The 57,671-nt window shown below is 29.1% G+C and carries 50 protein-coding genes and 2 pseudogenes (1 of these 52 cut by a window edge); 10 read left to right on the top strand and 42 right to left on the bottom strand.

Translation table 11 applies throughout. From position 1 onward, the window contains the following. From C1715_RS04010 to C1715_RS03955, 14 genes are all read right to left on the bottom strand, one after another. Positions 1-1,145, bottom strand: partial view of a hypothetical protein gene (locus C1715_RS04010; protein ID WP_102399361.1) — the 5' portion only. It extends 211 nt beyond the left edge of the window; only the first 1,145 of its 1,356 coding nucleotides appear in the window; the start codon lies at positions 1,143-1,145; its stop codon lies beyond the left edge, outside the window. 91 nt (positions 1,146-1,236) lie between these two features. After that, complete coding sequence (locus C1715_RS04005) at positions 1,237-1,674, bottom strand: DUF3021 domain-containing protein (RefSeq protein WP_102399360.1); 438 nt, start codon at positions 1,672-1,674, stop codon at positions 1,237-1,239. After that, positions 1,675-2,124 carry a LytTR family DNA-binding domain-containing protein gene (locus C1715_RS04000; protein ID WP_102399359.1) on the bottom strand — a complete coding sequence of 150 codons (450 nt, stop codon included), beginning with the start codon at positions 2,122-2,124 and terminating at the stop codon, positions 1,675-1,677. Positions 2,125-2,371: 247 nt separating this feature from the next. Then, on the bottom strand, positions 2,372-4,234 hold the full coding sequence (locus C1715_RS03995; protein WP_102399358.1) for an ABC transporter ATP-binding protein: 1,863 nt from the start codon (positions 4,232-4,234) through the stop codon (positions 2,372-2,374). Further along, positions 4,227-6,062, bottom strand: a complete 1,836-nt coding sequence (locus C1715_RS03990; RefSeq protein ID WP_102399357.1) for an ABC transporter ATP-binding protein — start codon at positions 6,060-6,062, stop codon at positions 4,227-4,229. The genes C1715_RS03995 and C1715_RS03990 overlap by 8 nt, the downstream gene beginning before the upstream one ends. A 320-nt stretch (positions 6,063-6,382) precedes the next feature. After that, positions 6,383-7,117, bottom strand: coding sequence for a sensor histidine kinase (locus C1715_RS03985; protein ID WP_102399356.1), 735 nt, complete (start codon positions 7,115-7,117; stop codon positions 6,383-6,385). Next, on the bottom strand, positions 7,110-7,838 hold the full coding sequence (locus tag C1715_RS03980; RefSeq protein WP_102399355.1) for a LytR/AlgR family response regulator transcription factor: 729 nt from the start codon (positions 7,836-7,838) through the stop codon (positions 7,110-7,112). The genes C1715_RS03985 and C1715_RS03980 overlap by 8 nt, the downstream gene beginning before the upstream one ends. 239 nt (positions 7,839-8,077) lie before the next feature. Next, positions 8,078-8,590 carry a GNAT family N-acetyltransferase gene (locus C1715_RS03975; protein ID WP_102399354.1) on the bottom strand — a complete coding sequence of 171 codons (513 nt, stop codon included), beginning with the start codon at positions 8,588-8,590 and terminating at the stop codon, positions 8,078-8,080. A 64-nt stretch (positions 8,591-8,654) separates the two neighbouring features. Then, positions 8,655-9,425 (bottom strand): DUF2087 domain-containing protein, encoded by a 771-nt coding sequence (locus tag C1715_RS03970; protein WP_102399353.1) that lies wholly within the window; start codon positions 9,423-9,425, stop codon positions 8,655-8,657. 346 nt (positions 9,426-9,771) lie between these two features. After that, positions 9,772-11,220, bottom strand: a complete 1,449-nt coding sequence (locus C1715_RS03965) for a UDP-N-acetylmuramoyl-L-alanyl-D-glutamate--2,6-diaminopimelate ligase (protein ID WP_102399352.1) — start codon at positions 11,218-11,220, stop codon at positions 9,772-9,774. 248 nt (positions 11,221-11,468) lie between these two features. Continuing rightward, the gene (locus tag C1715_RS19705) at positions 11,469-12,119 is read right to left on the bottom strand and encodes a class I SAM-dependent methyltransferase (RefSeq protein WP_242971882.1); all 651 of its coding nucleotides are present in this window, start codon (positions 12,117-12,119) and stop codon (positions 11,469-11,471) included. 81 nt (positions 12,120-12,200) lie between these two features. After that, on the bottom strand, positions 12,201-12,515 hold the full coding sequence (locus C1715_RS19700) for a MerR family transcriptional regulator (RefSeq protein ID WP_242971881.1): 315 nt from the start codon (positions 12,513-12,515) through the stop codon (positions 12,201-12,203). 204 nt (positions 12,516-12,719) lie between these two features. Next, complete coding sequence (locus C1715_RS19695) at positions 12,720-13,082, bottom strand: S41 family peptidase (protein WP_278320086.1); 363 nt, start codon at positions 13,080-13,082, stop codon at positions 12,720-12,722. Positions 13,083-13,088: 6 nt separating this feature from the next. Continuing rightward, positions 13,089-13,934, bottom strand: coding sequence for a S41 family peptidase (locus C1715_RS03955; protein WP_242971880.1), 846 nt, complete (start codon positions 13,932-13,934; stop codon positions 13,089-13,091). A gap of 463 nt (positions 13,935-14,397) precedes the next feature. On the opposite strand from C1715_RS03955, the gene C1715_RS03950 reads away from it, so the two are divergent. Further along, positions 14,398-16,107, top strand: a complete 1,710-nt coding sequence (locus C1715_RS03950) for a HAMP domain-containing methyl-accepting chemotaxis protein (RefSeq protein WP_102399351.1) — start codon at positions 14,398-14,400, stop codon at positions 16,105-16,107. Positions 16,108-16,270: 163 nt separating this feature from the next. On the opposite strand, the gene C1715_RS03945 is transcribed toward C1715_RS03950, so the two are convergent. From C1715_RS03945 to C1715_RS03930, 3 genes are all read right to left on the bottom strand, one after another. Further along, positions 16,271-17,110: a TrmH family RNA methyltransferase gene (locus tag C1715_RS03945; protein WP_102399350.1), complete on the bottom strand. Its 840-nt coding sequence runs from the start codon at positions 17,108-17,110 to the stop codon at positions 16,271-16,273. A gap of 263 nt (positions 17,111-17,373) precedes the next feature. Continuing rightward, positions 17,374-18,648 (bottom strand): radical SAM protein, encoded by a 1,275-nt coding sequence (locus C1715_RS03940; protein ID WP_102399349.1) that lies wholly within the window; start codon positions 18,646-18,648, stop codon positions 17,374-17,376. Between the two features lie 699 nt (positions 18,649-19,347). Next, positions 19,348-20,241, bottom strand: coding sequence for an AraC family transcriptional regulator (locus tag C1715_RS03930; protein ID WP_180963982.1), 894 nt, complete (start codon positions 20,239-20,241; stop codon positions 19,348-19,350). A gap of 351 nt (positions 20,242-20,592) precedes the next feature. On the opposite strand from C1715_RS03930, the gene C1715_RS03925 reads away from it, so the two are divergent. Further along, positions 20,593-20,979 carry a thioesterase family protein gene (locus C1715_RS03925; protein WP_102399346.1) on the top strand — a complete coding sequence of 129 codons (387 nt, stop codon included), beginning with the start codon at positions 20,593-20,595 and terminating at the stop codon, positions 20,977-20,979. 325 nt (positions 20,980-21,304) lie between these two features. Here C1715_RS03925 and C1715_RS03920 read toward each other — a convergent pair whose 3' ends face one another. The 5 genes from C1715_RS03920 to C1715_RS20180 all read right to left on the bottom strand — a co-directional run bounded on the left by C1715_RS03920 (position 21,305) and on the right by C1715_RS20180 (position 23,569). Continuing rightward, positions 21,305-21,511, bottom strand: a complete 207-nt coding sequence (locus tag C1715_RS03920) for a hypothetical protein (protein WP_102399345.1) — start codon at positions 21,509-21,511, stop codon at positions 21,305-21,307. Positions 21,512-21,760: 249 nt separating this feature from the next. Further along, the gene (locus C1715_RS03915; RefSeq protein ID WP_102399344.1) at positions 21,761-22,312 is read right to left on the bottom strand and encodes a Uma2 family endonuclease; all 552 of its coding nucleotides are present in this window, start codon (positions 22,310-22,312) and stop codon (positions 21,761-21,763) included. 404 nt (positions 22,313-22,716) lie between these two features. Next, positions 22,717-22,938 carry a hypothetical protein gene (locus C1715_RS20190; RefSeq protein WP_341457737.1) on the bottom strand — a complete coding sequence of 74 codons (222 nt, stop codon included), beginning with the start codon at positions 22,936-22,938 and terminating at the stop codon, positions 22,717-22,719. A gap of 50 nt (positions 22,939-22,988) precedes the next feature. Next, positions 22,989-23,198, bottom strand: coding sequence for a hypothetical protein (locus tag C1715_RS20185; RefSeq protein WP_341457735.1), 210 nt, complete (start codon positions 23,196-23,198; stop codon positions 22,989-22,991). Further along, positions 23,180-23,569, bottom strand: a complete 390-nt coding sequence (locus tag C1715_RS20180) for a reverse transcriptase domain-containing protein (RefSeq protein ID WP_341457734.1) — start codon at positions 23,567-23,569, stop codon at positions 23,180-23,182. The genes C1715_RS20185 and C1715_RS20180 overlap by 19 nt, the downstream gene beginning before the upstream one ends. A 633-nt stretch (positions 23,570-24,202) precedes the next feature. On the opposite strand from C1715_RS20180, the gene C1715_RS03905 reads away from it, so the two are divergent. Beyond that, positions 24,203-24,364, top strand: a complete 162-nt coding sequence (locus tag C1715_RS03905; protein WP_180963991.1) for a hypothetical protein — start codon at positions 24,203-24,205, stop codon at positions 24,362-24,364. Positions 24,365-24,589: 225 nt separating this feature from the next. Here C1715_RS03905 and C1715_RS03900 read toward each other — a convergent pair whose 3' ends face one another. From C1715_RS03900 to C1715_RS03860, 9 genes and pseudogenes are all read right to left on the bottom strand, one after another. After that, positions 24,590-25,621: a helix-turn-helix domain-containing protein gene (locus tag C1715_RS03900; protein WP_102399342.1), complete on the bottom strand. Its 1,032-nt coding sequence runs from the start codon at positions 25,619-25,621 to the stop codon at positions 24,590-24,592. 240 nt (positions 25,622-25,861) lie between these two features. Then, positions 25,862-26,341, bottom strand: a complete 480-nt coding sequence (gene rlmH, locus C1715_RS03895) for a 23S rRNA (pseudouridine(1915)-N(3))-methyltransferase RlmH (RefSeq protein WP_102399341.1) — start codon at positions 26,339-26,341, stop codon at positions 25,862-25,864. Positions 26,342-26,498: 157 nt separating this feature from the next. After that, positions 26,499-26,807, bottom strand: a pseudogene (locus C1715_RS19980) (RNA-guided endonuclease InsQ/TnpB family protein); the annotation flags it as partial. A 133-nt stretch (positions 26,808-26,940) separates the two neighbouring features. Then, positions 26,941-27,789: pseudogene (locus tag C1715_RS03885) on the bottom strand (RNA-guided endonuclease InsQ/TnpB family protein); the annotation flags it as partial. 351 nt (positions 27,790-28,140) lie between these two features. Next, complete coding sequence (locus C1715_RS03880) at positions 28,141-28,854, bottom strand: DNA-3-methyladenine glycosylase (RefSeq protein ID WP_102399493.1); 714 nt, start codon at positions 28,852-28,854, stop codon at positions 28,141-28,143. A gap of 275 nt (positions 28,855-29,129) precedes the next feature. Further along, positions 29,130-29,633 carry an SEC-C metal-binding domain-containing protein gene (locus C1715_RS03875; RefSeq protein WP_102399340.1) on the bottom strand — a complete coding sequence of 168 codons (504 nt, stop codon included), beginning with the start codon at positions 29,631-29,633 and terminating at the stop codon, positions 29,130-29,132. A gap of 98 nt (positions 29,634-29,731) precedes the next feature. After that, the gene (locus C1715_RS03870) at positions 29,732-30,295 is read right to left on the bottom strand and encodes a GerMN domain-containing protein (protein WP_102399339.1); all 564 of its coding nucleotides are present in this window, start codon (positions 30,293-30,295) and stop codon (positions 29,732-29,734) included. 12 nt (positions 30,296-30,307) lie between these two features. Continuing rightward, entirely contained in the window at positions 30,308-31,093 is a 786-nt protein-coding gene (locus C1715_RS03865; protein ID WP_102399338.1) for an MBL fold metallo-hydrolase, read from the bottom strand. 24 nt (positions 31,094-31,117) lie between these two features. Further along, on the bottom strand, positions 31,118-32,377 hold the full coding sequence (locus C1715_RS03860; RefSeq protein ID WP_102399337.1) for a UDP-N-acetylglucosamine 1-carboxyvinyltransferase: 1,260 nt from the start codon (positions 32,375-32,377) through the stop codon (positions 31,118-31,120). 212 nt (positions 32,378-32,589) lie between these two features. Here C1715_RS03860 and C1715_RS03855 point away from each other — a divergent pair, with 212 nt between their 5' ends. The 5 genes from C1715_RS03855 to C1715_RS03835 all read left to right on the top strand — a co-directional run bounded on the left by C1715_RS03855 (position 32,590) and on the right by C1715_RS03835 (position 35,739). Beyond that, a complete protein-coding gene (locus C1715_RS03855; protein WP_102399336.1) occupies positions 32,590-33,132 on the top strand; it encodes a hypothetical protein in 543 nt (180 codons plus the stop codon). A 20-nt stretch (positions 33,133-33,152) separates the two neighbouring features. After that, positions 33,153-33,695, top strand: a complete 543-nt coding sequence (locus C1715_RS03850) for a 2'-5' RNA ligase family protein (protein WP_102399335.1) — start codon at positions 33,153-33,155, stop codon at positions 33,693-33,695. A 130-nt stretch (positions 33,696-33,825) separates the two neighbouring features. Further along, positions 33,826-34,308: a dUTP diphosphatase gene (locus C1715_RS03845; RefSeq protein WP_102399334.1), complete on the top strand. Its 483-nt coding sequence runs from the start codon at positions 33,826-33,828 to the stop codon at positions 34,306-34,308. 71 nt (positions 34,309-34,379) lie between these two features. Beyond that, entirely contained in the window at positions 34,380-34,811 is a 432-nt protein-coding gene (locus tag C1715_RS03840; RefSeq protein WP_102399333.1) for a DMT family transporter, read from the top strand. Positions 34,812-34,842: 31 nt separating this feature from the next. Then, a complete protein-coding gene (locus tag C1715_RS03835) occupies positions 34,843-35,739 on the top strand; it encodes a selenium metabolism-associated LysR family transcriptional regulator (protein ID WP_102399332.1) in 897 nt (298 codons plus the stop codon). A gap of 76 nt (positions 35,740-35,815) precedes the next feature. On the opposite strand, the gene C1715_RS03830 is transcribed toward C1715_RS03835, so the two are convergent. Next, positions 35,816-35,998 carry an FmdB family zinc ribbon protein gene (locus C1715_RS03830; protein ID WP_102399331.1) on the bottom strand — a complete coding sequence of 61 codons (183 nt, stop codon included), beginning with the start codon at positions 35,996-35,998 and terminating at the stop codon, positions 35,816-35,818. Positions 35,999-36,156: 158 nt separating this feature from the next. Between C1715_RS03830 and C1715_RS03825 the strand changes: the two genes are divergently transcribed. Both C1715_RS03825 and C1715_RS03820 read left to right on the top strand, forming a co-directional pair. After that, complete coding sequence (locus C1715_RS03825) at positions 36,157-37,359, top strand: S8 family serine peptidase (RefSeq protein WP_102399330.1); 1,203 nt, start codon at positions 36,157-36,159, stop codon at positions 37,357-37,359. Positions 37,360-37,519: 160 nt separating this feature from the next. Next, on the top strand, positions 37,520-38,029 hold the full coding sequence (locus tag C1715_RS03820; protein WP_102399329.1) for a ferritin: 510 nt from the start codon (positions 37,520-37,522) through the stop codon (positions 38,027-38,029). Positions 38,030-39,149: 1,120 nt separating this feature from the next. Here the strand turns inward: C1715_RS03820 and C1715_RS03815 are convergent. From C1715_RS03815 to C1715_RS03770, 10 genes are all read right to left on the bottom strand, one after another. After that, on the bottom strand, positions 39,150-40,346 hold the full coding sequence (locus tag C1715_RS03815) for a dicarboxylate/amino acid:cation symporter (RefSeq protein ID WP_102399328.1): 1,197 nt from the start codon (positions 40,344-40,346) through the stop codon (positions 39,150-39,152). Between the two features lie 244 nt (positions 40,347-40,590). After that, positions 40,591-42,969, bottom strand: coding sequence for a homocysteine S-methyltransferase family protein (locus C1715_RS03810; protein WP_180963981.1), 2,379 nt, complete (start codon positions 42,967-42,969; stop codon positions 40,591-40,593). After that, entirely contained in the window at positions 42,959-43,621 is a 663-nt protein-coding gene (locus C1715_RS03805; protein ID WP_102399326.1) for a methionine synthase, read from the bottom strand. The genes C1715_RS03810 and C1715_RS03805 overlap by 11 nt, the downstream gene beginning before the upstream one ends. Positions 43,622-43,628: 7 nt before the next feature. Then, positions 43,629-44,864, bottom strand: a complete 1,236-nt coding sequence (locus C1715_RS03800) for a competence/damage-inducible protein A (RefSeq protein WP_102399325.1) — start codon at positions 44,862-44,864, stop codon at positions 43,629-43,631. 289 nt (positions 44,865-45,153) lie between these two features. Next, the gene (locus C1715_RS03795; RefSeq protein ID WP_102399324.1) at positions 45,154-45,519 is read right to left on the bottom strand and encodes a PqqD family protein; all 366 of its coding nucleotides are present in this window, start codon (positions 45,517-45,519) and stop codon (positions 45,154-45,156) included. After that, complete coding sequence (locus C1715_RS03790) at positions 45,512-47,392, bottom strand: OPT family oligopeptide transporter (protein ID WP_102399492.1); 1,881 nt, start codon at positions 47,390-47,392, stop codon at positions 45,512-45,514. Before C1715_RS03790 ends, C1715_RS03795 begins: the two co-directional genes overlap by 8 nt. A 492-nt stretch (positions 47,393-47,884) precedes the next feature. Further along, a complete protein-coding gene (locus C1715_RS03785; protein WP_180963980.1) occupies positions 47,885-53,260 on the bottom strand; it encodes a diguanylate cyclase in 5,376 nt (1,791 codons plus the stop codon). A 191-nt stretch (positions 53,261-53,451) separates the two neighbouring features. Beyond that, on the bottom strand, positions 53,452-53,724 hold the full coding sequence (locus C1715_RS03780) for a hypothetical protein (protein WP_102399322.1): 273 nt from the start codon (positions 53,722-53,724) through the stop codon (positions 53,452-53,454). 180 nt (positions 53,725-53,904) lie between these two features. Continuing rightward, a complete protein-coding gene (locus C1715_RS03775) occupies positions 53,905-56,142 on the bottom strand; it encodes a heavy metal translocating P-type ATPase (RefSeq protein ID WP_102399321.1) in 2,238 nt (745 codons plus the stop codon). A gap of 31 nt (positions 56,143-56,173) precedes the next feature. Beyond that, entirely contained in the window at positions 56,174-56,533 is a 360-nt protein-coding gene (locus tag C1715_RS03770) for an ArsR/SmtB family transcription factor (protein WP_102399320.1), read from the bottom strand. Positions 56,534-57,671 lie beyond the last annotated feature (1,138 nt).

Genomic DNA, 57,671 nt, shown 5'->3' with positions numbered 1-57,671 from the left:
TTATTAGCTATCTTTTTTGAATTAGCACTATTTTTCGGCACAAAATTTTGTTCCTGACCTGTTATGGAAAAAAGTAAAATTGGATTTACATTAAATTCCTCTGCTATAGAAAGTATAGTAGAAAAATATGGTTCTTCAGCTAAAAGAGAACTACGTTTGCATAAAAATTCCTTTAACTTTACTTCATTTATTTTTTTATATCTCATATATTTAGGCATATGCGAATTTACATATTTACTTGCAATGCTCTTATTTTTCTCATCTTTAACCATGGTGTTTTCTTTTATTTGCTGTTTCCCACTCACATTAGAATAATAAGCCTTCCCTATACCACCTAGTAATATAATACAAGTAATAGTTACAATAACTATTACTTGTATTTTTTTAAACTTTTTCCAATATAGCAATTCTCTTATTAAATAATTTTTAGACTTTTTATACTCTTCTATATTACTGTGCAGTAGAGTATTCTCATTATTTTGCTTATAAGCTTGATCTTTCGAACATAAATTTTTATTTGCTAATTCCTTTTTATATTTTAAATATGAATTTTCATTTGCTAATTCATCTCGACCTTTTAAACATGAATTTTCATTTACTAATTCATATTGATCCTTTAAACACGTGTTTTTATTTGCTAATTCATATTGATTATTCAAACATATATTTTCATTTATAAATTTATTTTGATTTACTGAAATGTCTTGATTTATTAATTTATCTTCATTTGTTGAAATATTTACATTTATATCTTTAAAACCTACGTCTTTAAAACACTGCTGAAGATCACTTGTTGTAAACTCCATCTTTGTATTTAAACTAATCCAATCTACCAACTTCTCCGGTAAATCATACCTTATCCCATTATAATTTATACAAATTTCAAAAACATCTTTAAAAGTAACTATCTTTTTACCATTAATAAGAAGATTCACTAATACCTCTTTCTTAATATCTGACTTTAATTCTTCTGGTAATCCTTTTAAATTATTATATATAATACTGCTAATTGTATGAGAAAGTATTTGTGAATTTTTGGAAGATACATTTTCAGAATATTTATTATCTATATAATTTTTAATAGTTACTATATCTTCTTTATCTAAAATTTTTATATTGTTTAATTTATTTAAAACTGTACTCATAAATTCAATACCTACTATATTTTTTATATTCTCTTTATTTATCGTATACTTCTAATAGATATCTACTTTACAAGCCAAGTTTTATATTATGTTATTGTAGTTTATTTCTTCTTAATTTTATCTCTTCATTAATTTTTCTAGCTTTTCTTGACCAATAATATTTAAAACTAAACCAATAACATACATAAATTAATATATAAATTAATATAAATATTAATTTTCCATTTAAATTATCAGGCATCCATTTACCACAAACAGCAGCCGGAAAATATATGAAACTAAATAATATAAAATGTACAACCGTTTGTTTTAACAAACTCCAATTATCTACTTCAAAAATAACAGAACAAGCTGCAATTCCAAATCCTAAAAGAGATGATATAACAAACTGGCTAACCATAATACTTACAGACACATCCGCAGGAAAACTTCCCCTTAAAGCCATCATTACAAAAATAACTTGATTTATAAATACTCCTATAGTTATGCCATAGAACCCTCTTAGCAAAGCTTTTTTTACATAACTCATTTATCTTCCTCCCATATTAAAATATTCTTTAACATTTTTCATATATCTTCTAGATATATATTCCTGTTTACCACTTATAAAATTTACGCACATACTTCCATTAAAAAACATTTCTAAGTTTTTGATTTTGTTCACATTAGCGATAGAGGATTTCGAAATTCTTACAAAAGACGTGCCCTTTAGTCTTTCCTCTAATTCATACAATTTTTCTTTAACTTCATAATATAAGTTATCCGTTTGAGCAAACACTTTTCCTCTTTCACTATAAAAAAATGAAATCTCCTGAGGATTTAAAATATAGATTTTCTCTCCTTTAGTGCCTAAAATATGCTTCTTTCCAGCTTTTTTTAGACTGTTTATTACCTCCTGTATTTCATCTGTAATTTCTGAGGTATATATGACAACTTTAGTTTCTTCATATTTTGAATCTACCTGAATATCAACTTTCAAGTTTTCACCTCCCTATAAGATGCTTCTTCATTAAATAACTACCACTGCTTCATAGCTATTTCTCTTATATACTTATTATAATAATAATTACCCCTATAGACTACTGATTATAAATAAGCGGTAGTCTATTTCAAATAAGCGGTAAAATATAAGGATTAATAATCTTTATCGTAAAAAAAATATAAACTAAGATAGTAGCTCCTAATTTTATAGGAACTACTACCTTAGTTTATATTTTTCCTAAAACCTAAGCACTTTCCTTTTCGTTATAATACCTAGCTTGTGAATTCCACAACTCATAGTATTTGCCCTCTTCATCTTTTATTAGATTTTCGTGATTGCCCTTTTGAATTATTCTTCCCTCATGAAATACTGCTATCTCATCACAGAATCTGCAAGATGAAAGTCTATGTGATATATAAAAAGCGGTTTTTGTGCCTACTATTTCATTAAACTTAGAATAAATCTCAAATTCTGATATAGGATCTAGTGCTGCTGTAGGCTCGTCTAGTATCATAATAGGTGCATTACGGTATAAAGCTCTAGCTAAGGCTATCTTCTGAGCTTCTCCGCCTGAAATTTCTATTCCTTCTTCATCAAAGTCTTTGTATAAGGATGTGTGTACCCCTTTAGGCATAGTATTTAATCTTTCTTTTAGTCCAACCTCTTCTACTACATTCACTACAGACTTTTCATCATAATCTGTTGTTGCTGCAACGTTTTGTCCTAAAGAAAAGGAGAATAATTTAAAATCTTGAAATACTATTGAAAATAAGCTCATGTATTCCTCATAATTATATTTTTTTATATTTATACCATTTAATAATATCTCCCCTTCATTTGGGTCATATAATCTGCAAAGAAGCTTTATAAAAGTGGTTTTTCCTGAGCCGTTCATTCCAACTATTGCAAGGCGCTCCCCAATATTTAATTTCATAGAAACATTCTTTAGGGCATAAGTCTCTGACCCTGGATATTTAAAAGATACATTTTTAAACTCCATCTGATATTCATCATCGTTTCTCTTCTCTACTGGAAGGGTTCCATTATGTTTTTGTCCTTTAATATTTAAAAAATCATAATAAAGTTCTACGTATTTATTATTATTAACAATTTCATTAAAAGAAGATAGAACTTCTTTACTTCCAGTCATAAATTGATTTATACTTCCCACATACTTGACTATACTGCCTATGGTTATAGCGCCGACTATAGCCTTTAATGCAACAAAGAAATATACCATACCACTAGAAAGTGATGATATTAATGCATCAAATGCATTATATTTTGCCTTCATATTACCCATTTTGTTAAACAATTTTGTTGAATTTTTACCAAAACTCTCTAATCCTTCATTAATTATTGGTTTTTCATTGTATAACCTCACTCCTTTTCCTGCATTATAATCTGAATTCATTTCACAATAAAATCCCCACACTCTATTCATATCCATTATTTTATTAAACCACTTAAATATATTTTTTTCTGATTTAGATACTAATTTTAAACTAATTGTTATGCCTAAAAAAATTGTAATTAAAAAAGCATAAGAAAACCCTCTAGAATTTATAAATGATAAGGATCCTCCTATAACATTGGGCTTAAATAACTCTATAATCAAGACAATAGAAGTTATAACTGTAACTAAACCCTTTATAAATTTTCCTATACCCCATACAATAATATAAGATATACCCCCTCCATTAAAATTTTGAGATTCTCTTATCTTTGTGTAGAGTTTGTGTACTTCTGAGTTTTCCACATACTCATAGTCCATATTTGCTATCTTTTCACTTAATTTCATATCTCGATTTTCACATACAATTTCCATGAGTAAATCTTTTAAATGTTCAAGTGCTTTAGAAATAAGATAAACCCCTAAATTTAAAGTTATAGTTATTCCTACCAACACCTTAAGATTATGAATATTCTTATGTCCAAGTAGTTCATCAATAATTAATGCAGACATATATATATTTATAAAAGGAGATAACGATTTAAAAAGTGAGTGGAATATAGTAACAGGGAGCATCCAAGGCTGTAATTTATAAACTTCCTTTAAACTAAATCTTAATATTTTAATTTGTTTTTTAAAATCTCTTTTACGCATATTTCTCTCCTCCTACATTATTTTTATAATAGTAGCTCTGCATGTCGTACATCTTTCTATATTTTCCCTCTTTATTCATAAGGCTATAATGGTCTCCCTCTTCTTTTACCGCTCCATTTTCAATAAACACTATCCTGTCACAAAACCTAGTAGAAGATAACCTATGGGATATAAATATGGAAGTATGTCCTTTTGTAAGTTCATTGTATTTTTGATAAATTTCATTTTCAGCTATAGGGTCCAGTGCTGCTGTAGGCTCATCTAATATTATAATTGGAGCATCCTTATATAGTGCTTTGGCAAGCATTAATTTCTGCATCTCTCCTCCTGATAGTTCCACTGCATCCTTATGCACAGATTTAACCATTGGAGTTTTCTCTTTCTTAGGTAGAGACTCTATTTTTTTCATAAGACCTGACAAGTTAAGAACCCTTTGCATTTTATCCTCATCTATATTTTTTTCTATATCTGGTGCGATATTTTTCTCAATAGATGTAGGCAAAGCATGCATCTCTTGAAATACCACAGAAAACAAAGTATAGTAATCATCTCTATTGTAAAGACTGCTTTTCTTACCATTTATATATATTTGTCCTTTTGTAGGAGTGTATAATCCACATATAAGCTTTACTAAAGTGGTTTTACCTGCTCCATTAACCCCTACTAATGCTAATTTTTCTCCTTTTTTTATGTGCAGATTCATATTCTTAATAGTGTAATCCTCAGCTCCACCGTATTTATAATATACATTTTTAAGTTCAATATCACAGGGCATTCCATAGGCAGGAATCTCTATCCCCTGTCCTCTATTCATCTTATCCTCCATCTCTAGATACTCTCTCAAATCACATATATCAAGACTAAAGGAATTTAAGGTATTAATATTTTTTACGATGCCTGATAACCATGTAGAAAATCCAGCTACAGCTCCAAAATACATTACAAAATTCCCCATAGCCATACCTCTATAAATAACTGAATATATAAGAAATCCATAGGTTATTCCATCTCTTAAAAGAAGAAGTATTCCATCAATGAAATTAGCAAAGTATCTTCTTTTTATATTTTTATTTTTAAAATAAATTTCTTTCTTTTGAAAAATCTTGTACATACTTTTAAACCAAGGAAACATATTATAAAGTCTTATATCTTTAGAGGATTTAAAGTCTCCTGTTCTTTTTCTTATATACTCTATTTTCCTTTCCATTGGCACTATATTTTCTTTATTTTTGTGCTCATATTTGTTTACATACCTTCCTATAAAATAATTTATTACTGAGGATAAAATTATAAATATAACTATGAAAGGATGAATAGTAACTATTATACCTGCATATATTACAAACCCGATCATATTAGAAAATAATTCTATTATAACCTCTACTATTGCCTCCGCAGCAGCTTGGTTATTCATAAGTGCTTTGTCTGTTCTAGATAACTTTTCTTGCCCCCTTAAACTATCTGTATTCTCATAATCTGTATCCATTGCTTTATTCATTATTAATTGAATATATCTAAATCTATAAGGCGATTTTCTAAAATAAGTTATAGATTCTGTAGTATTTAAAATTATATTCAAAAAGATCATTATAACAACAGGTATGCCTAAATTTATCATAAGCTTAGAAACTGACAAATTAGAAGTTACAGAATCTATTACTATCTTAGGCAAATATATACCTATAAGTGGAATAATAACTGTTATTGGGATCTGCACAATAACTAACCACCATAAAGTTTTATCCCATCTCCAGATATTTTTTATTAAATACATAGTATTAGTAAATGTTGAATATTTAGGTTTATCCCTTTGAACTTTTTCACTCATAACATCATCACCCTTTTTATATTTTTTGTAATACTACTGCAATTAACTTAGTTAATGTAAACTTTAAAATCTAGAATTAAGTTGGAATTTATACAGCAGTTTCCTAATTTAAATTTTAAAAACTCATATGAAGTTTTATCCTTCATTTTCACTTTTAAATTCTAAATTTTTTATCCATAATTCATCAATGATCATCCGTACATTGATCATTGATTACAAATTACAGATCTCCATTTATTTCCCTAACTATATAATATCAATACGAAGATTTTAATATATAAAAAAAAGCACCAATGGTTATATTTAAAACACCAATGGTACTATATAGGTAAAATAATCTCCGTTGCAAATACACCTTCTTCATTTTGCCTATTTATAAATCCATCATATTTAGCCACAATGCTATCTACTCTTTTTAGTCCAAAGCCATGGTTTATCCCTATTTTTGTGCTTACATATCCTAAACTTGTCTTTTTAACTTTTCCTCCACTAGAATTTGTTATAGAAATATATAACTGCTTTTTCATCTCTCTTATGTATACCCTTATAAATCTTTCGTCAGGATTTTCTATCTTAAGAGCAGCTTCCATAGCATTATCCATTAAGTTTCCAATGATAATACATAAATCTATATCTGCTACTTGAAGGTTTTTAGGCACTATTGCCTTAGCATTTATATTTATCTTTTGGCTAATTGCTAGGGATAGTTTACTATTCAGTATTGCATCCACCATTATATTTCCTGTTTTTAAAACCCTATCTATTTGGATCAAATCCTTATCTAAATCGTTGAAGTAATTTTTCATGTCCTCATATCTTCCTAATTTAAGATACGCTTTCATAGTCTGTATATGATTGTGATAATCATGCCTCCAGCCCCTCATTTTTCTATAAATATTTTCCACCTCGTTATAGTGCTTCGCTATAAGATCATCTTGATAATCAGAAATACGCTTGTCCACTAATTTAAATAGTATGTATCTAATTAAAAAAAACAAGAGAACAATTAAAATTATAATAGCTGCAATTATAAGGATAATACCCCTACTACTCATCTATATCACCTCTGAAATACTTTATAAATGCCACATTGGTATCCTGATATCTTCTCCTACTTACAGGAATAATTTCTCCATTATCTAATTCTAACTGTGTACTTTTTATAGAATTTATATGCCTAAGTCCCACCACATAGGATCTATGACATCTTACAAACATATTCTTATCCAGCTCTTTTTCTATAGTCCCTATGCTTTTTCTAGTGGTATATTTATTCTGCAAGGTATTTATCTCTATATAATGAGCAAAAGCCTCGATGTAAAGTATATCCTTCTGATTTATTTTATTAAATTCACCCTCTGCCTCTATAAGAATTGCTTTTTCTTCCTTTGAAATTTTATCTAAGGCTCTATCTAAACATTCGTATAGCTTTTCTTCTTTTATTGGCTTTATTAAATAATTTATTGCTTCCACATCATAGCCTGCTTGAATATAATCAGTAACTGCTGTTATGAATATTATCTTTACATCACTGTTTTCATTTCGTACCTTCTTGGCAAGTTCAATACCGTTTTTTCCTGGCATTTGAACATCTAATAAAAGTATTTCATATCTTTTGTCCATACTCCATTTAAAATAGAAGCTTTCAGCATTATAAAAGTCTTCGATGCCTACCCTTATGCCCTTAGAGCTTGACCATTTTTCAACATATTTATTTAAAAGTTCTAATTGTACCTTTTCATCTTCAATAATAGCAATACTCACTCTATCTAGCATTTTCTCACCCCACTATAATGAATTATAACATATTTATGTATGTTCATTAATATTTTGTAAATTACTTAGCTCCATGAATTTTGATTGCTAGAATTTGAATTTAATAATTATTACATGTCTAAATTAAATCTTAAGACAAATGAAAAAAGCACTGCGTCCTACCAAGAATAGGTTGTGCTTTTTCATATAATTTTATTTAATTAAATAAATCAATTCAGTAGTCCTAAACTTAAGATGTTCTAGAATTGTAATCTCATAACATTTACTACATGACTCTTCACTTTAAAGTTCATATTAACTTTTTTTATGCTTTTATATCCTAATGTAGACCAAAAGTTAATCCCCCTATCGTTATCTTCAATTACTCCTATTCTAAACGACTTTGCTCCTAAATCTTTTGCCCATATAGCCAATGCTTCATGTACCATTTTACCTAATCCATTACCTCGTTCCTCTGGTTCAATAAGAATTAATCCAAGCATCCATTCCCCTATAGTTGGGAAATCTTTTATAATATCAACTATACCAATTAATTCATGAAATTTATATATTCCTAAAACAAATTTATCTTCATAATTTTTATTAGGTGGCAAACTAATAAATATTTCATCTATCTCTTCTTTAGATGGTATTGTCCCCTGGTGCAATATATAATAATCTGAACATTTCTCACATAAATTCTCAACAATATTACTGTACTCTTTTGAAAGATATTTAATCATATATCCATTTACTAAATTAATATTTTGCATTATATAATTCCCCCAATTAACAACGTGTTACTTTAATAAAATCAAATTTTAACCTATTTTTAAATTATTCTTTTACCCAGTAACTACTACAATCATTAGAACGTTCAAGAAAACCATACTCTATAAGTGACCTTCTAATAGTTGCATAATCCTCATATATTCTTTGTAAAATTCTATTTATTTCCTTTTCAGAGTATTTCTTTCCTTTAGAAAAATTCTTAACTATTTCAGATAAAATTATTAATTTTTTCTTTTCCTTAGCAGGAAATGCTTTTATAGCTCCACTTTCATCCATATAAATTTTAATTGTACTTTTTCTTTCCTTATCAGTAATGTTATATCTATCATCTAGTGTGGTTGCTGTTTTGTGTGCATCACATAGAGTATCTTTATCCAATTTATTCACCTTTTTCTTTGTGTTTAATGCTAGTAATTCCATTATAGATAAAAATAATTTTGCTTGTTTTTCTTTTTCACGTAACTTATAGCGATGATTTCTTATAGTAGACTGTGCTACACCTAACTTTTCGGCAATCTCCTTATCAGTTAATCCTGAAGCCATTAGTACTAAAAGGTCTCTTTGCACCTGTGATATCCCTGTAAATGCTGGGTTCATCCCTAATAAATATTCTAAAGTAGAACCATGTTTTTTTAATATATGAATCTCTGCAGCTTTTCTTGAATCATAAAGAATAGAATCTATTTCATATATTCTTCCCTTTGCAAATTCTTCCTCACAAATTATACATTTATAGCCTTCCTCTAACTCTATATACCCTTTTTTCACCTCTTCAATAGTCGCATCCCAAAATAATTCTTTATTATTTTCCTTCATACTATTCAACTCCCCTATTTCATATATTTCTATATAAATTATAGGTTAATTTTAGGATTTTGTCTATATATAAATAAACTTTTATTCATTTTGTCTATATATAATTTAATTATTAACACAAAAATTAGTAGCCCTTTTTAAGAGCTACTATTATAATTTTTCCATATATTTCCTATGGCGAATAATATACAATAATTATCCCACAAAAAGTATTACATTACTTGAATTATGAAATTTCTCTGGAATGAGTTGCATAAGGAGCAAAGAAACTATTTAAATTTAATTTTAGAAATTCTTCTTTTAGACAGATAAAATTATTGTATAATATCCAAATTAAAATATATTTTCATTTAAAACTCCTTACTATCTCTGCATCATCAAAGTGTATAAGTTTTTCCCCAACAATTTGATAATTTTCATGTCCTTTTCCAGCAATAATAACTATGTCACCAGTTTTAGCGGCCTTAAGTGCTGCATATATAGCTTCCTTTCTATCTTGAATTTTCTCATATATGCAGTTAGTTTTTTTAATTCCTACTTCAATGTCATTTATGATACCTGTAGGATTTTCATTTCTTGGGTTGTCAGAAGTTATAAAACACATGTCTGCAAACTCTCCCCCCATTTCTCCCATAATAGGCCGTTTGGTTTTATCTCTATTACCACCACAGCCAAATACTAAAATAATCCTATTTTTAGTTAATTCTCTTGCGGTACTCAATACATTCTTAAGGGCATCAGGAGTATGAGCATAATCTACTATAGTCAAATAGTCCTTATTATTGGGAACTACCTGAAACCTCCCAGCTACACCAGTAATATTACTTATTTCTTCAATAATTATATCTAAAGGTATACCTAGAAAATAACAAGCTGCAATAGCTGCCAAAGCATTGTAAACACTAAATTTTCCAGGAATTTTAAAACTTACTTTCTTTAAAACACCATGAAAATCCAATATAAAGTTTACACCTTCAAGGGAATAACATATATCTCTTGCCTTAAAATCACAAGAGGTATGGATTCCATAGGTTATAATATCACATTTAGCATTATGTTTTATCTCCTTTGAAACTTTATCATCAGAATTAATAATTCCAAGCCTACACATTTTAAATAATTTCATTTTTGCATTTTTATAATTTTCCATTGTTCCATGCTCTTCCAAATGATCTTGAGTTAAATTTGTAAATATGCCCATGTCAAAATCACATTTATAAACTCTATAATTATCCAGTGCAGACGAACTAACTTCCATTACTACATCTTTAACATCTAATTCAATCATTTCATTAAATGACTCTTGAAGTTCAATAGCATCTGGAGTTGTGGGGTTTTTCTTTTGGGTTTTTAGTGTTTTATTTCCAATACGATTTTCAATAGTACCAATAACTCCAACTTTACGCCCAAGACCTTCTAATATTTTTGATATAAAAATGGACACAGAAGTCTTTCCATTTGTTCCTGTAACACCTATAAGATTAAATTTTTTAGAAGGCTCATTATAATAAGTATTTGCAATACTAGCTACTATAACTTTTGTATTTTGAACTTTGATAATAGTAATATTCTCTGGAATATCCTGCACTTCATGTTCCACAACCAGTGCAATGGCACCAGCATTAACCGCTGCACTGGCATGATCATGCCTATCTACATTTCTATTTTTTACACATACAAATAATGCATTAGATTTAACTCTTCTAGAATCCCATGAAATACTGTGGATATCTATTTCATCTGAGCCTCTCATTATTGTGTATGGAATATTAATTAATAATTCCTTTATTTTCATATATATCCTCCGATGAATCTATCCTTTGATTACCTATGGTAATACTCCCATCTTCTACAAATGCAGGAAGTAACGTTAAATAAGTTTTTACATAATATTTTATAATACAGCTTTATATAATCTATTATATTGATATTTTTTACTAGTTTTATAGTTAAAATTGCCATAAACATTGTAAAAAATGCTTTATACCATTATAAATTTAAAGAGCGACATAGATTTGATTTGCACAAATCCATGTACGCTCTTTAAATTACTTTTACTATATAGTTAAACTCATCTATTTTTTTATACTTTAATTTCTTATTGAACTTTAAAAACTCAGCTTCTAAAAAATCAATATATGAATAATACTCATCTCTTACTTCATCTATTTGTTCTTTAGACAACCCTTTAAGAACATTTATTTCTTCCTGTTTATCTTTAAACATCAAATCTCCAATAATTATTTTTCCATTATCTCTTAATACCCTAAGCATTTCTCTTATAGCTATAGACTTTTCATCATTATTTAAATGATGAAAAGCATATGTGGACACTATAATATCAAAACATTTATCACTGTATGGTATTTTTAAAAACTCTCCTAACCTAACCTTTAACTTTGGATATTTTTCTTTTGCAACTCGAAGCATTTCTCTAGATTGATCTATTCCTACTATATCATAATCATTCTCTAAAAATTTACCAGCTAAATTCCCTGTTCCAACGCCTATCTCTAATATACGAGAATCATTTATTATGGAACTTACAGCTAAATTATATACATTTTCTAATATTAAGTTATAATTTTCATATATCTTAAGTACTCCTTTATCTTTCATTACAGATTCATCATAAGTATCAGCCCAACTATTAAAATCCCATCTGTCCTTCCAACTATTTTTAATTTTGTTCAATTCACTAGCACTTTTTATAATATCTAGTATATTATCATCTACTCTACACTCCTCTGATTCATAAATATTATCTATTATGCTTTAAAGAGAATTTCTTACAACATTTAATCTATCAATTTCATTACTTACAATCTGCCACTCCCTATTAAAGTGATTTAAATAATTACTGCTATTATTATTAAACATTATGTCTTTTATATCTTTAATTGATAACCCTATTGATCTATATAATAATATTGCTTGCAGCTTCATTATATCTTTATAAGTGAATTTTCTATACTCATTATCTACATCCCTTAAAGGAACTAATAATCCTTTTTTCTCATAATACCTAATTTTATTAGTTGTTATATCAAATATATTAGCCACTTCATTTATACTATAATAATTTTTCATAATCTTTCATCTCCTTCAAGTGTTATTCTAAACCTTAGTCTTAGACTAAGGTCAAGAAGGAAATATATATTTTTTATATTTTGTATTCAAATTCAATTCTAAATACTGCTTAAAATTATTTTTATTAGGAAATATTAAATTGCATAATTTTAATTTAACACAAACATATGTTAAATTTAATGTATTATAATTATAATGATATTATTATTGCTCATTAATTCCAATGCCTTCAAGTTCTAAAACTTTTTTGATACACTTATCTCCCTTAAAATCTTTAGTCCTTTTGCAATTTACTACTGGGAAATCAGGAGTAGTTTTAAATTCCTCATCGCATTTTCCATTCCTAGTTAAAAACATGTTGCTAGACATTCTAACTATCAATCCACTGTTAGGTAAAGCAAATAGTACTGGGTCACTACCACCACCATCTCCACCAGTGGTTGTACCGATTATAGTTGCAAAATTAGTGTCCTTGCAAAATATCGAAAAGGATTCCGATGAAGAATATACACTCTTATCTACAAGAAGATATATTTTTCCTTTGAATTTGGAATTATTACTCTTTATAATTTTCTAGGATTTTACAAATCCACTAAACTTATCTAAAATTTCTTTAGGTGCGTTATTTATTACTTCCTCTGACAATTCACTCATAGGTGTTAAATAAATCCCTCTTGCATTAACATAATCATTTATTATTTTATTACTATTTCTAAATAACGAAAAACCTCGCCTTTCCATATCTTCATTTGCTATAAGAGAAACTATACTTTCCCAGTAAAGATCATTTCCACCACCATTACCTCTTATATCAATAATCAAAGCTTTATGGTTTTCTAAAGTTTTTATATAATCAGAAATAATTTTCATATCCTCTTCTACTGATTTATTTCTTGGAGTCATCTGTGGCAAATACATATAACCAACCTTATCTTTAACTACATCTTTAAGTATCAAATCTCTACTAGAGAACATTTTTTTACTTACATCCTTACTTTTATTTTGGCTTTCAAATTTTTCATATCTATTTTTAACCTTATCATCATCAAAAAAATCATACCACCCTAGTTTACCATATCCGTCTTTAATCATACTGTAGGATTCTTTATTATTGACTAAATGTGTATGCCCATTATGCAAATCCGCTAATATTAGTGAAAGTTCTTTTATAAATTTTTTATCATTTCTAGTAGATTTAATTCTTTTTAAATATGAATCTTTATTTGCTAACCAATCTACATTATTTAATCTCTTATTTACATCAATATAAGGATACCCTTCTTTTATTACCTGATACATATATTCAAAGTCTTGCACTTTTTCTTTTGTAGATAGTTCCTTAGTTCCTCCCTTGCTACAACCAATTAAAGCAATTGAGAGGAATGCTATAATTATTGCTAGCGCAAACTTTTTCCTCATATACCCATCCCCTTTGTTTGTTTTAGATAATATTTTATATTTTTCTAATATATACTATAATACTATATTTTAACAGTTATTTAAATACTTGTACAAATACTACCTTCTAAAGAGTTAAAATTTGATCCTGTATATAAATAGGCTCAAGTTTTAACTTTAATTACATATTTTAAATAGGTTAATTTACATACATAGTATCGTAATATGATTATAAAAATAATATTAGCTGTAATACAACTTTTTTTGTCACACCCTATTTATAGTAAACTGAGGTGTGACTTTATTTATTTAACAATATTGAGTTACTTTAAACTTTTATTTGCTAATAATTTAAATTTAATTATTTATTTCCTCAAAAACAATTACTTGCTAATCTTAATTTGACAGTGTATGATAATTATTGATATATTTAGATAAAAAATAGTAAAATGTTAAGATTTATATAAGGGGGAGAGAAAATTTTATGTTAAAAACTATCAAATCAAAAATCACTTTTATAGTTCTTTTACTGTTAAGTATTATTATATTTATTGGTTTAAATTCATTAGTTAAATTAAAAACAGTAAATGAAAAGTCTACAATCATATCACAGCAAATGATACCAGGTATTATATATTCAGAAGAACTAAATACTCTGACTTCAGATTTCAGAATACTGGAATATGAACATGTTATTGCTGAAAATAAAGAAACAATGAGTGCAAAAGAAAAAGCTATGGAAGAAAAAAATAAAGAAATACAAGAATTTATAAAAAAATACGAAAACACCGCTACTGCTGAAAAAGATAAAAAATTGATTAACGATGTTAAAGATAAATGGTCTCACTATCTAGATTTAAACAAAAAAGCAGCTGTATTAAGCAACCAATTAAAAACAGAAGAAGCTATGAAAATATTAAATACTGAATCAAAAGAAGCCTTCGATTCAGCATCTTCAACTTTATTAAAATTAGCTCAACTAAATAAACAAGCCTCTGAAAATGCTAGTTTAGAAGGAGATAGGCAGTATGAAAATTCCAAAAAATTCACTTTAATTATATTAATAGTTTTAGCATTAGTATCTGTAGGTGTTGGTATAGTAATTATCAAGTCTATAACAAAATCATTGGATATTTTAAAAAGGGAGTTAGATGTTCTTTCCGAAAAGGGAGGAGATTTAACTCAAGAGATTGTAGTTGATTCTAAAGATGAAATTAATGAACTGGCAAAAAGTATAAATAAATTCATAAATAATATAAGAAACATTATGGTGTCCGTTACTGAAAACGTAGATAATATAGAAGTAGTTGTAGATACTATAAATGGTTCTATGTCAAAATTAAATGAAAACATAGAAGGAGTATCTGCTACAACTCAAGAATTGTCTGCAAGCATGGAGGAAACAGCAGCGTCATCAGAAGAAATGTCTGCTACATCAAAAGAAATAGAAAGTGCTGTTAATTCCATAGCAGAAAAATCAACAGAAGGAGCACAACACGCTGAAGAAATACACACTAGGGCTAAAGAAACTCAAACAAATGTACAAACATCACAAAAAAGAAGTAATGATATATTTATAAGCACAAGTTCATCACTAAAAAAAGCTATAGAACAATCAAAAGTAGTAGAACAAATATCCGTACTTTCAGAAGCTATTATGCAAATAACACAGCAAACAAACCTTTTAGCTTTAAATGCGGCAATTGAAGCCTCAAGAGCCGGGGAAGCAGGAAGAGGTTTTTCAGTGGTAGCTGATGAAATTAGAAAACTTGCAGAACAATCAAAGGATGCAGTAGTTGAAATAAAAAATATCACAGATAAAGTAACAGAAAATGTAGATAATCTAGGAAAACATTCTAGCAATCTACTAACATTTGTGTCAACAGACGTAGATAATGATTATAAAACAATGCTTAAAGTAGCAGACAAATACAATAAGGATGGTAATTTTATAGATAATATTGTAACAGATTTTAGCGCCACATCAGAAGAACTTTTAGCATCAATAAATAATGTATTAAAAATTATAGAAGGAGTTGCAGAAGCAGCAAATGAAGGAGCAAATGGAACAACTGACATTGCTACTAAAGTATCTGAAGTTAACAATAAATCAACTGAAGTACTAGAGCAAGTTCTTAAAGCAAAGGATAGTACGGCTAAATTAAAAGCTGAAATTTCTAGATTCAAAATATAAATGGATAACCGAAGGTCTTAACAAAATTTTTTAAAACCTTCGGTTATCTTTTTTATTTTACAACTAGTCCCTTTTATATTTCTATGTCTTAATAGAATTTTTCACCTTAAACCTCACTTTTATAAAATTAATAATCTACCCTTGAATAATACATGGGAAAATTTCATAATCCTCTTTGACAAAAACTTGCTTCATAAACAACCATTGTGGCTGCAACTCCTACATTTAATGAATCTGCTCCTCCAAACATAGGTATTATTACTCTTTCACATTGACATTCATTCCAAGTATCTGAAATACCATGTATTTCATTTCCTGCAATAATAGCAATCCTCCCTTTATAGTCAGCATTATAATAATTTTTAGTAGCCTTTAGATCAGTACTAATAATTTTAAATTTATTAGCTTTAAGCCACATTATAATTTCATTTATATCCTTATTTATTACTGGCAGCATAAAACTAGATCCCATACTTGACTTTATTAATTTTTGATTTGTTTTTCTCACATTACTATTACAAATAATTACTCCATCTCCACCAGCACCATCAACAGATCTTATAATTGTTCCAATATTCCCTGGTTTCTCTAATCCATCAAGTATTACTAGCAAATTGTTCTCCTTCAATTCTATATCATCAAGTTTATACCGCGGAAAACTACATAATAAAAAAAATCCCTCACCACTATTTCTACTACTTAATCTACTACATAGATTACTTGATATTAAATGTGAATTATCTGCTGCGCTAACAATAAATCGAACCATTTCAAGCATAGTTTTGCTTTTAATAAAATCTGGACAAAACACAAAATTTCTTATTCTTATATTGCTATTAATTATTTTTTCATAGGCCCATAATCCTTCTATAACAAATAAGTTTTCATCCTCAACCTTTTTATTCTTTATTAATTTATTTATATTTCTTATTGAAGGTTCCTTACTGCCCACAAATTTTAAATTAGAAAACTCCCTATATAACTCCTCAATATTTAAATTCATTGTATCACCTCAATTTTAAAAAACACTGACACAATCATTTTAATATAATTTTATACTACTATAATAGATAAAGAACAATTCTATATTATTCTTTACAAAAAAGCTACCACTTATTTCATTACTTCAGTGATAGCTTTTTTGAGGTTTATGTTATTTATAATACAGTTCTGCACAATCCCTATAATGAAAATATTCCTTATCTATCCATGTATCGTGAAATGTATTTTGTGATATAAAATACATTAGCATTATTATATTCGTTTCTACGTATATTTAAGACAGTAATTTTTTAACTGGGCACATACACTTTCTATATCGTTCCCTTCATTTTGCAATTCACTCTGCCATTTTTTCATGCATATTGGTAAATTTTCAAATTTTTCATTGGTTATTATCTCTTCAATATCTTCATTTATTATATTGCCCATAGAAAAAACATCATCAGGAATTATTTCGCATGGTTTCACGTTTCCATTTCCACTTATAGCTAAAGAAAAAGTGCCTCCTCCGCATAAAAGACATTTAGAATTTGAATATGGTTGTACACTTTCTTGATTTATATTAAACTTTGGATTATAGTCCTCTTCTTTATCACAATCTACATTTATTTTATCCCTATACTTTATCTTTAAAGAATTAAGTATTTTTAATATTTCTTTTTCTGATAATAACTCAACATTATTAGTATTCCTTGCTCTTTCTAGTGGAAATAAATATCCAAATCTTATCCTTTTTATATTAAGTCTTATGCATAAATTTATTAAATCTTCTGCTTCTTTAACAGAGTTCTTTGCTAAAATAGAACCTATGGATGGATAAATGTCATTTTTTATAAGTTCCTCAATAGCCCTTATGGCTTTTCTAAAAGATCCTTTAGTTCTTGTAAACCTATCGTGTTCCTCTTCATTAGCTGAGTATAGTGGTATTTGAATATTTTTTAATCCTTTAAATCTATGAGCATTTTCACTATTTATTAGTGTACCTGTTGTAGTAATAGTTGTTTTAAAATTTTCCTTACAAAAATCTAAGATTTCATAAAAATCATCATGCAACATAGGCTCTCCACCTGTAAGCTGTATACTATTCAAATTGCCCTTTAAAAAATTAAGAGTTTTTAAAATCCTCTCTTTGGATATATGTTCTTCCTTTTCATTACTAGATTCTTTATAACAATGAATACACTTATGGTGACACTTATTAGTAAGACTAAATATTAAATTATAAGGCATTTTTATTTTTTTGCTACCTGTTACATACATTTCACTATGTATCGGCACAGTATTAGTACAAATAAACTCCTTTTTACTATTAATGAACTGAAAAATCTTTTCTCTAACATCTGCAAAATTACCAATCTCTAATTCAGTATCAATTTCTTTTGCTATATCATCTATAGTCTTTTCTCCATTTATCTTTTCTACTATATATGTTTCTATATCATCTAACATGTATTTTTCAGTATCTCTTATAACTATAGAACAATCTCCAAAGTAATGTAGATTACTATTGTCTAAAAAAGCTAGATATACTGAGTTCATGTACTTCACCTCCTAATGATAATGACTGCAAATAAAAAATATATATTTGCAGTCAAATAAGTTTTTTAGTTTTACATTTTATTTGATTTTAGTATGGTTCGTCACCAGGGATACTTCTACGACAACCACACCCTTGAAGTTTTTTAGTTTCTTTTACAACAAATTGTAAAAATCTTTTTTTTGTCATTCTACTTCCCTCCTTTCTTTCTATTTTAGAAAGCTTGTTTATATTATATTACATTTAATACCATATTTGTAACATAATTTATATAAATGTAAAATATTTTTTTACTTGATACTTATTGTAAAATCAAAGTAAGATACCTTAACGTTCTTTAGCTTCTTAAAACTAGAAATTTTAAAAATCTTTTTTTATTTTTACACTTAACCCATTTTTTGTTTTATTTAATGTAAATTTTATCATTTTATAAATATATATTTTATCTACTGATAATCACGCCAAGTAATAAAAAACTACTACTCCTTAAAAGAGTAGTAGCCTGAAATCCATAAATTTTGCGTATACAATTTTCTTAATACTATTCGCTTATAAAAAAATTCTTCAGCCATATCTTTAATTTTTTCTCAACTTTTATGTTTATTACGTAAATCTTAATTTCTATATACAATAACATTCCATAAGCTTGTGATGAGCTTTGCCATAACGGGTGTATCTTTACTTTTTTTAACTCCAAAGTATTATTTATCAATAGGAATCCATATTTCACAAATATACTCATCGGAACTTGTGTCTCCCGGAGGATATACTTCAATTTCATAATCAGCTGCTCTTTTATATCCACTGTTTGGAATCCATTCAGTTGTTATTCTTGCCCACATTTCATCAATTGGATGTTCTTTACCGCTAAGGCTACCCCTTACAGTAAATATTGCCCATTTGCTAGCAGGAATAGTATAGTTATCAAGATCCGTCAAAACATTTTCATCTGCCTGAGCACCTATTGCAAGTAATGTTTCTCCATTATCTAATGTTTTCGTAAAGCCCATCTGCCACATAGGAGCTCGATAGAGCTTGTAGACATCGCCAATCTTCTCATCAGTACCACCATTTAAAAATTCATCCCATGTAGTCCAAACTTCACCTGCAGATTCTTTCCAGTCATTTGCTATAGTATTTGCTGATTGCCTCTTTATACACTTAACTGTTCCAACTAAATTTATATCTTCCTTTTCTTCAATACGATATTCCATCTCTACATCTCCTTTAATTGAAATACAAAAGGTGATACGTGGATAGGCTTTAAGCTTTACTCCCAAAGCGCGCGCTACTTTAGGAGTTACACCATGTATTGTGAAAAAAGCACGAGTGAATGCATCTGGCGAATTATATCCATATTTCATTGCAATATCAATTACTTTCGCATTGCTACTTTGCAACTCTAATGCTGAAAGGGTTAATCGCCTGCGACGAATATACTCAGATAGAGATATACCTACAATATAGGAAAAAACACGTCCAAATTGATGCATTGAGCAGCAAGCAATTTTCGCTACTTCATCATACATGATATCCTCAGTCAAATGATTTTCAATATAATCCACTGTTGCTTCCATTCTTTGAGCCCACCCCATATTACGACCTCCTTTCATATTCAATTCTAACAAGGCCAATGTTAAGTTACCCTGCATTCTAGGTACAAATATGTAGGAAATGTAGATACCTATTATATATCTTAATATATTTTATCATATATACATTTATATTTAAATTTTACAAGCAATTCTACATAAGGTAACAAGTTTATGACAAGGAACAAATAGAATTAAAATACTGTTCTTTGTAATATTATCTATATTTTCCTATGTATTTAATATAAATACTATATTAAATATGATTAGGTATTAAAGCTCCGATTCTATGTTATAATAATTTATAAATTATATTATAAAAATTTAGTAAAACAGTTGAAAGGATGATTTCAAATGAATTTTAGTACTCTTTTGAAAGTTGGAGAAACTGTAGTTAATGAATACATAGTAAAACCAGAAAATACAGCAGACGTTATTGGAAACACAGGTGTCAATGTGCTGTCTACACCTAGTATGATTGGATTTATGGAAAATACATCTGCAAATGTAGTAATGGATAAAATGCCTGAAAATTATAGAGTTGTTGGAACAAAAATTAATGTTGAACATATAAATTCAACACCTATCAACATGAAAGTTACCGTAAAATCAACATTGACATCAATTGAGGGCAAAAAACTTTGTTACAATGTAGAAGCTTTCAATGAAAAATCTAAAATAGGTTTTGGAACATATGAACAACATATAATTAACTTAGAAAGTTTTTTAGATAAAAATTAAAAATTCTAATAGCAAAATCAAATATTTTAATTGTCACTTTTAGTATTACCTATAAAAAATCCTAAAAAAAGAAAAAAATAGTAGTTCCTACTCTCAATTGGTTGCTACTATTTTTTACTATATTAAATTATAGTTATACCTATTACCTAAATTAAGACACATTCAAATAAATAACAAGTCAGTATACTAGTCTATTTTGCGTCATACTGCGTCAGCAGAACCCACCGATAGTTCTACTAGCGGCGGAACCTGTTTCCTTGTCTGACGCAAAATATACCAGCATCTTTGACTTGTTATTTATTTTCATGTACCTAATCCTCAACTTTTACTTTTGTAGCTGTTTATTGAGAAGAAATATATTTTCTATTTTATTTCCCCGCTCATCATAATATTTTACATCTGCTGCTGTTATATACCCTAATGTATCTCTATCAAGTACGCTCCCTTGAATCTTTAATAATGCTTCTTCATTCATAGGTATCTCTACTTCTTTTGTTTCATAATCTCTTTGGCATACTATCTTTACTTTCATGTCCATCATTCTCCTTTACAATCTTAGTATGCTTTAATGAAACCTAAAATATTTCGCATTACTAATTTTCCATTATTTTTTAACCTAATGCTATTGCCAGTTTATATATTTTTCAATTATTTTTATAATAATACTCTTCATAGGGAATGATAGCTTTGCCATTTATTTATGGTACGGTTCTCCGTAACTATTCCAAGTGAGTTTTTTCCATTTTATTTCTGTTGGCTAATTTTGTAGGAAAATACAACTCTACAATTTAAATATATCTTCTAGATTTATAGACATATCTGGGAAAACTGTACTTATATAACTATCATTATTCTTAAAAACATTTGTTATTTTATACTGTTTATCTATTAATGAATATTGTACTACATACCCTTCTTGTTCAACTATATTATATTCAAGAACACCATATCTTTGATAAACATCCAACTTTGTTATATAGTCATGAGTTGCGGTACTTTTTGAAATAACTTCGAATACAATCTTTGGAGCTGATGTGAAACTTTCACCTTGTCTAGTAGAATTTTCACACATCACAAATACATCTGGTTTATATTTATATACTTCCTCATTATTTCTAAAAATTACTTCAATAGATTCCGTATATACATCGCATTTACTTTTATCAAGAAATGACATTAATTTAAAATTTAATCTTGATATTATTTTATTATGTTGAATGGAAGTATTAGATGATAATACAATATACCCGTTACTATATTCAGCTTTACCATTATAATTAGTCTGAATATTTTCAAAATCCTCTTCTGTGTAATGTATATTTTTAGCATACATACTGCTTCACCTCTCTCTTTACTAGAATTATAACAAAATACATACAATAAAATAAATCAAATTTTTATAATTTCCTATTTGCCTTATTATTTACTTTTCAATACGTTCTCGATTCATCCAAGTTCTACCATTATAACCCTTTTTACAATATCCTCACCTGCACTTACTTTCTACTACTGCCAACTTAACTTTAGCCACGGCTCTTTACCTCAACAAAACTCCTATTTTACAACTTTGATTTTAATTAACGCAACACCATTTATTGCATATTATAGCATTTTTTATTTTTTAAATTTTAATCTCAATAATATAGTCGAGTAGACTTACACTTCACAATGTAAGCTCCTCACAGAATCCGTACGTGCGGCTTTCCCGCATACGGCTCCTCATAATAACATTCACATTTAAAACAGCTTAAAATATATCTTTGGTTTCGCTAAAGGATAATATTTCAGCATTTCTATATAGCCATCCCAGTTGTAACTTTTCTTATCACTCCGCCTATTCAGTGTTTTACATAGAAATTGCTGTACTCTATGCAAAAAGTTTGTTATCATTTTGCCATTGAAAGATACACCATAGTACCTATAATGCCCAACCAACTTAAGATTTAATGCCTTTATCATTTCTCTAACTGGCATAGTCCTATTATCATACAGCCACTTTTTAGTATCCTTCAGTTTTTTTGTCTAAATTTCTTCCTACTTGTTTGTAACATGACACATGGATACCCTCTGCGACTTTTCCCACAGAAAAATATAAATCCCAAGAAATCCAATGTTTCTGGTTTTCTTTCGCCCCTTGCTTTCCTATTGCTTTCTGCAAACTTACCAAATTCTAATAATCTACTTTTACTGTCTTCAAGTTCTAGGTTAAACTTCGCCATTCTTTTCTTAAGTTGTTCATAGTATTTTCTGCTTCCCATTTATACTGAAATCCTGCTATAAAATCATCTGCGTAAACTACAAGGAAGCTATCTCCCTTGATTTCTTTAGATAAAATAATCTTATACCATAATATCAAAACATTGTGCATATAAATGTTTGCTATTATTGGACTCATTATATTTCCTTGCACAGAACCATCTATGCTTTCCTTGAATACTCCATCGGTCATTACACCAGCTTTCAAGTATTTCTTAATCAGCCATAAGATATTTGGGTCTTTTATATACACTCCTAAAAATTTCATTATCCAATCATGATTCATATGGTCAAAGAACCCTTTGACCCCGCAGTGCCACATAGTTCTTGCCATTACGACCTATGTGATATTGCTTTCCGCACCAATTAAGACGTCAGCCCTCTGATATACAAAATTTCGAGGCTCAATAGCATTTCAACCCTACTTTCTCGCTGTCTATGCTTAGCTCCCACCATTACTGATGACAACTCAAGACTCGCTACTGCTGATTGGCTAGACCTTACTCAGACAGGATTTCCACCTGCTAGGTTAATCACCCTTAGCTAGGCGCACAATTACTATTTATTAGTTAGTTTTATTACCGATTAATTTACATTTATATGAATTGATTGGTAATTACTATATATAAAATTATATGTTAATTCTATTATTTTGTAAATCATTCAACTAAAAGTTCCTCAACTTCATTAAAAATTATGGTTGAGGAACTTTATATGCTACACAATATCTCTTATATTTAATTATCCATTTTTAGTAAAAGCCTCATTTACTTATGGTACGGTTCTCCGTAACTACTCTAAGTGAGGTTTTTCCATTTTATTCTTGTGTATATATTCTACATAATTATGGTATAATTCTAAAGTACAAATTAAGAATTCCGTAGTGGATGGCTACGGGGGTTTTGAACGTTTTATCCCCCTTGGACTATTGGTGATATTTCATCATAGTTAGGGGGTGGTATTGGATATGCTAGAATTAACTATAAAAAGCTTTGTTACTATTTATATTATTAAATTAGTTTTAAAACATAATCTTTTTATTTCAAAGTTAGTTATCAAGATTAAATTTCTTGGTATTCATATAGAACTTAATGGCAAAGAGAAAAAGCACCCATCCGACCAAGAATAGTGCTTAACTCTTAATTAAATCTTTATTTAATTCATCTAATAGCCCTAAAACAAAATAAATGTTCTAAGGATTAGCTTAGTGTTAGCGCACTAAGCTTTTCTTATTTATATTATATCAAATTTTTATAAAAAATAAACATATATATTTTTTTATTTAAAAATCCCAAAATTATATAGTGTTATTCACCAAAAAGGATACACTCAACTCTTTTTACCAACTTTAGTGCTATTCCAACAGAAATTTTATTCTAGCATCATTTTTTACAAATTCAAATGTTTTATCTTTTTTAATTGACATTTTTATAATTTTTTTGTATTCATCTTCACTCATACTATTGTTCTTATTAAATTCCATATGTGTATATAGTTTTGAATTAATAAAATCATTAATATTACTTGCTTCATTTATAATATTTCTAATTATTTCTATAGTTTTTTCTTTATCCTGTTTTTCTTTTGCTAAAGATAAATCTAATATATATTTATTGTATGTTCCTAAATCAAATAGTTCAACAAGCTTTTTAGCACGTTCTGAATATTCTTCTGCTTCACTAAATTTATTTTCTTTCAATAACATTTCTATTATAAGAGATAAAATACCATAGATTCCATTAGCATTTTCTAATAATCTACCTTCATAAATACCGTAAGCCTCAAGAAGTTTTCCGCTACTTTCAAATAATAATGCCTGTTGAATTTTTTTACCAGTGTATAATTCCGGAATCTTATCTATCATTTCTTGAGCTTTTTCATACTCTTTTTTCTCTCTATAAATTGCTGATAATAATAATTTTGCGTTTAAAGCTATCTTTTCTTTACCACTTGCTGCTACAAGTTGAAGCCATTCAATAATTTTTCTTTCATATTTACCTTTTTGTTGAACTTCAGATACAACTATATGTACCCTTAATACCGATGATATATTAAATATTAACTCATCACAGCTTGGATATTTCTTAATTAAATCTCTGCCCTTTTCAAAAGCCTTTTCATACCCCTCTTTTGATACTATTTCACTAATCTCTTTTGTAAAATTATTTACTTCTGCATCTGTTAATTCCTCATTAAATGCCAATAAAGTATTAACATCTATTTTTAAAACACGTGCAAGAGAAGCTAACAGCGTTATATCTGGATATGATATTCCATTTTCCCACTTATTTACTGCTGGTGCACTTATATTTAAATAATTAGCAACTTGCTCTTGAGTAAGATTTTCCTTTTTTCTATGATATCTAATAACCTCACTTATCCCCATTAAATAATTCCTCCATTTATTTATACATTTAATTAACTTATTACTTTGTTAATTAAATGATATCAAAGCTGCATAATTTAAACAATTGAAGTATTTTCATCTTTTATTCATAAAAATTAACTATTAGTTAATTTAATTTTTCTTAATGAAAATACTTTGAGTCTTACTTGTGATACAGTATTTCCACCTGTACAAATAGCCTTAACCATGATATATCAATAGTTAAGACTAAAACCTCATTTATTTATGGTACGGTTCTCCGCTCCTAATCCTAAACCCCCTATAAATCTGCTCTAAAAGCATCACTCTAAATAGTTGATGGGGGAAAGTCATCTTTGAAAAGCAGAGCTTATAATTTGCTCTCTTTAAAATTTCCTGGGAAAGTCCTAGAGAACCTCCTATTATAAAAGCTATGTGGCTGCTTCCCTTTAAGGTACAATCTCCTATAAAATCTGACAATTCTTCTGAGGAAATCATCTTACCCCTTAAATCTAAAGCAATTATATACATATTGTCTTTGATATGTTTTAAGATAGCCTGTCCTTCTTTTTTCTTTATATCTAATTTCTCTTTTTCTGAGGCATTATCAGGAGTTTTTTCATCATGAACTTCTATAAGTTCTAGTTTACAATACCTACCTAATCTCTTGCTATATTCATCTATGGCCATTTTTAAATATTTTTCTTTAAGTTTCCCTACACTAATTATAGTTATGTTCATAATTTTCTGCTACTCAAAATATAGTCAAATGTATCCATATTGAGATTCTTACTGCTTCAACGTACTCTGCCTTGCCTAAGCTACTACAGTTTGTATAGTACTCCACAGTCGTTAATTCCCCAAATAGCCTTGGGTACACATATAAGTGCTTGTTTAATTAAGCTATCTTATATTCTTTAGCATTGGCTAAATTGATTGAAGCATTTAAATCTCTATCAATAGAAAGCCCACAACTGCATTTGTAAACTCTATCAGATAGTTTTAAATCTTTCTTATATGCTCCACAACAGCTACACATTTTACTACTTGGATAAAATCTATCAACTACTCTTATCTCAATGCCATTTTGTTTAGCTTTTGAAATAAGTTTAATTCTAAATTCATAAAACTTTTGCCCAGCAATTGCCTTTGCTAAATGCCTATTCTTCATCATTCCACTTACATTTAAATCTTCAATAGTTATAAACAGAACTCTTAGCTTCAGATGAAGTTTTTACTCCATCTGAAGGTTAGAGATCGTTATCCAGGGACGTAGCTGCCGTTATCTCCCACTTTGTTAGAAGTGGGAGTATTACGGCAGGTAGTCATCGGATAAAACTTGGTTTTTGTTTTATTAACTCATTTACTGTTTTATTTATATAATCAGTTCTTATATTTGTAAGTCTTTGATGAAGTTTTTGTACCTTGACTATTTGTTTTTGGATATTTTGACGAGTAGCTTCTCCTTTCTCTTTTTTATTTCTTAATTTTAAACTTTCATATTTTCTTGAAAGCTTTCTTTGCTCACGTTTTAGTTTCTTTTCTGCTTTTTTAACTGTTTTAGTTTTGTTAATATTCTTTTTAGATAAACCATTATTACAAATTGCAAAATTCTTTAGTCCAAGGTCTACGCCTATTCCTTCTGAGTAAGGTTTATTATTTACTTTAATAGCTTCTTTAACTAAAATTGAAACAAAATATCTATCTGCTTTTTGACTTACTGTACCACTTTTAACTATAGAGTTAACTGGAATGTATCCAAATTCTTTTAATCTAATCCAACCTAAAGTTGGTACTTTAACTCTATGTCTTTCAATAGTCCAATCTGTTTTATTATTCTTTGGAAAGTAAGCTTTAACATCTTGATTTTTCTTTTTCTTAAATTTAGGAAAGCCGCTTTCCCCTTTAAAGAATTTCTTAAATGCTTTTTCTCCATTCATAATGGCTTGTTTAGTAGCTTTGGAAGACACTTCTTTAATCCAAGCTTTGTCAGGATGATGAGGAATATATTTGTTATTAAGCCATTTAGAAAAATCCATACCACTAATAAATTTTTTCTCTTTTTCGTAAACTTTTTTATTATGAGCAATATAAAAATTGTATATGAACCTACTTACACCAATAGTTTTATGAATTTTAGTTATCTGTTCTTCTGTTGGTTTAATTTCTATTTTGTATGCTTTTTTCAACTTCTTCATCTTCCTTTATCTTTTTCTTATATTTTCTTTGTATTGCTCATAAGTATAATATGTCCTATTTGTTGGTGTTCTAAATGCTTTTAATATTCCTTCGTTATCCTATCTTTGTAATGTTCTAACTGATACATTAATTAACTCTACAACTTCATTTGGTTTATAATTATTATTTTTCAAATGTACTCACTTCCTTTTCATAAGTACATTTTACTATAGTTAATTACTTTTATTTATATTTTAAATAACTAAAGTTATCTTCTTATCATATATTAATTTTTATATAAAATAAATTCTCTAGGATTAATTTATACTTTACACATTTATTAAATTATTAAAGCCATCTATTTAATTCTTTAGTTTCACTTCTACTTCTTTATCTCTTGCAGAAACATATGTATTACCTTTTATATAAAATCTCCATGGGAAATCAATTGCTTCTTCTGCGTAGTCTATGCCTATTCTCTTACACTCAACTATTTCTTTGACTGTCTTGCATTTATGTTTTATTTCTTTTCCTATTATTGGACTATCGCTACATTTTATATTTTCTATTTCTTCTACACTTTGTTGATTTTCTTCCTGAACTATATATATTTCATCACCCATTAAATTTTTCTTGTTCATATCTCTGTCTATGTTCAATGCCATACAAAGCTTTGAAGGTCCTGAAGTTAAATTTATTATCTGCTTCTTTGTGAGTTCGCTATAACTTCTTAAAAATCTATTTTTACTCATTTTCTCTAATCCTTCCAGTGGCTCTAGAGCTCTTACTAAAACTCCTTGTGCATCTCCCTCTAAACCAGTTATAACATTAAAACAAAAGTATTTCCCGTATATAAAATATACATAGGCTATGCCACCTTCTGCATATAAAGGCATAACTCTTTCAGTCATTCGTCCCCCATAGGCATGAGATGCCTTGTCTAATCTAGCGATATAGGCTTCAGTTTCTACTATTCTTCCACTTATTGTTTCTCCATTTACTTCTCTTACCAATATCTTACCTAGCAGCTCTTTAGCCACTATTAACGCATCCCTTTTAAAAAATTCTTTACTCATCCTTTTCACTAAAATCACCCTTTATACTATGACTAACAATTCTCCTAAACTCTCCCTCCACTTGCTTACGCTGAAGTGGAAACTAATTGATTTTATTTTATGTATTTGCAAAATTTTAATACTCAACGAATTTTTAAAATTGATTTTTAACCAAAACAAGGGCTAAAGAATTAACCCAAACTCCTCAGCCCTTATACAAAATTCCAATATTCACTTATGTTTTTAACCACTTTTAATAAATTAACAATTAATTTTTAATTTATTAAAACTGGTAACTATTTTCCTGCTCCACAACACTTCTTGTATTTCTTTCCACTTCCACATGGGCATGGATCATTTCTTCCTATCTTTTCTTCTTTAACAACAGTTTTAGAGCTTGCCCAAGATTTTTTAATTTCTTTTCTCTTCTCTTCTGAAAATATTCCATCCCACTGTGGTAATGTATATAAGTAGTCCGCTTTTGCATCTAACATATTGAAATATAACTTTTCAAAGTCAACTTTAGCATCTATTTCAGTATTTTCTTCAAAGCTTTCTAAAGGTAATTCTTCTTCCAAGCTTTCATTAATTCCATCTAAAAATCCCATAAAGAAAACTGTAGATGCTTCATATTTTTCTGCTAAATCTTTAAATGTTCCCTTTAATTCACTGCTGTGAGTTGCTAAAAGCTTAGTATATATACTTTCTTCTATAGCACCATATTCATCCCAAAAAGCTTGTTCTCCTCTAGTCTTAACGTAATCTACAACCATATCTGTCCATTGTTTATATAAACTCATAATTTCTATCTCCTTTTACTTAATATTACTTTATGCTCTAAATATATCTTATTATAATTAAATTTGTAACTATTTTCAAGTATAAAGATAAATAAACCCTATTGCATAACATCTACTTCTGCTCTTCCCATTGGCTTAGATATATCTATATTGCCACCTAAGGTATCTATATTTTTATTTTCTATTAGTATACTTACCTTATTAATATAATCTAAGTTAGTAAGAGAATATACTATACTTTTTAGACATATTATTTCTTTTTGCTTATTCATTTTAGACTTAGCTTCAGAACTTAAATTAACATATGCTACTCCATCTTTTACTGAAACATTAAGAACTCTAGTCTCTCTGCTCAATATTGGATCTAGTTTACTTTCTGTCGAAGGACCATTTATCAGTTCTTCCATTACTGTCTTAGCTATAATTTCTTTCTTATTCATTACTCTTGGTTCTTTAGCAAATTGCTCTTTTCCTTTGTTTTTAGAGCTGTCAAAGTATAAATCTACAGATAAAAAGTTTTCCTTTTCTTCCTTAGATAATTTTACATTTTCTAATTTCTCTTTGTTGAGAGAACTTATCTTATCTTTTTTTTCACATCCTGTGAAGATTATTGTACATGCTAACAACAATATAGTGAAGAATGTACAAAACTTTTTAATCATATAAAACACTCCTTAAAAATTTATATATGCGCTAGGTTTACTTCTTTCTGCTACTTTTAATTCTATGTCTTTTCCCTGTTTAAGTCCACCATCATTTAATATATTTAATACCGTTTGATAAGCTAAATCTGGGTGATTATTTGTCTTACTTAAGTGACCTAAAAAAATAGTTTTTTTCTTATCCTTCATTATATCCACTATGGCCTTACCGCAATCATCATTGGATAAATGCCCAACGTTACTTAAAATTCTTCTTTTTAAGTTATATGGATATGGACCAAATTTTAGCATCTCTACATCATGATTACTTTCAATTAAAATTACATCACAATCACCTATTGCATCCTTTACCTCTTTGGAAAAGTGACCTAAATCAGTAGCTATACATGCCTTTTTATTATTATGACAAATAGCATATCCCTTAGGATTTGCTGCATCATGAGATATGGTAAAATTTAAAATTTCCACATCTTTTATTTCAATAGAAGCATTTTGAAGTACTTTTATATTATGTTCTTTAATCTTGCCTATATTACGACACATTGCATTCCAAGTATCCTCATTTGCATATATAGGTATGTCATATTTCCTAGAAAGTACTCCAACTCCTTTTACGTGGTCTATATGCTCATGAGTCACAAATATACCATCAATATCATTAGGTTTTTCTCCTATTGTACTTAGGGCATTTTCAATATGTTTTCCAGACAATCCCGCATCAACTAATATCTTAGTTTTCTCTGTACCTATAAAAATGCTATTCCCACTACTCCCACTATATAAAGGACAAAATATCATATTTACATAATCTCCATTTCTAATCTATATGTTTTCTTCTCTTCTTATATTTGCGCCTAACTCTCTAAATTTTTCTTCTATATGAGGATATCCTCTATCTATATGTTCTATCCCTATTATTTCAGATTCTCCTTCAGCCATTAAAGCAGCTATTACCATGGCAGCTCCAGCTCTTAAATCTGTAGCCTTTAACACTGCTCCTGTTAATTTATCTATACCATCTATTATTGCTGTTCTTCCTTCTACCTTTACTAAAGCTCCCATTTTCTTCAATTCATCAACATGCTTAAATCTGTTTTCCCATATACTTTCATTAACTATACTTCTCCCCTTAGCTGTACATAGCAAAGAAGTCATTGGTTGCTGTATATCTGTTGGGAAGCCTGGATAAGGTAATGTTTTTATGTTTATTGCCTTTAACTCCTTATTGCTTACAACTTTAACAGAATCACCATTTGGAACAATTTCCACTCCTGTTTCTACAAGTTTTGCTGAAATAGACTCCAAGTGCTTTGGTATTACATTTCTAATTGTAACCTCACCACCACAAGCTGATGTAGCTATCATATATGTTCCCGCTTCTATTTGGTCAGGTATTACACTGTAGTTACAACCAACTAGCTTCTCCACACCAAATATCTTTATAACATCAGTTCCAGCGCCCTTAATATTTGCTCCCATTGAGTTTAAGAAATTTGCAACATCTACTACATGAGGTTCCTTCGCTACATTTTCAAGTATGGTTACTCCTTCAGCCAAAGTAGCTGCTAACATAACATTAATAGTAGCCCCTACACTAACTACATCAAAAAATATCTTAGTTCCTACCAACTTGTCTGCCTTAACTATTATAGCTCCATGCTCTATAACTACATCAGCACCTAATGCCTCAAATCCCTTTATGTGCTGATCTATCGGTCTTACCCCTATTGGGCATCCCCCTGGAAGCTCCACTTTAGCCTTCTTAAATCTTGCTAAAAGAGCCCCTATTAAATAGTAAGAAGCTCTCATCTTTCTTGCATCCTCTGTACATGCATCTGTGCTATTTAAATTACTACTATCTATGTGTGCAGTATTTTTCTCTTTATTTACTTTACATCCCAAGTTCTCCAGTATTCTCTCTAAGCAATGAACATCTTCTATGTCAGGAATATTATCTATTTTACAAACACCTTCACTAGCCAATATAGCCGCTGGTATTATAGCTACCGCAGCATTTTTTGCTCCGCTGATTTCAACTTCTCCAAAAAGTTTATTTCCACCATTTATAATCAACTTTTCCATTTATAATATCCATCCTCACTATACGATAATTTTAAAATTAATTCACAAAGATTATTATATCATAACTTAATTATTTTTTTATAATATTTTTAAATTTATCTTCAAGTAAATTCTGTATTTCTATTAAGTTTATTTTAAAATATTATAAAAAAAAGGCTAATATGATATAATAATAATGTAGTAAATAAATATACTAATTTGGGGGATGACAAATGAAATATGAAGTAGTAGCTTTATTCGATACTAGCTCAACCTATCACATGGATAATATTCTTAATAGAACATGCAGAAAATATAGATTGACAAAAAATTTCCCAAGCGCATATGTACATCTTGGTACTGTTTGGGACATAAAAATAGATGATTTAGATTCAATAGTGCATAAGGTTCTAAAACCTTATAAAAAATTTAAAGTTCAACTAAATAATAATATATTAGTAGATGAAAGCAATAAACTTATCAGCTTGAAAGTTGAAAATAAAGGATATATTACCAGAATAGCTAGAAACTTAAACGAAACACTTTCTTTATCTGGATTTTCTGTTAAAACTCAAAATGAAAAAGATGAGCTATATGTTCCTTTAGCCAATATCCTTAGTAATAAAAGAAATTATTTTCTTAAAAATAATAATTTTCATCCTCTATGGAGTTATAACCAAAATTATACTTTTAAAGTAAACAGGATAGAAGTTTGGAAAAGCTCAAATAATAAGAGAGACTCTAGTGTAAAGAGATACGAGTTAAGAGATTACTAAATCATACAGGAGGCCTTAAAATGAAATATTATATTGTGGCTCTGTTTGATGAAAATACCTACAAACACTTAGAAAAGATTCAAATAGAACTTTCTAAAAAATATAACCTTTATAGCAAATTGCCAAAGTTACACATAACATTAGAAGTGATAGATGAGCCTGACATAAATAAATTACAAGAAATTATCTCTAACATACTAAAGGATCATAAAAAATTTCAAGTTGAAATAAACGATGTCATCTGTTTTGATCCACCCTATAAATCTGTAAACCTTAAAGTAAACGAGGGAGGAATAATTACAGATTTATCCAAAAACTTTAATAAAACATTAAGAGCTCATAATTTTAATGTTAGAGATAACATTGAAGACTGGGATTTACATATTTCCATTGCGAACACTAACTTTTCCTCTAGAGAATGGTCTCAGGAAGAATTTGTACAAGCCTGTACTTTACTTAAAAGCCAAAAATGCAACTTTTTAGGTACCATTGAAAAAATACAACTTTGGAGTCCTATAAATGATTCTGATAAAATGATTATACACAGTTATGAGCTTAAATAAATTTAATAGTCAAGCTTTTCTAATTTTATTTTATTATTTTTTTCTGTAATCGTTTCGTAATCTTTTAATATTCTTAAAAATCAGATAGAATATATTTATACTCTTAAAATTAGAAAGGCGGCTTTTATTTATGAGATTTGACAGGTTGTTCTCTTTGCAAAAAGATTTAAACAATCACATAGAGCAAGCGCATAATTTAACTGGTCCACTTCTATCTAAAAAAATACTAGCTCTACAAGTTGAAATTGGAGAACTAGCTAACGAAACCAGATGCTTTAAATACTGGAGTAACAAAGGTCCTTCAAGTAAAGATGTAATTCTTGAAGAATATGTAGATTGCCTACATTTCATATTAAGTATTGGTCTCGATAAAGGTTATGAAAATATAGATTTTACATCTGTACAATCAGAAACTGTAATCATTCAACAATTTTTAAATCTATTTATCGACATAAATGACTTCATAACTTGTAACTCAAAAGACCACTACATAACCTTATTTCAAGATTTTATTTCACTAGGACTTAGCTTAGACTTTTCAATAGAAGACATTGAAAATGGTTACTTAAAAAAGAATAAATTAAATCATAAACGTCAAGAACAAGGATACTAATCTCTGCCTCCCATAATTTAAGTAATACATATTAATATTATGGTTAAAATATTATGGGAGGGTGATTTTTTATGATTGGATTATTAATGTCTATAATATCTGGGATTTGTATGAGTCTCCAAGGTGTGTTTAATACTAGACTAGGTGAAAAAATAGGCACTTGGGAAACAAATGTGTTTGTTCAAGGCACTGGTTTTGCTATTACTTTAATAATACTATTTCTAGTAGGAAAAGGTAATTTTAAAAATATAAAATCTGTAAACAAACTGTATCTCCTTGGGGGGGTTCTAGGAGTAATAATAATATTCACAGTTATGGAAGGAATATCAAGGTTAGGCCCAACATATTCCATTGCCACTATATTGATTTCACAACTAGCTGCCGCCGCTTTAATAGATGCTTTTGGCGCCTTTGGTAGCGAACGATTACATTTTGGTTTGACTAAATATATTGGTTTAGGACTAATGATATTGGGCATTGTGCTGTTTAAATGGAGGGGCTAATTTTCTTATAAAATTTTAAGGGGGATTTTTCATGGATTTTAAGCAAATAGAAGCTTTTATAAGTGTTGCAAAACTAAAAAGTTTCTCCAAAGCTGCAAATGACATTTTTTTATCACAACCTACTATAAGTTCTCATATTTCTAGTTTAGAAAAAGATTTAAATGTACAACTTTTTGACAGAACTTCTAAAGAAGTAAATTTAACACCGGCTGGAGAATCTTTCCTGGAATATGCTATTGACATAATCAATATCAGAAATAACGCTGTAAGCCATGTGTCTTGCTTTAATAATAATATATGTGGCAAACTAAGTTTATTGGCCAGTACTACTCCTTGTAATTCAATAGTTCCAAAATTAATTTTAAAATTTGGAAATAAATATCCTGAAACCACTTTTGATGTAAAAGAACTCAGTTCAGGCAATATTGTTAAGAGCATATTAAATTTTGACCATGAATTAGGGATAGTAGGAACTTACATAGAAGATGATAAAATTAAAAGTTATAAATTACTAGAAGACGAATTAGTTATAATCTCCAGTAAAAACTTAAATTTACCAGATATAGTAGATGTAGATACATTAAAGAAACAAAGGTTCATAATGAGAGAGAAATCTTCTGCTACTAGAGCTACTATGGAAGCTGAATTTAAAAAATATGGTATAAATTTAAACTCCCTAAATGTTATATGCGAAGTAAATAACATAGATACTTTAATTCAGTTTGTAAATACAGGTATGGGGATTTCCATAGTTTCAAAGAAAATCTTTGAAAATTGCTCTAATTCTAGCAAATTAAAAATAAGTAAAATAAAAGACATCAATATCAATAGAGGTATATATTTAATAATAAATTTCAAACGCACACTAACGCCTTGCGGCAAGGCTTTTCTAAAACTTTGCGCTGATGAATACAACCTTAAACTTTAATATTATAAGATATTCATAAGCTGAGATTTATCTATAGTTCTTTACTCCATGTAAATCTCAGCTTATAACGTCTTTTTTAGTGGCACCCTCCACAACATGAGCAGTTTCCACCGCAGGAATTCTTTCCATAATACTTTCCCTTGTAAACTCTTTCCACTTCCTCACTATTGCATTTAGGGCATTTAACTTTTTCATCAGATGAAACTATTTCAAAAAATTCACTTCCGCATTCCTTGCATTTAAAATCAATTATTGGCATAGTAACTCTCCTCCGAATCTATAATTTTTTTTTATTTATATAATTATAAATATATTTATTTCATATACTAAATTATATAAAACCTCATTTTTATTTTAACACTTAGCTTTATTTTAAACTATAATATAGTGTAACACTTTTAGGGGGTTTTTTATATAATGTTTTCATTTAAAAACAAGTTAGAAAAAAACTTAAAGTTTTCTCTAGATAATAATGAATATAAAAACTACAGAGTATTGCTACACTACAAAACCCTAAAGAAAAAAATAGAAGGCAAAATTAATCGCTATAAGGGAAATATAGTCAGAAGCATTCCAAGTTTAAACACATTTTGTGCTTACGTTTCTCCTTATAGCCTAGGTAGGCTACTAGAACATCCTGAAATAGATTATGCTTGTTTTGATGAAATTGCCTTAATCTGTGGTGAAGAACAAAGTATACAAGAAACTAATAGTATTTCTCTTAAAGGGAACTACAGATTAAGTGGCAGAGGAATAGGAATTGGTTTAGTAGACACTGGAGTTTATCCCCACGAGGATCTGAAAAAACCTTTTAATAAAATAGTACAATTTAAAGACTTAATTAGAGATTATAGTTATGCATATGACGATAACGGTCATGGTACTTTTATAAGCGGTCTTTTATGCGGAAGTGGTGAAAATTCAAATGGTAGATTTAAAGGTATTGCAGAAAACAGTCATATATACTGTATAAAAGCTTTTAACGGTGCTGGAAAAGGCTTTATTTCCGACATACTCTTTGCCTTGGAAACATTAATAGATGAAAGCGAATTAAATAACATAAAGCTAATTTGTCTCCCTTTTGAATTTTTAAACAATAATTCTTTTATACTATCTCTATTTGATTCCATATTTAAAAAAGCCCAGGAAAAAGGTATTACAATTCTCGTACCTGCTGGCCATAATGGAAATACTCAAAGTTCTATAAGAGGCATAGCTACTCTAAGTAGCTGTATTACTGTAGGTGGAATAGACACTTGTCATTATCCTCCTAAGCCCTATGAATTTTCTTCTTCAGGCCCTTATAAAAACTTTCAAAAACCAGATTTAGTAGCCGCTTGTGTAAACTTAACCTCTCTAAATAGCGATCCATCTTACTTATCGCAAAGAAACAATATGAAAATATATCCTAGACCTATAAAAAAACTCTATACCTCTTACACAGGTACCTCTTGTGCTGTAGCTTATGTATGTGGCCTTTGCGCATTATTATTAGAAAATAATCATAATCTAAAATTTCAGGATATTTTATCCTTACTGAAAGTTTCTTGTACGCTATTAAATATGCCTAAAAATCTACAAGGAAGTGGAGTGATAAATATAGATAAGCTCCTACCTTAATTTTTATCTATTAGTAGGTAATTCTTTATTTTTTATAAATATAATTTTACATGATACACATATAAAATCGTATAATTCTTGCCAAAATTACTAATGAATATTATAATTTAATTAACTAATAATATTTATTATTAGATATTATTTATGAGGAGTGATTAATATGATTAGCCAAAGATTATTTGATGAACTAAATAAACAAGTTAACTATGAATTTTATTCTGAATACCTTTATTTAGCAATGGCAGCATACTGTGAATCATTAGACTTGGAAGGTTTCGGAAATTTTTTCAAAGTTCAAGCAGAAGAAGAAAGGTTCCACGCTATGAAACTTTTTAACTATATAAATGAAATGGATGGAAGAGTTACTTTAGATTCTATAGAAAAACCTTGTAATGAATATGAATCTGCTTTAGATGTATTTGAAAAAGCTCTAAAACATGAAAAATTAGTGACTAGCAGAATTTATCATCTTAGCGATATAGCCACTGAAGAAAGGGAGCATGCTACTATAAGCTTTCTAAAATGGTATATAGACGAACAAGTAGAGGAGGAAGCTAGTTTCAGTAAACTTGTAAAAAAACTTAAATTATTAAAAGATGACAGCCACGGTCTATTTATGTTAGACTCAGAACTTGCCCAAAGAACCTTTACACCACCAGTTACTAACTAAAAAGCATATATTGTGAAGCAAGTGCTATAAGAAAAATCTGTCTTTAAGTCCACAATAAATATATTTTATTAGACTGTTCGCAGTACGCCAAGAAATTCTAATGTTTTCAAATTTCAATACCCTAAAGCTTTCAAACTCGCTTCTAACGGCGCTCAAACATGAAAGCTTCTTAACGGGTATTGAAATTTGAAAACAAAGAATTTCTAAGGCTAGCTCAATAGTCTAAAAAAATATATTTATTGTTACCTTAAAGACAGATTTTTCGGTTCATACGTACATTACTTATGGGGCAGACGGCCTACTAAAGGAGGATTTTCCTCTACTATGTTACGGAAAATTTTTAATTAAATAAATGGAATAGCAAAAAAGCTATAACAATTTCATTAAATAGAATAGCTATAGCTTTTCTTTTCAAGCACTTTAAAAATATCTTATTGGCGTTAGCTAGCGTAAATATAAAAGCTAGGGTTTATACAAGTCAGTATAGTAGTCTATTTTGCGTCAGCAGAACCCACCGATAGTCTTACTAGCGACGGAACCTGCTTACTTGCCTGACACAAAATATACTAGCATCTTTGACTTGTTATTTCTTTTCGTGTACCTTACGGCAAAAAATATTAAGTTTTATTTAATATTTTAATAATTTGGTATACACTAGTTACTAATCAAAGTAACTAATTATATCTCATAATTAGTTAAAATATTATTAGTAACTAGGATTGTAGATTAAACGAAAGGCTACGCCTAAAAAATATTATGAGCGCTTTCTTTTTTATAAATAGAAGATTTTCCATAGCGAAGCGGAGGAAAATTATCCTTTAGTAGGCTTCTCCTCTCAAAACGCATACATATTAAACTAAAAATCTGATTTTAATGTAGTAATAAATGTAGAATTTGGGACTATTGAACTAGCCTTAGAACTTCTTATGTCTCACAGTTAAAGACCCGTTAAGAAGCTTTCATGTTTGAACGAGGAACGAGTGAGTTTGAAAGCTTTAGGGTCTTTAACTGTGGGACATTTAGAAGTTCTTGGCGTATTGTGAACAGTCCCAAATTACACATTTATTACGGAATTAAAATCAGATTTTCCTTCAATGTATTGCTCCACAATTTTCTTATTTTATGCTTCTTGTAATTCTAAGTTTACTTCTTTAGCTTCGCTTCTTTTAGCAATGGTATCTACAATTATTGCTATAGCTCCATCCCCTGTAACATTAGTAGCTGTTCCAAAACTATCTTGCGCAGCATGAAGGGCAATCATAAGACCTTGTTGGGCCGGATTGAACATAAGCATATCTTTAAGAAGTCCTAAAGACGCCATAACTCCTCCCCCTGGTATTCCAGGTGCTGCTACCATAGTTACTCCTAGCATTAATATGAATGGAAACATAGTGCTAAAAGTTGGCATAACACCATTCATAATCATAACTCCCATAGATGCTAATACTAAAGTTATTGTATCTCCTGCTAAGTGTATAGTAGCACATAAGGGAATAACAAAGTCAGATATATCTTCTGAAATACCATTTTTTCTTGCACTCTGCAAAGTTACTGGTATAGTAGCTGCTGATGATTGAGTTCCTAAAGCAGTAAAATACGCTGGTATCATATTTTTAATAGACTTAAAAGGTTTTTTTCTACTTATCAACCATGCCATACTATACTGTGCAAATAAATACGCAATTTGAAGTAAAAATAAAATAATATATACTGATGAAAACGCCTTTAATGTTCTAAATATATCTCCGGAAATGGTTAATTTAATAAATATGCCTATAATGTACACTGGTACAAAAGGTATTAATATATTTTTAATCACTAAGGATATTATATCTTGAAAATCCTTTGCACTTTGTAGTAATGTCTTTCCTTTAATTTTTGACATTCCAACTCCAAGCATAAAAGCCATTACCAGCGCTGTCATTACTCCCATAACAGGATCTATATTTAATGAAAAATATGGTTTTATATCTACTCCTGATTTTTTAGTTACTTCTCCTGCCTTTAATATTTTAGGTAATATAGCCATTCCTACAAAATATGAAACTGTTCCCGCTATTACAGTTGAAATGTATGCAATAGCAGCTGTCAGCGCTAGTAGTTTTCCTGATTCTTTTCCCAGCTCAGCAATTCCCGGTGCCACAAAAGCTATTATTATGCAAGGAATTATAAATCCTAAAAAAGCCCCAAATAATTCACTAAATGTAATAAAAATTCTAGGTATAGCGTAATTGCCTACCTTCAATGATACTGACCCTATAATAATACCTAATAAAATTGCTAACATAAGTCTTGGTAATAAACCTACCTTTTTCATTTGTTTGCCCCCTTCTTATTTATGTATGAATTTTTTTAACTAAGTGTCTCACTATCCTCTAAGTTCATCTATTTTTACCCCCTTTTCCTATTTTGTGTACGTTGTGCAAACACATTTGTGTTTTGTAAATTAAAAAATATGTTAACACCTTTTTTAAAGCATGTCAACATATTTCTTCAATACATTTTCTATATTTTTTTATAATGCTAAATTATATACTTGTAAAATTGTGCTATGATTCTTTTTACCTTGTAGATTCCTTAAATATTTCTTGAGCTATTTTGACAGATTCTCTAGCATCTTTTGCATAATAATTAGCACCTATGTTTTTTGCGTAGTCTGGATTTAAAACCGCACCACCTACAAAAACCTCTACATCTAGTCCATTTTCTTTTAAAGCCTTAATAGTTTCTTCCATACTCTTTACTGTAGTGGTCATCAAAGCACTCAACCCTATTAATTTTATATCCCTTATTCTTGCCTCCTCCACTACCTTTTTAACTGGTACATCTTTTCCTAAATCAATTACTTTAAATCCATAGTTTTCTAGAAGTAATTTAACTATATTTTTTCCTATATCGTGAATATCTCCCTGTACTGTAGCTAGTATTATTTTCCCTTTATAAATCTCCTGTTTTCCCTGCTCTTTAATGTTATTTTTTATTATATCAAAAGCGCTTTTGACTGTTTCCGCCGATTGAATAAGCTGAGGTAAAAACATCTCCCCCTCCTCGTATTTTTTGCCTACTTCATCTAATGCTGGTATCAAATATTCTTCTATAATTTCCAATGAATTTTTGAAATTTAGAAGTTCCCTTGTGGCATTTGCAGTTTCTTCTTTTAGACCTGATATAATCATATGTTTTAAACTTTTATCCTGCCCCTGACTTTCCAGCTTACAGTTCTCTTTAAAAGGAGCGATTTTTCCCACATAGTTCTTTCCTCCAATATCCTCTCCATCAATTACTCTATAAGCATATACAGTGTTCATGGCTTCTCTATCCATAGGGTTTATTATAACCGCATCAACTCCCATAGCTAATGCCATGGACAAATATGTTCTATCTAAAAGTCCTCTGCTAGGAAGTCCAAAAGATATATTGGTTATTCCTAGTAAAGTTTTAACTCCCAATCTTTCTTTTACTAGTCTAACGGTTTTTAAGGTTTCTATGGCTTCCTTCTGTTGTGCTGACACTGTAAGCACCAATGAATCTATTAATATATTTTCCTTAGGGATTCCATACTCCTGGGCCTTATTTACTATTCTTTTTGCTATAGCAAATCTCTCTTCTGCAGTGGAAGGTACCCCATTTTCATCCAGAGTTAATCCTATTACACAAGCACCGTATTTCTTAACTATAGGGAATATCTTTTCCATAATTTCTTTTCTACCATTTACAGAATTTATAATTGGCTTACCATTATATACTCTAACTGACGCCTCAATAACCTTACTGTCCGAACTATCAATTTGAAGAGGGGTATTTATAATCGCTTGAATTTCCTTTATAGCCTTTACCATAACCCCTTTTTCATCTATACCAGGCAGTCCTAAATTTATATCTATAAAGTCTACACCACTATCCTTTTGTTTAACCACTTGATTAAGTAGAAAATCTACATCTTCATTTTCTAATGCTTCTTTAAAATCCTTTTTACCTGTAGGATTTATTCTGTCACTTGCTACCTTAGCACCTTCATCTATTATAATTGTCTTAGAAGAACTACACAAAGTAGTGATTTTAGGGCCATCAGTTTTAACCACTTTCATGCCTTTAATTAGCTTAACAGTTTCTTCTATATATCTTTCATCTGTTCCACAGCATCCTCCTAAAATACTTGCTCCCATCTGCGCTATGTCCTTCATATTTATTGCAAACTCTTCTGGACCTAAACTATAGACTAATTTTCCATCTTGAATTTGTGGTAATCCTGCATTAGGTTGAACCATAATAGGTAAATGAGCATATTTACAGATCTCTCTAATTATTTCTTTAATTTCCTTAGGTCCAAAGGAACAATTAACTCCAAGTGCATCTACTCCTAAGCTTTCTAGTATAGTTACCATAGTTAGAGGATCTGTGCCACTTAAAGTTCTTCCATCTTCTCCAAAGGTCATAGTACATAGTATAGGTAAATCTGTATTCTCCTTAGCAGCTAACACTGCCGCCTTAGCCTCATATACATCTGTCATAGTCTCAATTAATATTAGATTGCATCCTGCCTTATATCCTGCTACTATTTGTCTTTTAAATATATTGTAAGCTTCTTCAAAACACAAAATCCCCATAGGTTCTAAAAGCTGTCCAATAGGCCCCACATCCAGAGCTACATATTTTCCATTTCCAGCTTTTTTAGCAATATTTACTCCACTCTCCACTATCTCTTCTACGGTAAAATTAGTACCTTTTAACTTATACTCATTAGCACCAAAGGTATTAGCTGTAATTATATTTGCTCCTGCTTTTATATATTTTTGGTGTATTTCAATAATTTTATTTGGTTGAAGCATGTTGTAGGTTTCTGGAATCTCCCCTGCCAATAACCCGCTTTTTTGCAACATAGTTCCCATAGCACCATCAAAAAATAAAATTTCTTTGCCAAATCTCTCTCTAATTATCACAATAGCCCTCATCCTTTCTGTATGCACAACTTTTATAATTACTACAATTTTTACAGTGTCTTTTTTTATTGAATTCTTTATCCACAATTCCTATTAATGCAGTCACAGATTTTCTGGGCATAAGAATGAAGTTATCAGTACAAGTAAGCCCCATTTTATAGGACCCTAGAACCCTAAGTATGTCACTCTGAATTTCTATACTAAAATCACCATATCCTGGACTATATCTTTGAGTAATAAATAAGTCTTGTTCCTCTGCAAATCTCTTGATATTATCCTCTACTTTATCACATAGAATCTCTACTGCTACCGTGGCACAGGCATCTAGTACCGCAGCTTTAGTAAGATTAACTATTTCATAATATCTTATGATTTTTTCTATTTCACCACCTATGGTAACAGTCATAACAGCACAGCTTTTAGCATTACATAGGTGACTTTGAATATCCTTTCCCTTTAATACAATATTTGTACCTTCCAGCTCCATATACTCTTCTTTTTTTATTATGGGAAATATATTGTACAAAAAATGTTCTTGAACAGCTTTTTCTGTTTCTTCTATGCAGTCATCTATAAGCCTGTGCATATTTTCATCTATATGCTGTCCCCTATATCCTAAGTATCTAAGCACTTCTTTTTTATCTATTGCCATAAACTCACTACTTCCCACTTAATTCTCTTCTTAGCCAGTCTAATGATTTCATAACAGCTACTTCTCTTATCTTCTGCCTGTTACCATTTAAATTTAGTTTCTTGGTTTTCACCTTTCCTTTTATATAAATACCTAAATATACTAAGCCCACCGGCTTTTCCTCTGTTCCTCCACCAGGTCCCGCTATTCCTGTAGTAGACAATCCTATATCTGTACCTGCCTCTTTTGCTATGCCTTCAGCCATTTCTGCTGCAGTCTCATCACTAACTGCATCGTATCTGTCTAAGGTTTCTTTTCTAACACCTAGTCTTTTAATTTTTGCTTCATTACTATAGGTAACTGCTCCTTCTAAAAATACAGAGGATATACCAGGATAATTTATTAACCTTCCTGCTAAAAGTCCTCCAGTACAAGATTCTGCTGTTGCTATGGTTAGATTATTTTTTATTAAAATTTTAGCAACTTCATCCTCTATGGTGGTATTCCCCTCACCATATACATTTATTCCTAATCTTTCTCTTAAAAGTTTCTCTATAGGATCTATAAGTTTCTTAGCTTCTTCTTCCTCGTTAGCCTTAGCAGTTATCCTAAAAGTTACCTCTCCATCTTTAGCATAAGGAGCTACTGTTGGATTGCTTTGATTATCTAAAATATCTTGTATCATCTCCGCTGCTCTACTTTCTCCTAAACCTATCACTCTTAATACTTTTGAGTACAAAACTCCTGAAGTATATTTTTTAATATAAGGCACAAAAGATTCTTCAAACATAGGAACAAGCTCCTTTGGGGGTCCTGGGAAAACTGCTACTATTTTATTTTCATGCTCTAATATACAACCTGGCGCAGTGCCATTGTTATTAGTCATTATAATAGCCTCCTCTGGAAAATAGGCTTGCTTTTTATTACTTTCTGGCATATACCTATGAGATTTATTAAAATACTCCTCTATCCTTTTCAAAGACTCCTTATGGATTACAGCTTTTTTATTTAAAAATTCAAATACTGTTTCTTTTGTAAGGTCATCTTTAGTAGGTCCAAGTCCTCCAGTAGTTATAACTAAATCAGATCTTGTAAAGGCTAATTCCAATGCTTCTTTTAATCTACATGGATTATCTCCTACTACACCTTGAAAAAATACCTCTACACCTAAATCTGCTAGTCTTTTAGCTACATACTGTGCATCTGTATTAATTATGTCTCCTAGTAATATCTCCGTTCCCACAGCTAAAATCTCTGCTTGCATATTTATTCCTTCTTTCTTTAATATATTGTGATTAGAATCACAATTTTTTTATTTACTTTGGATATAAAACCCTATTTCCTTTAAGTATAACATGCTATTTAATTTTATCTTTTACATAATATTGAAAAATGTTGTTAATTGAGTCTGTTTTTATAATTGTCATTAAACAAATTTATCTAAGTCTTTTGTTGTTTTTATTTATTATTATAGATTAAATTATAAACAATATCATATAGTTTTTTAAAATTATATTTAAAAGGCATCGGATGATATATCCGATGCCTCTGTATTATGTAGTAGGTTTCATTAACCTTATAAATTTATTATTATTCAATATTCTTATAAATGTACCCATTCTATTTAATGCTTCAATTTCTCCTACACTGTAACTTGTCATGAATTCTTTTGCTAATTCATGAACTGTCTTCTTACCATCTATATTTTCCCATGTGTAAGACCCTATTTCATCTAGATGCACATATAATTCTTTATGTGCCTTTCTAAATATCTTTAAAAGTACTTTATCTAATTTACTCTCTCTTTTTATAACCAAAGTAATATTAGAATTTTCCTCTCTTTTCTCATCTATATAAGGGTTAGCCTTTACAGGTATGTATTCTAATAAATTATTATGAGTTTTTATCCTTTTACTCATTTAATTCATCCGGCTTTCTTATATTAGAATAGTATAGTAATACACACCAAAGCAATGCATATGGTATTAAAGATACTATTGGATTATGAAGGAATGCTATTTTTTCTCCAAATCCCATATTAATTCCGAAATATGCAAATACTGCAAGTATTACTCCCATTAAAGAATCTCCTGCCACAAAACCTGACGCTATTAATATTCCAGATTCTCTTCTTAAAGCCAGTTCATCTCCTTTTTTTCTCTTTTCCAGAATCCCTCTTATGAACCCTCCAAGAATAGGTGCTGTTGATAGAGATATTGGTAGATAAAGACCTATAGCAAATGGAAGAACTGGAATTCCTAAAAGTTCAACTACGGCACCAATAGCCATTCCTATGAACAATAATATCCAAGGAAGGTTGCCTGTGAACACCCCTTTAACAACTAATGACATCAATGTTGCCTGTGGCGCTGGTAAAGCTTCTGAACCTATTCCATAAGCTTTATTTAATAGATTAATTACAAATCCAATAACCAAAGCTGATGATACAACTCCTATTAATTCTCCTATTTGTTGTTTCTTTGGAGTCGCTCCAACTAAAAATCCTGTTTTTAAATCTTGAGAAGTATCTCCTGTGATTCCTACAGCTATACATACTATAACTCCTACAGATAATGCTGCAAGCATACCTTTTTCTCCTGTACTTCCCATAGCTTTTAATATAAGTGAAGTAACTAATAATGTTGCTATAGTCATTCCTGATATTGGGTTATTTGATGTTAATCCAACCATTTTAGCTGCTACTGGTACAAATAAAATTGTGAATATAAGAACTAGTAGTGCTCTAACAAATCCTAATTTTAACGGTGGGAAAAATGCTATAAATACAAAAACTAATCCTATTAATGCAAGTACTAATGCCATATTTAAGTCATTATCGGTTCTTTTCACACCACTTGCTGATTTTCCATTGCCTAATTGCTGAAATCCCATTTTAAAGCTCTTAAACATTACAGGAATTACTTTTATAAAACTCCAAACTCCTCCAAATACAACTGCACCTGCTCCTATGTATCTTAAATAAAAACTCCAAACTTCTTTAACTCCAAGTTCTGCTATTGGAACAGTAGCTGGATATACTGCTGCTGTAAGCCCTGCTCCAAAATATTTTATTAAAGGTATAATTACTAACCAACCTAGAGCTGCACCTGAAAACATTATTGCAGATATTCTAGGTCCCATAACATATCCTACACCTAAAAGTGCTGGTGTAGCTTCTATTCCTATAAATGCATTTTGGAATCCTTTTATTAGAGTTCCAACACCACTTTCCCAAAGTTTGAATCCGTTTACGCAAAGAGTGTAAAATCCTGATAATCCTCCACCTATAAATAGCATTTTAGCTGATTTACCACCAGATTCTCCTGCTACTAGAACTTCCGCACAAGCAGTTCCATCTGGAAATGGCAATTCACCATGTTGATCAGATACAAAATATCTTCTAAGTGGTATAAGTATTAATACTCCTAGTATTCCTCCTACAAGTGCCATAACAGCTACTTGAGTAACACTAACCTCCATACCCCATACTATAAGTGCTGGTACTGTAAATATAACTCCACCGGCTACAGATTCTCCTGCTGAACCTATAGTTTGTACCATATTATTTTCTAGTATAGTTCCTCTTTTTAATATTCCCCTAAGAATAGCCATTGAAGTAACTGCACAAGGAACAGACGCTCCTACAGTTTGTCCTAGTCTTAAACCAAGATATGCATTTGCTGCACCGAAAACTACGGACAGTATACATCCTAAAACTATTGCTTGTAATGTAAGTTCTGGCATAGTAATGTCTGATGAAATAAACGGCTCATACTGATCACCAGGTATCATTTCATATGCTCCATGAGATAGCTTCTTTCTCTCAATGCCATCTTCTCTCTTTAGTTTTTTGGCTTCCACTTAAACTCCCCCCTACGTTTTATATATTAATTTGACAATGCTGAAAATTTAAATATTTCCAATTAGTATTATAAATACATGAATTAATAATGTCAAATAATTTCATTATAAAATTTAATAATATTTAATAATATTTAGAATATTTCATATTACGGTTATTTGTTAATAACATTTATTCCTTTTATACTTCACAATATATTAATTATACTGCCCAAATAGCAGCTTATTCATTAAAAACTTATCAATTATCTCCTCTACTATAGAATTTAACTATAGTTTTATATAAAGTTATTATATTTTTATAATTTGTGAAATAATTAATTATTAAAATTCATATTTTTATTTATGTGTAAAAAAAATTGCACATTGCATTATTTTTTTGCAATGTGCAATTTAAAACTATTCAATTTATTTGAATGTGCCTTATATCATATTACTTATAATTTTTGCTAAAGTATCTACAAAATTAAAATCTTCAAAGCCAAATTCTTTACTCCTCACAGAAGCTGATAGATACAAAACAGCATTGATATTATCATTCTTAATCAGTGGTACTACAACTATTGAGTGCCAATCCGGTGACCCAGTTATGGTATCTTTTTGTATTACATTATCCCAATCAATAGCATATATACCATGTCTCTTTTTCACTACTGATTTTATAATATCATCGTTTAAGTTAATATTTTTATTCCACCGCTCTTCAAAAGCTTTTCTTGAAAAACTTTCTGTTACATTCCCATTTTCTATCTTTAACAATGTTCCATAATGAGCTTCTGTTATTTCAATTATTCTACCTAAACTTTTATATATTTTTTCTTCTAAACTCATATTTTCGTTTAATAACTCTATCAATTCTACCATAACTAATACATTTCTATTGTTTTGCACTTCATTTCCTGTTATTATACCTGTAAGTTTATTTGTTACTTTAACTTTATTTGTTATATCTTCTTGCCAAACTCTGCATTGATTTCTTCCTCTTTCTTTAGCTACATAAAGTGCTTGATCTACCTTCTCTATCAACTGTTGTTTCCATTGCCCATGTTCTGGATATTCAACTATCCCCATGCTTACGGTAATTTTATTTTTATCACCTAAAATATTAGCTTGTTCAATCTTTTGTCTTAACTTTTCGGCAACGTTTTTAGCATCTTCTAAACTAATATTTTTAAGTAAAATAATAAATTCTTCACCACCGTACCTACCACATATATCAGTACTTCTTATATTATTTTTTACTATACTACAAACCTGCTTTAATACTTCATCCCCTGTTTGATGACCATATTTATCGTTTATATTCTTGAAGTGGTCTAAATCAAACATAATCATAGCGAATATTCCTTTATTTTCTGCTGCCATGTCTAAATTTTTTTCTATTTCCTCTTCTAAATATTTTCTTGTTAAAGTTGAAGTTAATTTATCATATGCCGCTATTTTATTTAATTTGTATTTTTCTAAGATTAAACCAATTAAACCATTTAATTGAATGCATTTCTTTAGAGATTTAATATTAAAATTATTTAAAGCTCTATCAGAATTTACATAAACATATGCCATTATATTATTATCGTATATCTCATTATCTCTACTTTCAAAACCTATATCACTCTCCAACCGAAGGATTACTGGAATACATATACATGCTTTTACATTCTTTAAATTTTCAATTTCATTAGTTTTATATTTATCAATGTTAGAAACCAATATTGTATTTTTATTCAACTTACACAGATTCAAAATATTTTTATCTTCCTCTGCTAAAAATTTATCATTACCGCTACATACAATTTTTTTAAATCCATTACTTTTTTCCTCAACTATATAAGCATTTGTTCCCATTGTCACATAAAGCATATATTGAAGTATTAGCTTTAAATTATCAATTTCATTTGAAGTTAACTTATTTAGTACAGATTTTATATCGTGAACTTCATTATGATACAGCGAACTATAAAATTTTTTAACAGACTTTACAAAGTGTCTATTGTCCATTATATTCTTGTAATTTATAAAATTTAAAACACCATCTATTTCTTTTATGTCTATTTCATTTGCATTTATTTTATTTGAAATCTTAGAATTTCCGTAATAGTATTCTTTTATATGCTTTAATATACCTATAACCTCTTTTATATTATGAAAACCTATAAAGGAATTTTTATATTTATCTGGTAACTGTTTTATTATATCCATTAATACTTCACAGCATTCAAAATAATATACAAATGAATTAAAATAATCTTCTTTTTTAAAGTAATAACTCCCTATATCACTACAAACTCTACTTTCTAATTTTTTATTTCCCTCTTTTTTAGCAAAATCTAAAACATTACTTAAAGCCTTTAATTGATTATTCTCATTGTATAGAGCTTTTAAATAATTTACGTACATTTCTAAATAATTTATTTCCTTACTATCTGAAAGTTCCACTATCTCATTTAATATTTTTTTTCCTTCACTAAATCTTTCTCTGTCATACAAAAAACTTGCTACTTTGCAAAGCCACTGAATTTTTACATTAGCATTATTTATCTTAATTAATAGCTCCTTTATGTCATTTACTATATGAGTTATTTCTTTTTCTTCACTTTCCATCAAGTCTATATACTTCAATAAAAATTGGCTATTAATTTGTACTAGTGGCTCTTCTTTATACATGGGATTTACTACTCTTTTTAAAAATCTCTTAGAACTTTCTAAATCACCAAATTCTAAAGCAAGTTCCCCAAACGCACTATAATATTCTAAAATATCTTTATCATTTATGCGATACTTGTCCAACTCTTTTTTAGACAAATTACAGTATTCATAAGCTTTTTGATAATTTCCAATCTTTAAATGTATTTTAGCTTGAAATACGTAGGAATAAAATACATTAGCTTCTAGATCATATTTTTTAGCTTTTTCTTCAACTCTTTGAAAATATCTTAGAGCAGAATAGTAGTCTTGTTGATAAAAATAACCTTCCCCTAAATTGTTAATAGCAATTATTTCGCTAATTATTAAATTATTTTCTCTGCTAATTTCAATAATTTCATTATATACTTTAGAAGCTCTTTCGATATCCTGATAAAAATCACCATATATAACACCCTTATTATTTAGTGCTATTACTAAACCTTCTGGTTTATTTAACTTTGTAAATACTTCTATGCTTTTATCCAATGCTTTTTCTGCCTTTATAAGCTCATTATTAACTATAAATATAAACGAAAGCAAGTTATAAAAAAGCCCCTTCTTTGCTTCAAATTCATCTAAACAAAGTTCAATGGATTTATTGCATATATCTTCTGCTTCCTCATATCTACCTTGTATATTATACAATCTGCCTTGCATTAATCTATAATCTAAATAATTTTCTAGATCCTCTTCCTTATTAGCTATTTCGCTTGCTTTCTTTACACATATTTCCATAAGATCTATTTCATTTTTTTCAGAATATATAGCAGCTTTTTTATTTAAACTATATCTTTCATATTTTAGTGCATTTAATCTTTTACCCTCTTTTTGCAATATATTTAAGTATTTTATAGCTTCATTAAATTCTCCTATATGCTGATGTAATCCTGCTATTTCAGTAATTATTTTTAAACTATCTAGATTTAAATTTTTTTTATCTAAAGCTTCCATTGCATTTTTTAAATTTTTTATAGCTTCCACATAGTTATTGTATTTTTTCATCTTACTAGCATTTTGAAGGCAATAATATATAACTTTCTCATTTTGATGAGATTTTTGAAGATGATATATAAGTTCTTCAATATAATTTTCATATCCATCTATATACTGTTTTTCCACAAACTCTGCTGCTAATTTATGTTTATTCTGTTTCTCTTTTTCTGTTATTCTTTCATATACTAAATCTTTAAACAACTTATTATAAAAATCATATACAAAACCTTGATCCCCTATTTTTTTACATAAAATACCTTTGTCTAAAATAATCTCTATTCTTTTTTCAACTTCACCTTTTTCATAACCACTCATAAATATTATATTTTCTATGGAAATTGGATTTAGGAATGTAGATATAATAGACAAAATATTGTAGCTTATATCATCTATGTCTTTAACTTGATTTATTAATATTTGATTTATGTCACAAGGAATAGGAATATCACTATACTCATAATCAGTACTCCAATAGCCAGTTTCCCTATTTACATATATTATTCCACTATAGTAAAAATTCTTAATTACCTCTTCTATAAACAATGGATTGCCATAACTCTTATTATAAATTAAATGAGAAAAATACTTAGGTATATCATGCATTCCCAAAATACTTTTTATCATCTCTCCTGTTTTTTCTTCATCTAATCCATTTAAAAGAATATTTCTAGCATTTTCCTTAAACTTTATATTTTCTATAAATTGAAGAGTATTTTTATTTAGTACATGTTGTCCATCACAATATGATAATATGATTAATATGCTTTTATTTTTCACTTGCCTTTTACATAAATAATCTAAAATCTCAATGGAAAAATCATCAGCTAAATGAATATCGTCTATAATTATTATCATTGATTTATACTTAGTAAAATCATTTATAAATCCATTAATTCTATTTAACAGCTTTAGTCTTTCTTTTGGAATATCTAATGTTTCATTATGAAGTATATTTTTGTTATAATGATTATCCGATATAAATTTTACTAAATCCTCTTCATACTTCTCTAAAACATCATGCTCACACTCAGATACTATTTGCCTTAGTATATCTTTAAAAGGTTGATTATCTCTATTATTCAAAGCAAAACTAAAATATACATTAGCTTTATTATACGTAAGTAAGTTTTTTATACTGTTTAAAAACTTAGTCTTACCGATACCTGTATCCCCATGAATTAATAATAGCTTGTCCTTAGAATTATTTGGCAATATATCTGCGTATTGCTGAAATACTAAATTTATTTCTTCATTTCTACCAATTAATTTAGTGTTTAAATTCAGTTTCTTTAAATCTTCAATTTTATCAAGCTTATAGTTTACATCTAACATATAATTTATATCTTTAATTATATCTCTTACAGAATCATACTGAACTTTGTTTAATGTACATTTTCTTATTATTATTTCAATTTTATCTAAAAAAACCTTGGGTAAGTAGCTCTTTATTCCAATATCTTCTCTTTTAAAAACGTTAGCTGTAAAATGCCCATATCCTTCTATACATAAATAGAATAATATTTTACCTAAAGCTTCTATGTCACATTTTATATTTTTATTGCTATTCTTTTCATATTTTCTATTTTTCCTATTATAATAGTTACTAACACCGCTATTGGCTCCCTCTAATTTTACAGTTGGAACATCTTTAAGCTTTACATCCTCTATGCCTTGGTTATCTACAATACATATATTATTAAAGTTCAATTCTCCATAAGTAAATCCCTTCAAATGCATATAATCTATGCCTTGACACAATTTAATAAATAAATCTAGCATTTCTTTTTTACCAGATAAATTACTTATGAGAGACCTAAATCTTTTATTATCATCATAATACTCATTGGTAAAAAAGTATTTTATATCCCCTAGTTTTTTATTATCTATTAAATTTATAATCCCAAAATCATATACTTTATTTATTCTAGGGCAATCCACATTTGTCCATACTATAAAATCCTCTATATAGTAATCAATTAATGACTTAGGAACCCTTTCATAATTAATTATATTTAGCATAACCTTCTTTTGTAAAATCAGATCATGAACTAAGTATGAAGAAGCTACCTTATTCTGTTTTATAAATTTTAAAACCCTATACCTATTATTTATAATTTCCATTATAACACTTCCCCAATGTAAAATGATTATAACTTTAATATACCACATAATTTTGAAATTATTAACATTTTTTTAAAATTTATTTTTTAAAATTATAACATATATTTATTTATTCATAATAAAATAATATGTTTTATTACTGTAAAAAAAAACTGATGGATAACTCCTCCATCAGAATATATAGTAACTCTTTATGTAAACATAGTAACCGATAAATTTTTATATTGATATCCTTTATGCTTTACAAATGAATTATTATTTGCCAACTTTTTAGCTTCTTCTACGTCCCTTGCTTTAAAAACAAAACACCCACTATTTCTATTATATACTCCTCCACCTATTAAATATTTTCCATTCAAACTTCTAGAATTTAAACAATTTATTTTGGAATCAGAGTGTTTGATGTTTGTTTCTTTTTCTCCTGTGTCATAGGAAATTTTAATAAAATAATTATTTTTACCCAATTATAATACCCCCCGTGCAAAACTCATTTGCTAATACCATTGTATCGAACATTCGTTCGTAAGTCAATAGAAAAAAAGGTTACCTGAAAACTTTTTTGTTTTCAAGATAACCCTTTATTCTACTTATCCCTTTTTTATGTCTAGAAACTCCATTAATTTTAACTATACTTTTAATTCTATTTATTTAGCTTTATACTTCAAAATTCTCATAGAGTTAAATATAGCTACAAGTGCTACTCCAACATCTGCGAAGACTGCTTCCCACATATTTGCTATACCTAATGCCCCCATGAATAATACTACAAATTTTATTCCTAATGCAAAAATAATATTCTGCATTACTATCTTTCTTGTATACTTAGATATATCTATTGCCGTAACAACCTTAGATGGTTCATCTGTCATAAGAACTATATCTGCTGCTTCAATAGCAGCGTCAGAACCCAATCCCCCCATAGCTATTCCTACATCTGCTCTTGTTAAAACTGGTGCATCATTTACTCCATCTCCTACAAAAGCAATTTTCTTATTTTTTCTAAGATTGTTCTGCTCTTTTTCAAATATATCCACTTTATCTCCAGGTAAAAGTTCGCTATAAACCTTGTCTAGATTTAACTTTCTGCCTATACCCTCTCCTACTGTTTTATTATCACCTGTAAGCATAATTGTATTTTTTATACCTATATTTTTAAGTGCTTTCAACGCTTTCTCAGAGTCCTTTTTTAGTTTATCTGATATTACTATATATCCTAAAAAATTGCCATCTACTGACACATAAACTACAGTCCCTAATTCACTAGCTTCTTTAAAAATTATATTTTTCCACTTCATTAATTTATCATTACCAGCAAACACTCTTTTACCCATTACATCTACTTTAATTCCCTTGCCAGATATTTCTTCGTAATTATTAATTATACTTTTATCTATTTCTTTACCATAATATTTTGTAATAGAACTAGCAATAGGATGATTAGAATACGACTCTGCATAAGCTACATACTTAATCAATTCCTCTTCACTTATCCCAGTGTTAGGAACTACACTAGTAACTTGAAATATGCCTTCTGTCAAGGTACCTGTCTTATCAAATACTAAAGTTTCTACACTATTTAAAGCCTCTAAGTAATTGCCTCCTTTTACCAATATTCCATTTTTCGATGCATTTCCTATACCTGCAAAGAATCCAAGAGGAACGGAAATTACTAGGGCACAAGGACAGGACACCACAAGGAAAATTAAAGCTCTTTTTAACCAATGTGCAAACTCAGCCTCTGATACTAATATTGGTGGTATCACTGCTAAGGCTAAAGCGCTGAACACTACTATAGGTGTGTAATATCTAGCAAATTTTGTTATAAATTGCTCTGTTGGAGCTTTTTTAGCTCCGGCATTTTCTACTAAATCCAGTATCTTTGATACAGCAGATTCAGAAAATCTCTTAGTTACTTTTATAATCAGCACACCATTCATATTAATAAAACCACTTAAAATTTCATCTCCTACGCTAACACTTCTTGGCAATGATTCCCCAGTTAGGTTAGAAGTATTAACCATGGATTCACCTTCTAAAACAACTCCATCTAGAGGTACTTTTTCTCCAGGCTTAACTAATATGGTATCCTCAAGATTTACTTCTTCTGGTGATATTTCTCTATACTCCTCCCCCATTTTTATCCTAGCTATTTCTGGTCTAATATTCATAAGATCTGCTATAGACTTTCTAGATTTATTAACTGCTCTGTCTTGAAATGCTTCTCCAACTTTATAAAACAACATTACAAACACAGCCTCTGGAAACTCCCCTATAGCAAAGGCTCCTACTGTTGCTATAAACATTAAAAAATTTTCATCAAATACTTCTCCTTTGAAAATATTTCTTAAAGCTCTTAAGGCTATATCTCCACCTATAAGTATATAGCTAAGCAAATACATAGTTAACTCTACATAATTGAAAAATTTAAAAATGGATACAATTATAAACATTATTGTTCCTACAACAACCATTGATACATTCTTTTTATCTAAGCCTTCATGAGCATGCGCATGAGTATGATTGTGCCTATAGGAATGCTCATAATCATGAGTATGCTCATGATCATGAGAGTGACCACATTCACAACTGTGACTATGCCCAGATTCAGTTTCTTTTTGTACCGATTGTCTAGCGTTTTTTTCTTCAACTACTACATGTGGTTCAATAGCCTTTACTATTTTTTTTACCTTTTCCTCTACATAATTAATTTTATTTTCCTCTTTTAAATCTATAATTAAAGTTGAAGTAGCAAAATTAAGCACAGCTTGTTCTACTTCTTCTAATGAATTTACTTTTCTTTCTATTTTCGCTGCACATCCTGCACACCCGAGACCCTTGAGTATATATTGTTTGTTTAAATTGTCTTTTTTATCTTTGCCCATGGTTTTTCCCCCCCTATTCTCTAAATTTTATTTATTCCATAACATGATCAAAACCTTGTTTTAAAACACTTCTTATGTGATCATCATCCAAAGAATAATAAACTACCTTACCATCTCTTCTAAATTTAACAAGTTTGCTCTGTCTTAAAGTCTTTAGTTGATGAGATATAGCTGATTGACTCATATTAAGCAAATTAGATATATCACATACGCACATTTCTTCTATAGAAAGAGCATAAAGAATTTTTAATCTTGTAGAATCTCCAAATATTTTAAAAAAATCTGCTAGTTGAAATAATATTTCTTCCTTTGGTAAATTATTCTTAACATGCTTCAATGCACCCTCGTGTATACTATAACAACTACATATATCCGTATTTTTGTTATCCATATTCTTACCCCCTAGTTACTATTTACACTTTTATATATGTTCATGTGTTCATATGTTAATATGATAATATCATAATTTTAATATCTTTGCAACATAAATATAAGAATATACTGTGACGTAAGCGCAATAAGAAAAATCTGATTTTAATTCCGTAATAAATGTGTAATTTGGGACCGTTCACAATACGCCAAGAACTTCTAAATGTCTCACAGTTAAAGCCCCTAAAGCTTTCAAACTCACTCGTTCCTCGTTCAAACATGAAAGCTTCTTAACGGTTCTTTAACTGTGAGACATAAGAAGTTCTAAGGCTAGTTCAATAGTCCCCAATTCCACATTTATTACTACATTAAAATCAGATTTTTAGTTTAATATGTTTATGGCTGGAGAGGCGAAGCCTACTAAAGGATGATTTTCCTCCACTACGTTACGGAAAATCTTTAATTTATAAAACAAATAAAAAGGCTCCCATAATCTTTTTAGACGTAGCCTTTCGTTTAGAACTTAAATCCCGGTTATTAATAATATTTTCACTAATTGGGAGATACAATTAGTCACTTTAATTAGGTACTAGTAAATACATAATTATTAAAATAAAATATTGGATAAAATTTAATATATTTTGCCATAATACATTGGCTTGTATAAATCTTAACTTTAATATTTAGACTGGCTACCGCCAATAAAAGATTGTAAAAGCTTAAAAGAAAAAGCTATAATTATTCGATTAATAGTGTAATTATAGTTTTTATTATCAAATTATTGTATTTATATATTTTTTATTCAATTAAAGATTTTCTGTAGCATAGCGGAGGAAAATCATCCTTTAGTTAGCTGTCTTCCTCATTTGATAACTTATGCATGAACCGAAAAATCTGTCTTTAAGGTAACAATAAATATATTTTTTTAGACTATTGAGCTAGCCTTAGAAATTCTTTGTTTTCAAATTTCAATACCCGTTAAGAAGCTTTCATGTTTGAGCACCGTCAGAAGCGAGTTTGAAAGCTTTAGGGTATTGAAATTTGAAAACATTAGAATTTCTTGGCGTATTGCGAACAGTCTAAAAAAATATATTTATTGTGGACTTAAAGACAGATTTTTCTTATGGCACTTACATCACAATATTCTTATGTTGTGTGTT

Origin of the sequence: Haloimpatiens massiliensis, assembly GCF_900184255.1 — a bacterium.
In the GTDB taxonomy this organism is placed as follows: Bacteria; Bacillota; Clostridia; order Clostridiales; family Clostridiaceae; genus Haloimpatiens; species Haloimpatiens massiliensis.
The sequence above is the reverse complement of the archived record's forward strand: the minus strand, read 5'-3'. Positions and strand labels throughout refer to the sequence as shown.

Coding starts and splice junctions, on each gene's coding strand:
- C1715_RS04005 (WP_102399360.1), bottom strand. CDS start 1,674: ATGAGTTATGTAAAAAAAGCTTTGCTAAGAGGGTTCTATGGCATAACT.
- C1715_RS03995 (WP_102399358.1), bottom strand. CDS start 4,234: ATGCGTAAAAGAGATTTTAAAAAACAAATTAAAATATTAAGATTTAGT.
- C1715_RS03990 (WP_102399357.1), bottom strand. CDS start 6,062: ATGAGTGAAAAAGTTCAAAGGGATAAACCTAAATATTCAACATTTACT.
- C1715_RS03985 (WP_102399356.1), bottom strand. CDS start 7,117: ATGAGTAGTAGGGGTATTATCCTTATAATTGCAGCTATTATAATTTTA.
- C1715_RS03980 (WP_102399355.1), bottom strand. CDS start 7,838: ATGCTAGATAGAGTGAGTATTGCTATTATTGAAGATGAAAAGGTACAA.
- C1715_RS03975 (WP_102399354.1), bottom strand. CDS start 8,590: ATGCAAAATATTAATTTAGTAAATGGATATATGATTAAATATCTTTCA.
- C1715_RS03970 (WP_102399353.1), bottom strand. CDS start 9,425: ATGAAGGAAAATAATAAAGAATTATTTTGGGATGCGACTATTGAAGAG.
- C1715_RS03965 (WP_102399352.1), bottom strand. CDS start 11,220: ATGAAAATAAAGGAATTATTAATTAATATTCCATACACAATAATGAGA.
- C1715_RS19700 (WP_242971881.1), bottom strand. CDS start 12,515: ATGAAAAATTATTATAGTATAAATGAAGTGGCTAATATATTTGATATA.
- C1715_RS03955 (WP_242971880.1), bottom strand. CDS start 13,934: ATGAGGAAAAAGTTTGCGCTAGCAATAATTATAGCATTCCTCTCAATT.
- C1715_RS03950 (WP_102399351.1), top strand. CDS start 14,398: ATGTTAAAAACTATCAAATCAAAAATCACTTTTATAGTTCTTTTACTG.
- C1715_RS03945 (WP_102399350.1), bottom strand. CDS start 17,110: ATGAATTTAAATATTGAGGAGTTATATAGGGAGTTTTCTAATTTAAAA.
- C1715_RS03940 (WP_102399349.1), bottom strand. CDS start 18,648: ATGAACTCAGTATATCTAGCTTTTTTAGACAATAGTAATCTACATTAC.
- C1715_RS03930 (WP_180963982.1), bottom strand. CDS start 20,241: ATGGGGTGGGCTCAAAGAATGGAAGCAACAGTGGATTATATTGAAAAT.
- C1715_RS03925 (WP_102399346.1), top strand. CDS start 20,593: ATGAATTTTAGTACTCTTTTGAAAGTTGGAGAAACTGTAGTTAATGAA.
- C1715_RS03920 (WP_102399345.1), bottom strand. CDS start 21,511: ATGAAAGTAAAGATAGTATGCCAAAGAGATTATGAAACAAAAGAAGTA.
- C1715_RS03915 (WP_102399344.1), bottom strand. CDS start 22,312: ATGTATGCTAAAAATATACATTACACAGAAGAGGATTTTGAAAATATT.
- C1715_RS20190 (WP_341457737.1), bottom strand. CDS start 22,938: ATGATAAAGGCATTAAATCTTAAGTTGGTTGGGCATTATAGGTACTAT.
- C1715_RS20185 (WP_341457735.1), bottom strand. CDS start 23,198: ATGGCGAAGTTTAACCTAGAACTTGAAGACAGTAAAAGTAGATTATTA.
- C1715_RS20180 (WP_341457734.1), bottom strand. CDS start 23,569: ATGGCAAGAACTATGTGGCACTGCGGGGTCAAAGGGTTCTTTGACCAT.
- C1715_RS03905 (WP_180963991.1), top strand. CDS start 24,203: ATGCTAGAATTAACTATAAAAAGCTTTGTTACTATTTATATTATTAAA.
- C1715_RS03900 (WP_102399342.1), bottom strand. CDS start 25,621: ATGGGGATAAGTGAGGTTATTAGATATCATAGAAAAAAGGAAAATCTT.
- rlmH (WP_102399341.1), bottom strand. CDS start 26,341: ATGAACATAACTATAATTAGTGTAGGGAAACTTAAAGAAAAATATTTA.
- C1715_RS03880 (WP_102399493.1), bottom strand. CDS start 28,854: ATGAGTAAAGAATTTTTTAAAAGGGATGCGTTAATAGTGGCTAAAGAG.
- C1715_RS03875 (WP_102399340.1), bottom strand. CDS start 29,633: ATGAGTTTATATAAACAATGGACAGATATGGTTGTAGATTACGTTAAG.
- C1715_RS03870 (WP_102399339.1), bottom strand. CDS start 30,295: ATGATTAAAAAGTTTTGTACATTCTTCACTATATTGTTGTTAGCATGT.
- C1715_RS03865 (WP_102399338.1), bottom strand. CDS start 31,093: ATGATATTTTGTCCTTTATATAGTGGGAGTAGTGGGAATAGCATTTTT.
- C1715_RS03860 (WP_102399337.1), bottom strand. CDS start 32,377: ATGGAAAAGTTGATTATAAATGGTGGAAATAAACTTTTTGGAGAAGTT.
- C1715_RS03855 (WP_102399336.1), top strand. CDS start 32,590: ATGAAATATGAAGTAGTAGCTTTATTCGATACTAGCTCAACCTATCAC.
- C1715_RS03850 (WP_102399335.1), top strand. CDS start 33,153: ATGAAATATTATATTGTGGCTCTGTTTGATGAAAATACCTACAAACAC.
- C1715_RS03845 (WP_102399334.1), top strand. CDS start 33,826: ATGAGATTTGACAGGTTGTTCTCTTTGCAAAAAGATTTAAACAATCAC.
- C1715_RS03840 (WP_102399333.1), top strand. CDS start 34,380: ATGATTGGATTATTAATGTCTATAATATCTGGGATTTGTATGAGTCTC.
- C1715_RS03835 (WP_102399332.1), top strand. CDS start 34,843: ATGGATTTTAAGCAAATAGAAGCTTTTATAAGTGTTGCAAAACTAAAA.
- C1715_RS03830 (WP_102399331.1), bottom strand. CDS start 35,998: ATGCCAATAATTGATTTTAAATGCAAGGAATGCGGAAGTGAATTTTTT.
- C1715_RS03825 (WP_102399330.1), top strand. CDS start 36,157: ATGTTTTCATTTAAAAACAAGTTAGAAAAAAACTTAAAGTTTTCTCTA.
- C1715_RS03820 (WP_102399329.1), top strand. CDS start 37,520: ATGATTAGCCAAAGATTATTTGATGAACTAAATAAACAAGTTAACTAT.
- C1715_RS03815 (WP_102399328.1), bottom strand. CDS start 40,346: ATGAAAAAGGTAGGTTTATTACCAAGACTTATGTTAGCAATTTTATTA.
- C1715_RS03805 (WP_102399326.1), bottom strand. CDS start 43,621: ATGGCAATAGATAAAAAAGAAGTGCTTAGATACTTAGGATATAGGGGA.
- C1715_RS03800 (WP_102399325.1), bottom strand. CDS start 44,864: ATGCAAGCAGAGATTTTAGCTGTGGGAACGGAGATATTACTAGGAGAC.
- C1715_RS03795 (WP_102399324.1), bottom strand. CDS start 45,519: ATGAGTAAAAGGATAAAAACTCATAATAATTTATTAGAATACATACCT.
- C1715_RS03790 (WP_102399492.1), bottom strand. CDS start 47,392: ATGATACCTGGTGATCAGTATGAGCCGTTTATTTCATCAGACATTACT.
- C1715_RS03785 (WP_180963980.1), bottom strand. CDS start 53,260: ATGGAAATTATAAATAATAGGTATAGGGTTTTAAAATTTATAAAACAG.
- C1715_RS03775 (WP_102399321.1), bottom strand. CDS start 56,142: ATGGGCAAAGATAAAAAAGACAATTTAAACAAACAATATATACTCAAG.
- C1715_RS03770 (WP_102399320.1), bottom strand. CDS start 56,533: ATGGATAACAAAAATACGGATATATGTAGTTGTTATAGTATACACGAG.